The following is a 56441-nucleotide window of genomic DNA, read 5'->3' on the forward strand; positions in this document are numbered from 1 at the left end:
CATTTATGTTGACTGACATGACGCTTTCGCGGGCAAGCCTCGCTCCTACAGGATGGTTGTGTCGGGCACAAAAAATGCCGCTCATGTGAGCGACATTTTTGTTCAGCCGTAAATCTTACTTCGACGCGACGGCATTCTTCGCCAGGATCGCATTCGCCAGTTCCATATCCGTGGCCTGCAGGCCTGGGTTGTCGGCGCGGACTTTCTGCATTGCGGCTTCCAGATAGGGGCCGCGAATAGCGCCGTCACTGGCGACAAAGCTGCCGGCGTCGTCCTGGGCGGCGACGATCAGCTTTTGATCCCTGGAGGTCAGGTAGGACGAACCGGTGGTGGCACCGGAAGTAAGGACGTTACGCCAAAAGCTGTCATCAGCCATCGCCGAACCGACTGGAAGGGACAACACGGCGAGGGTAGCAACAGCAAGTTTGAAACGCATGATGGGTGACTCCACTGGGTTAACTACGCGGGGTTGGATTGCCAATGACCCTGCCGAGTTCCATCACGGTCGTGCTACTTCTGTTCACTCTGCGGTGTCACCCGCAGCACCTCCTCGATCGTCGTCAAACCCGCCGCCACCTTCTGTGCGCCCGACAGTCGCAAGCTGCGCATGCCTTCCTTGAACGCCTGGCGCCGTATCGCCAGCAAGTCGGTGTCGGGGTTGATCAGCGCTTTGAGGCCATCCGTCAGTTGCATGATTTCGTACACCCCGGCGCGGCCGCGATAGCCGGTGTCGCGGCATTCCAGGCAACCGATGGCGCGTTGCGCATTGCCGGGCAACGGCGCTTGCCAGGGTTTGGTCAGGGTTTGCCAGTCTTCTTCACTCAGGGTCAGCGGGGCCTTGCAGTGCGGGCACAACGTACGGACCAGCCGCTGCGCCATGACGCCGAGCACCGTGGCCTTGATCAGGTAATGCGGCACGCCGAGTTCCAGCAGGCGGCTGATGGCGCTGGGCGCGTCATTGGTGTGCAGCGTCGATAACACCAGGTGGCCGGTGAGCGCGGCCTGAATCGCCATTTCGGCCGTCTCCAGGTCCCGGATCTCGCCGATCATGATGATGTCCGGGTCTTGTCGCATCAGTGCGCGCACGCCGGCAGCGAAGGTCAGGTCGATGTTGTGCTGGACCTGCATCTGGTTGAAGGCCGGCTCGACCATCTCGATCGGGTCTTCGATGGTGCAAAGGTTGACCTCCGGCGTCGCCAGTTTTTTCAGCGTGGTGTAAAGCGTGGTGGTCTTGCCCGAGCCGGTCGGGCCGGTCACGAGGATGATGCCGTTGGGCTGGCTCGTCATGTCCTGCCAGCGGCGCAGGTCTTCGGCGGAAAACCCAAGCTGATCGAAATCCTTGAGCAGCACTTCCGGGTCGAAAATCCGCATGACCATTTTTTCGCCGAACGCCGTCGGCAATGTCGACAGCCGCAGTTCGACTTCGCCGCCATCCGGGGTCTTGGTTTTGACCCGGCCGTCCTGGGGTTTGCGTTTTTCCGCGACGTTCATCCGCCCCAGGCTCTTCAGGCGACTGACAATCGCCATGGTCACCTGCGGCGGGAATTGATAGACGTTGTGCAACACGCCGTCGATGCGAAAGCGCACTGTGCCTTGCTCGCGCCGGGGCTCGATGTGGATATCGCTGGCGCGTTGCTGGAAAGCGTACTGGAACAGCCAGTCGACGATATTGACGATGTGCGCGTCGTTGGCGTCCGGTTCCTGATCGCTGGCACCGAGGTTGAGCAGTTGTTCGAAATTGCCCAGGGTGCTGGTTTGATGATCGTTGTTGGTCGCGCCGCTGACCGATTTGGCCAGGCGAAAGAACTCCACGCTGAAGCGCTGGATATCCACCGGGTTGGCCACCACCCGTTTGATCGGCAGCTTCAACACATGGGTCAGGTCGGCTTCCCAACCCTTGACGTAAGGCTGGGCGCTGGCCACGGTCACGGCGTCGCGATCGATGGACACCGCGAGAATCTTGTGGCGCTGGGCGAAGGCATAGGACATCAGCGGCGTAACGGCCGCGACGTTGATTTTCAGCGGATCGATGCGCAGATAAGGCTGACCGGCCTGCTGCGACAGCCACAGGGTCAGGCTTTCCAGATCGAGGTGTTTGCCGGGACGGCTGAGGTCATCCAGCTGTTGGCTGGCGATGAACTCCAGCGGGTGCATCTGGCCATTGGCGGCGTGACGGCGGCGGGCATTCAGTGCGTGCTCGGCCGAATCCTGGCTGATAAAGCCCTGGGCGACCAACTCGCGCAGCAAATCATTGAGATCCAGCCAGCGGTCCTGAAAGGCAAGTTGAACGGACATGCGGGCTCCTCGTGAACAACAGTTCGCAAAGGATAGTCGTGGACCCACCGACCGTTGGGCCACTACCCGACGAATCCGTATCGGGTTTTTTCAGCCCGTCGCCTGAGCGGCTTCAGCCCACGCAGAATCAGACGCTTGCAGGTCCACCGAGCAGACGCTGATCAGGTTACGCAGTTTTTCCGCGATCACTTGAGCGCGGTGCCAGCTCAGTCCATCCATGACGATGTCGATCGCCAGCAGATCGTCCGTGCGCTGCACGTTGACCTGTTGCGGCGTCAGGAACTGCAACGCGAACAGGTTGAGCGCGCGACACAGCAAGTCCGGTTCGGCTTCGGCCAGCAGTTGGTAGTGCACACGACACTGGGCGTTGCTGGCGTTCCAGACATCGGCGCGGGTGGGCGAGGTGTTCACGGCTTCAAGATACGGCATGGTCGGTCTCCAAAATCACTGGAGGAATTTTTACATTCGATGCCGGGCATTTCTTATCTATGATGGGGCTAATTAACGATTTATCGAATCGTGTGATTCAACAAGACATCGATTACAGGTTTTTCTATGCAAAGCGAACTGGATGGCTACGACCGCAAGATTCTCGCGTTGCTGCAAGAGGACGCTTCGCTCTCCAGCGCGCAGATCGCCGAGCAGGTGGGGCTCTCGCAGTCGCCGTGCTGGCGGCGGATTCAGCGGATGAAGGAGGAGGGGATCATTCGTGGCCAGGTGACGCTGCTGGACCGCAAGAAAATCGGGCTCAACACGCAGATCTTTGCCGAGGTAAAACTCAACGCGCACGGGCGTTCGAACTTCACTGAGTTCACCGAGGCGATTCGCGGTTTTCCCGAAGTGCTGGAGTGTTATGTGCTGATGGGGTCGGTGGATTTCTTGTTGCGTATTGTCACGGCGGACATCGAGGCGTATGAGCGGTTTTTCTTTGAGAAGCTGTCGATGGTGCCGGGGATTCAGGAGGTGAACTCGATTGTGGCGTTGTCGGAGATCAAGTCGACGACGAGTTTGCCGGTCTGAGATTTAGCGGTGAATGCACGGGCCTCTTCGCGGGCAAGCCTCGCTCCTACAGGATCTGCACAGTACCTGTAGGAGCGAGGCTTGCCCGCGAAGGCGGTTTTACATACGCAGCAGCATTTTCCAGGCACGATTCTGATAAACGGCAATCGCCTGCTGCTTACGCGCATCCAGCAATTCATCGGTGATCGGCTCGTTAGCCAGCAACGCCAACTGTTTCAGCTCGCCGTACAGTCGATCCATTTCCGGGACCTCCAGCACGTTGCGCGCATGGTGCAACCAGGATTGGATGCGCTCGATGCGCGGCAGTTGCTCGGCCAGATCTTCCGGCTGCTGCTGGTAACGCTGCAATTGCAGGGACGTCGCTTCTTCACCGAGCAAGCGCGGCAACCAGCTACCCAGTTGCGCAGCGCCCTGGCGATTGCCGCGAACATTACGATCGGCCGCCCAGGTGCGGGCCAGCAGCCAGCGCGAGGTGTTCAGCGAGAACAGGCCCCAGCGCGGGTCTTCGAGTTCTTCGAGGAACTGCTCCGGCGCGGCTTTGCGCACGTCTTCGTCGTCCAGACCGGCTTGAACCAGCGGACGCCAGTCTTCAAGCAAGGCATCCAGCGCGAGACGCAGGTCGTGCGTCGATTGACGCGGCGCGGCCTGGCCAAGGCTGCTCAGCAGGGCGCGCAATTCAGCGAGGTTTTCGACCCAGTCCTGCAGCAGACGCCAGTGGCCATTGAAGCGATATTGCTCGGCCAGACGCTGGCTGCTGCTCAGCAAGTGCCAGCTCAACGCGGCGAACGCGTCGTCCAGCGGCATTTCGGCGCTGATCTGCGGGGCCGGCAGGCTCAACGAATAGCTGTTGGCGTCGTACAAGCGATAACCGCGTTCGGCCTTGCTGATGTCACACGGCATCAGGGCGAGGGTCGCGGCCAGTTCGGCGGCCAACTCCAGCAATGCAGCCGGTTCACCTTCGCGCAGTTCCAGTTCCAGCTCGCAGATTTCTTCTTTCTGCTTGCCGACCACCACGTGGCCCAGGTCCAGCGCGGCTTCGATGACCACTTTGGTCTTGCCACGGCCCCAGGCGATTTCAGCGCGTTCGCGGACGAAATCGGTGGTGAAGATCGGCTTCAGGGTTTTCTTGTCCAGCTCGGCCAGCTCTTCAGGCCAGCATTCGCCGTCGAGTTTTTTCACGTCGAGCTTGGCTTTGGGTAGGTTCCAGTCGTATTCGTTACGCTCGGACAAACCGGCGACGCTCTGGCCACGGGTCTTGAGGGTCTGAATGACTTCTTCGCCGTCCTTGCGCAGGCGCAGGGCAACCTTGGCGCGGGCCAGGTCGCGCTCAGGCGTGTCGAAGTACTGGTTCATCAGTTCACGGCGTTCCCAGCCACTTTTGTTGCGTTTTTTCAGGAGCGGGTGCTCGCGCAGTGCGGCGAGGGTTTCGCGGCTGACGCGGAGTTTGATTTCAGTTTCTTTCTGCATGGCCGGAAAATCCAGGATCGGGAGCGCAGCCGGGGGAATGTGTGGCTGCCAAAGTCGTGCAGTGTACAGCACTGCTCAGACCTACGCGCCGCGACGGTTTATTCCTGTCACCGGATGGTTCTATGATGGACTTCAATTCGGGAGTTGGAGTCAGCGATGCCGTTGCCGTCGATGAAAGATCAGTTCGCTGCGCTGATTGCCGCACCATCGGTCAGTTGCACTCAGGCCAGCCTCGATCAGACCAACCGTCCAGTGATCGATTTGCTGGCGACGTGGCTCGGTGATCTGGGTTTTGCCTGCGATATCCAGCAGGTCAGCCCTGGCAAATTCAACCTGCTGGCCAGTTTTGGTTCCGGCCCCGGCGGTCTGGTGCTCGCCGGGCACAGTGACACGGTGCCGTTCGATGGCGCGTTGTGGCAGACCGATCCGCTGAAGCTGACCGAAGTCGATGGCCGCTGGGTCGGGCTGGGCAGTTGCGACATGAAAGGCTTTTTTGCCCTCGCCATCGAAGCCGTCCTGCCGTTGCTCGACCAGCCGTTCAAACAGCCGTTGCTAATCCTCGCCACTTGCGACGAAGAAAGCTCGATGTCCGGCGCGCGCGCCTTGGCCGCAGCAGGACGCCCGTTGGGCCGAGCGGCGGTGATCGGCGAGCCGACCGGGCTCAAGCCGATCCGCATGCACAAAGGCATCATGATGGAGCGCATCGACATTCTCGGTCAGAGCGGCCATTCCTCCGATCCGCGCCTGGGCCATAGCGCCCTCGAAGCCATGCATGATGCGATTGGCGAATTGCGCGGCCTGCGCTTGCTGTGGCAACGTGAATTCCGCAATCCACAGTTTGGCGTGCCGACTCCGACCATGAACTTCGGCTGCATCCATGGCGGCGATAACCCCAACCGGATTTGCGGCCAGTGTTCGCTGGAATTCGACCTGCGTCCGTTGCCGGGCATGGACCCCAAGGTGCTGCGCGCGGAGATTCTGCAGAAACTCCAGCCGGTTGCCGAGCGCCATCAGGTGAAGATCGATTACGCGCCGCTGTTCCCTGAAGTGCCGCCCTTCGAGCAGGCCGAAGACGCTGAATTGGTCCGCATCGCGGAGCAGCTCACCGGTCATCGCGCCGAAGCAGTGGCGTTCGGGACGGAAGCGCCTTATCTTCAACGCCTTGGCTGCGAAACGCTGGTGCTGGGCCCGGGTGACATCGCGTGTGCGCACCAACCGGGGGAATACCTCGAAATGTCACGTTTGCAGCCTACCGTGCATCTATTACGACAGTTGATTGAACATTACTGCCTGAAGGCCACATAACCTGTAGGAGCCAGCTTGCTGGCGATGAACGATGACGCGGTTCACCTGATGGACCGCGCCGTATGGATCGCCAGCAAGCTGGCTCCTACAGGTAAATAACCGATGTTTAAACCCGTATTCATGAGGAGAGCGCGCGTGTCGCCAAGCCTGTTCCGACGATAACCATCAGCCCGCTGTGCGTTTTCTGTTTCGCCCATTTTTTGGCTGCTATTTATTACAGGCCCAGGTTCATGCCCGAATACGTTAATTGGCTTCGTCACGCTTCGCCTTACATCAATGCCCACCGCGATTGCACCTTCGTCGTCATGCTGCCCGGCGACGGCGTGGAGCATCCGAACTTCGGCAACATCGTCCACGACCTGGTGCTGCTGCACAGCCTTGGCGTGCGACTGGTGCTGGTTCACGGTTCCCGTCCACAAATTGAAACCCGTCTCGCGGCACGCGGCCTGACCCCGCATTACCACCACGGCATGCGCATCACCGATGCCGCGACGCTGGAGTGTGTGATTGATGCGGTCGGCCAATTGCGTATCGCCATCGAAGCGCGCCTGTCCATGGACATGGCTTCGTCGCCGATGCAGGGCTCGCGCCTGCGGGTGGCCAGCGGCAACCTGGTGACCGCCCGGCCAATCGGCGTGCTCGAAGGTGTCGATTATCACCACACCGGCGAAGTGCGCCGGGTTGACCGCAAAGGCATCAATCGCCTGCTGGACGAGCGCTCCATTGTGCTGCTGTCGCCGCTGGGCTACTCGCCGACCGGGGAGATTTTCAACCTCGCTTGCGAAGACGTCGCCACGCGCGCGGCCATTGACCTGGGGGCCGATAAACTGTTGCTGTTCGGCGCGGACCTGGGCTTGATCGATGAAAACGGTCGTCTGGTGCGCGAACTGCGCCCGCAACAAGTGCCGGCGCATTTGCAGCGTCTGGGCAGCAACTATCAGGCGGAACTGCTGGATGCGGCGGCTGAAGCCTGCCGTGGCGGCGTGGCGCGCAGCCATATTGTCAGTTACGCCGAAGACGGCGCGCTGCTGACCGAACTGTTCACCCGTGACGGTGGCGGTACGCTGGTGGCCCAGGAGCAATTCGAGGTTGTGCGCGAAGCGGCGATCGAAGACGTCGGTGGTTTGCTGGATTTGATCAGTCCGCTGGAAGAGCAGGGGATTCTGGTGCGGCGTTCCCGCGAAGTGCTGGAGCGTGAGATCGAGCAGTTCAGCGTGGTCGAGCGCGAAGGCATGATCATCGCTTGCGCGGCGCTGTATCAGATTGCCGATTCGGATGCGGGGGAGTTGGCGTGTCTGGCGGTGAACCCGGAGTACCGTCATGGCGGTCGCGGGGATGAGCTGCTGGAGCGGATCGAAACCCGCGCCCGTGCTCAGGGGTTGAAGACGCTGTTTGTCCTCACGACCCGTACGGCTCACTGGTTCCGCGAGCGCGGGTTTGTGCCAAGCAGCGTCGAGCGCCTGCCGTCGGCGCGGGCGTCGCTGTACAACTATCAGCGTAATTCGAAGATCTTCGAAAAAACCTTGTAACCCGGACCATGTGGGAGCGAGGCTTGCCCGCGAAGGCGGCCTCAAATTCAACATATGTGTCGGCAGGTATGGCCTCTTCGCGGGCAAGCCTCGCTCCTACGGGGAACGGTGTGTTACTCGGTGACGAATTTCGCACTGACATACGGCGAATAGTCCGGCAGCACCGTCTCAACCTTGCCTTGCTCCTTCAAGAATTTCGCCGTCTCACCAATCGCCTTCGCCGTGCCGCCCTCCAGCAGCGCGGTGGTTTGTTGCGCCTTGGCGTCCGGGAATGCAGAACCGGCCAGCAGTTCCGGCACATCGGCGGCATTGGCACCGGTCAGTTTGGCGATTTTCTGTACCGGCACCGAATCCGCAGTCCAGCTGTCTTTATGTGCCGCATAGTCGGCGAACGAGTCCAGCGTCACCTTGGCGAACTTGGCGACGACGTCTGGATGTTTCTCGGCGTAATCCTTGCGCGCTACCCACACTTCAAAAGTCGGCGCACCCCACTGACCCACCTGTGCGGCGTCAGTCAACGTCTTGCCAGTCTTGCGAATTTCCCCCAGGGCGGGCGACCAGACGAACGCACCGTCGATGTCCCCACGCTTCCAGGCGGCAGCGATTTCCGCTGGTTGCAGGTTCACCACTTTGACTTTCGAGGCGTCGAGGCCCCAGTGCTTCAAGGCGCCGAGCAAGCTGTAGTGAGAGGTTGAAACGAACGGTGTGGCGATGGTCTTGCCGATCAGATCTTCCGGTTTATCGATGCCGCTGCCGTTGCGTACCACCAACGCTTCGGCGGCGTTGATCTGGGCAGAAACGATAAACGCGACGATCGGCAAATTGCGCGAGGCGGCCGCGGCCAGTGGGCTTGAACCGAGGTTGCCAATCTGTACGTCGCCCGAGGCGATGGCGGTTACTACTTCCGGTCCACTGTTGAAACGACGCCAGTCAATTTTTTGGCCGATGGTTTTCTCGTAGAGTCCATCCGCCTGGGGAACTTTGCTGGGGTCTATTCCGGTTTGATAGCCGACGGTGAGGTTCGCGGCATGGGCGGAAAAAGAAAATAATACCGATACACAAACTGTAACAATTGGGTTGGATAGTGCGCGCTTGGTCGTCATGGCGTAGGCCTTATCGATAGGAATTGTTGCGGAATTGCTTCCAAACCTAATCGATCTAAAAAACGCCTAATAAATACCATTTAGGAATTAGCTTATGAGCTGGCCGCTCTAGTCCGCGGGGCAGCAAACGGTGAGCAAAATTCCTAAACGGTATTAGAAAAGAATCCATTCATTCTTTTCAGGTTTATGACGAAATCATGACCCTGCACGGACCAAAAAACGGGGATTAGACCATGGTCGTAGACACACATGGTTACGATTGACTTGTGGGTCACGCTCTGGCGCTAATCGCGCATCTTAGGACTTGGGACATTGATTCCGGGCCAGGAATACAAGAATTAGAGACGAGAGGAGTTTAACAATGAACAAGTCCACCTTGGCGCTGGCCGTGGCCCTAGGGGTTATGGCGCAGCAGGCAGGCGCCGCCGGTTTCATCGAAGACAGCAAGGCTTCCGTCAGTTCGCGTACCTATTATTTCGACGCCGATGTCCGTGAAGGCGCCAAGACCCCAGCTAACCGTCAGCGCGAAGCCGCTGAAGGCCTCAAATTCGATTACCAGTCGGGCTTCACCCAAGGTGTCGTAGGTTTCGGTATCGATGCCCAGGCACTGGTCGGTATCCATCTGGACGGCGGCAAGGGCCATCACCCGGACAATAACTCCTTCAGCCCTAGCGATACCGATGGTTCGGCAGAGAGTTCGTGGAGCCGCGTGGCGGGCAACGTCAAGGCACGCTTCTCGAAGACAGAGGCCCACTACGGTGGTGCCCTGCAGCCAAACATGCCGATCCTGATCGCGAACGACAGTCGCGTACTGCCGCAAACCTTTGAAGGTGGCACCATCACCTCGAAGGAAATCGACAACGTGACCTTCAACGTAGGTCAGCTGGAGCACGCGACGGGTCGCGCATCCAGCAACAGCACCGGCCTGTCTGTGGCTGGCGCTACTCAGGACAGCAATCAGTTCCGTTATGCCGGTGCGGACTGGAAAGTCACCAAAGACCTGATGCTGCAGTACTACCACGCGAACCTGGAAGACTTCTACAAGCAGGACTTCCTCGGCCTGGTGCACGTCTACCCGATCGCACCCAACCAGTCGTTCAAGACCGACCTTCGTTATTTCGACAGCAGCTCCGACGGCAAGAACGGTCAGGCTGGCTACCAATTCAACAACAACGGTGGTTTCGCCAAGAACAAGGGCGAGGTCGATAACAAGACCTGGAGCGCCACGTTCACCTACACCCTGGGTGGCAACGCGTTCCTGCTCGGGCATCAGCGTGTCAACGATGACGGCGGCTTCGTCTTCTTGAACCAGGGCAACGTTGTCGATGGCAACGGTCGCAACGAAGGTGGTGGCGGCGCCAGCTTCTACTCGTTCACCGATGCCACTGTGGGCAGCTTTATCCGTGCCGGTGAAAACACCACGTACGGTCAGTACACCTATGACTTCGCGTCTTTGGGCGTACCAGGCTTGAAAGCTTCGGCTGCTTACTTGTATGGCCGGGATATCAAGACCGTCAGCGGCGCGGGTGAAGACCTGAACGAGCGGGAAACCGACCTGCGCGTAGACTATGTGATTCAAACCGGTCCACTTAAAGGGTTTGGCACGACGGTGCGTCACGGTGCTTATCGTGGCAACACCAACGCTGACCAAGACCAGACCCGTCTGATCTTCAACTACACCTACAGCTTCCTGTAAGAGATTGCGCAAAAGAGCCTCGCCGTTTGGCGGGGCTTTTTTGTGTTTTTTTCACATATGCCAATTAGGTATTACTTAGGAATTTATTATTCTTTTTGGCTTTTAAAATAAAGCCCTAAAGTGCATCCCGCCGGGGCCGATATCGAGTGTCCCGTAGCGATTAAAATGCCGCTTTTTATTCCCGCACGGCATGAAAAAGAATGAAATAAATGTATTTACGTTTACCATGCCGGCCCATTCGCCGCGCTTAGACCCTTGACTTAGACACATCAGTTGAGTGGCGCGCGGATTGCGGTTGGCGGTATCCGCACATTTCAGGATCCAGGGCATTCGACTCAGGACCGAAAAAATTAGAAACGAGAGGAGCGAAACAATGAACAAGTCCACCTTGGCCCTGGCTGTGGCCGTAGGGGTTTTGGCGCAGCAGGCAGGCGCCGCCGGTTTCATCGAAGACAGCAAAGCTACTTTGGGGCTGCGTAACTTCTACATCAACACTGATAACCGTGACGGTACTGCCAGCCCAAGTCGAAACGAAGAGTGGGGCCAAGGCTTCGATCTGCGCTTCACTTCCGGTTATACCCAAGGCACTGTTGGCTTCGGTATCGACGCCATCGGCCTGCTGGGTGTACGTCTGGATTCGGGCGGCGGCACTAATGGCAACGTTAACGCCAATGGCACCCCTGGTAACGCTTATGGCGGCACTGTGTTCCCGAGCAAGTCCAACGGCGAAGCGGTTGATAACTTCTCCAGCCTGGGCCTGACTGCCAAAGCCAAGATCTCCCAGACCGAATTGAAGCTGGGTACCTTGCAGCCAAAACTGCCAGTGATCGTGACCAACGACGGTCGTCTGCTGCCACAAACCTTCCAGGGTGGCCAGATCACCTCGGGCGATATCAAGGACCTTACACTGGTCGGTGGTCAGATCGAGCACGCCAAAGGTCGTAACTCCAGCAACAACGAAGAGTTGTCGATCGCTGGTGCCAACGGTCGCACTGCGGCTGGCCGCGACAGCAACAAATTCTATTACGGTGGCGGTGACTACAAAATCACCAAAGACCTGACTGCCCAGTACTACTACGGCAACCTGGAAGATTTCTACAAGCAGCACTTCCTGGGTCTGGTTCACAACTGGGCAATCGGCCCGGGCGTTCTGAAATCCGACCTGCGCTACTTCAATAGCAGTGACGACGGTGCCAACGGTCACGACCTCAACTACTTCACGTCTGGCAACTACAATGCGCCAAACGGTAAAGGTAAAGTCGACAACAACCTGTACAGCGGCCTGTTCCTGTACACCGTTGCCGGTCACACCTTCGGTGGCGGTTATCAGGTCAGCAACGGCAGCAGCGACTTCCCTTGGCTGAACCAGGGTGACGGCTCGTCGGCTTACATCATCACTGACATGCAAATCCAGAAATTCGCCCGTGCCGGCGAAAAAACCTGGCAAGCACGCTACTCGTATGACTTCGCTAAAGTGGGTGTACCAGGCCTGACCGCTGGCGCTGTGTACCTCAAAGGTGACGATATCGACACCGTGGGCAGCAATGGCCGCGAGAACGCTTCGGGTCGTTCCGAGTGGGAACGCGACTTCACCCTGGCGTACGTTGTACAAGAAGGCCCGCTGAAAAACCTTGGTTTGATGTGGAAAAACGCTATGTGGCGTACCGACCTGCCGAACACTCGTTCGCAGGACGAAAACCGCCTGATCGTCAGCTACTCGATCCCGCTGTTGTAATAGCGCTCGCGTAACCGCTGAAAAAAAGCCCCGCCCGGCATCACGCCGGGCGGGGCTTTTGCGTTTTCGGGGCGGGGTCACCCCCGTAATCCCGTCCCGAAACGTTCCCTCTTTTGCAGCGACTCAAGGCCTTCTCGAACCTTGGAAGCGATAGTCGTCGCGATGACTTTGCAGGTCCAGTGAACAGATCTTTAATATTCTTTTAGGGTCTAAGAATGGCTTTATTTATTCTTTTTATAAACTCCCCAACACGAGCTACAGTTGAGTTCTACACCTACTCATCAGGAGCCCACCATGAGCATCAGACTCGGCGACATCGCACCCGACTTCGAACAGGATTCCAGCGCCGGCACCATCCGTTTCCATGAATGGCTGGGCGATAGCTGGGGGGTGCTGTTTTCCCACCCGGCGGATTTCACCCCGGTGTGCACCACCGAGCTGGGCTTCACCGCCAAGCTCAAGGATGAATTCACCCAGCGCGGGGTCAAGGCCATCGCGTTGTCGGTAGACCCGGTGGACTCGCACCACAAGTGGATCGAGGACATCAACGAAACCCAGAACACGATCGTCAACTTCCCGATCCTGGCCGACGCTGATCGCAAGGTATCGGACCTGTACGACCTGATTCACCCGAACGCCAACGACACCCTGACCGTGCGTTCGCTGTTCGTGATCGACCCGAACAAAAAGGTTCGCCTGACCATTACCTACCCGGCGAGCACCGGTCGCAACTTCCATGAAATCCTGCGGGTGATCGACTCGCTGCAACTCACCGACAACTACAAGGTGGCCACCCCGGCCAACTGGCAGGACGGTGAAGAAGTGGTGATCGTGCCGTCGCTTCAGGATCCAGAGGAAATCAAGAAGCGCTTTCCAAAGGGTTATCGCGCGGTGAAGCCGTACCTGCGCCTGACGCCGCAGCCCAATCGTTGAGCTGAAAACCAATCCCTGTAGGAGCGAGCGATGCGGCGACCCGACTTGCCCGCGAAGACGTCGTCAAAGCCAACATCAATGTTGGACGTCATGGCCTCTTCGCGGGCAAGCCTCGCTCCTACAGGGCTGTGCAAAATCCATATAGCAGGGGAATTTCGGGCCGTTTATACGGCCCATTTTTTTGCCCGGACAAAGCGGTTTCGTATAGAACTACAGCGAATAACGAAATGAATAAATATGATTTAAAGATATATAAATCACCTGTTAAGGTCTCTCCATCAAAGCGAGATCGCCCACTGCGAATCGCCTGCACCGTTCAAGGAATCGTCTGAATGCTGGTCGTCTCACTCGGTGGCAGTCCCAGCCAACGCTCCCGTTCCGGGGTGCTGCTGGAGCGCTCTCAACGCTGGTTGCAAGAGCAAGGTGTGGAAGTGGTGAGTTATCAGGTACGGGACTTCCCGGCCGAAGACTTGCTGCACGCACGGTTCGACAGCCCCAAGGTGATCGACCTGTTGCAACAGATTGAAAACGCCGATGGCCTGCTGATCGCCACCCCGGTGTACAAAGCGTCGTTTTCCGGCGCTCTGAAAACCGTGCTGGACCTGCTGCCCGAACGCGCCCTGGCGCACAAAGTGGTTTTGCCCATGGCCACCGGCGGCAGCATCGCTCACATGCTGGCGGTGGACTACGCACTCAAGCCCGTGCTGTCGGCATTGAAAGCCCAGGAAATGCTCCACGGGATTTTCGCTGTGGACAGCCAGATCGCTTACGGCGAAGGCAGCGCCCAGGCGCAGCTGGCGCCGGAGCTGGAACAACGACTGAATGAATCGCTGGAGTTGTTCTTCAGCGCCATGGCCCGACGGCCCAAGCCGATCGATCCGAACCTGCTGAATGATCGTTTGTTGAGTGCTCGCTGGAGCATTTAAAGCATTTTATTTTTTAGTTTGAAAAGTCGCCGAGCGAAGATCAGGCAAGGCAAAAGTTAGCGAGGAAGCGGAGTTGACGTTAGTCAATGAGCATTCCGAGCTGACTTTTAACGCAGCATGATCGAGCGCAGGCACTTTTCAGACAAAAAACTCACCTTACTCAGCCGTCAACGGTTAAGCAGGTGCAGCCAAAACCCAACTGCAAAAAGGAGAGCGCTATGCGCACTGTCATTTTGCGTCGTGGTCTGGTCGCTCTGTTTGCTGCGGCTGTAACCTTCGGCGCCATTACTCAAGCACAAGCTGAAACCCTGCGGATCGGCTATCAAAAGTACGGCACCCTGGTGCTGCTCAAAGCCAAAGGCACCCTGGAAAAACGCCTCGCCGCCCAAGGTGTCGACGTGCAATGGACTGAATTCCCCGGCGGCCCGCAGCTGCTTGAAGGCCTGAACGTCGGCTCCATCGACTTCGGTGTCACCGGCGAAACGCCTCCGGTATTTGCTCAAGCGGCGGGCGCCGATCTGCTCTACGTCGCCTACGAACCGCCTGCGCCGCACAGCGAAGCGATCCTGGTGCCGAAGGACTCGCCGATCAAATCGGTGAAGGACCTCAAGGGCAAGAAAGTCGTGCTCAACAAAGGCTCCAACGTTCACTACCTGCTGGTCCGCGCGCTTGAAGACGCCGGCCTCAAATACACCGACATCCAGACCGTCTTCCTGCCGCCGGCCGATGCCCGCGCCGCGTTCGAGCGTGGCAGTGTCGATGCCTGGGTCATCTGGGACCCGTACCAGGCCGCCGCCGAGAAGCAGCTGCAAGCGCACACCCTGCGCGATGGCAAGGGCATCGTCGACAACCATCAGTTCTACCTGGCGACCAAGCCTTACGCACAGAAAAATCCTGAGGTGATCAAGACCCTCGTGGAAGAAGTGCGCGCCGTCGGCGAATGGTCCAAGGCCAATCCTGAAGACGTGACCAAACAGGTCTCGCCACTGCTCGGCTTGCCGGAAGACATCACCCTGACCTCGGTGAAACGCCAGGGCTACGGTGCGTTGTTCCTGACCCCGGAAGTGGTCGCCGCGCAACAGAAAATCGCCGACAGCTTCTACCAGCTCAAGCTGATTCCGAAGCCGCTCAGTATCAAAGACGTGATCTGGACGCCACCGGCAGCCGTTGCCAAAGCTCAGTAACCCAAAGCCCGGTAATTCGATTCCCCAAGGAGACCACTCCATGAGCCTCAATATCTTCTGGTTCCTGCCTACCCACGGCGACGGCCATTACCTTGGCACCGCCGAAGGCGCTCGCGCCGTTGACCACGGTTACCTGCAACAAGTCGCGCAAGCGGCGGATCGCCTGGGCTTCGGCGGGGTGCTGATTCCCACTGGCCGCTCGTGCGAAGACTCGTGGCTGGTGGCCGCGTCGCTGATCCCGGTGACCCAGCGTTTGAAATTCCTTGTCGCTCTGCGCCCCGGGATCATTTCCCCGACGGTGGCTGCGCGTCAGGCCGCGACACTGGATCGTCTGTCCGGCGGTCGTGCGCTGTTCAACCTGGTGACCGGCGGTGATCCGGAAGAATTGGCCGGCGATGGTTTGTTCCTGACCCACGAAGAGCGCTATCAGGCTTCGGTGGAATTCACCCGCATCTGGCGTCGCGTGCTGGAAGGCGAAACCGTCGATTACGACGGTCAGCACATCAGCGTGAAAGGCGCCAAGTTGCTCTATCCGCCGATCCAGCAACCGCGTCCGCCGCTGTACTTCGGCGGCTCGTCGGAAGCCGCGCAAGACCTGGCCGCCGAGCAAGTGGAAATGGTCCTGACCTGGGGCGAACCGCCGGCCGCCGTGGCCGAGAAGATCGAACAGGTTCGCGCCAAAGCCGCGAAGCTTGGCCGCACGGTGCGCTTCGGTATTCGCTTGCACGTGATCGTCCGTGAAACCAATGCCGAAGCCTGGCAAGCGGCGGACCGACTGATCTCGCACCTGGACGACGACACCATTGCCCGTGCCCAGGCTTCCCTGGCGCGCTTCGATTCCGTGGGCCAGCAACGCATGGCGGCGCTGCATGGCGGCAGCCGCGACAACCTGGAAGTCAGCCCTAACCTGTGGGCTGGTGTCGGCCTGGTGCGTGGCGGTGCCGGTACTGCTTTGGTCGGCGACGGTCCGACCGTGGCCGCCCGCGTGAAGGAATACGCGGACCTGGGCATCGACACCTTCATCTTCTCCGGTTACCCACACCTGGAAGAGTCGTACCGCGTCGCCGAGTTGCTGTTCCCGCACCTGGACATCGAGCGTCCGGAGCTGCCGAAAAGCGCCGGTTACGTCAGCCCGTTCGGCGAGATGGTCGCCAACGACATTCTTCCCAAAGCTGCGTCCCAGAGCTGAGGCGCGCCATGAAGAGAATCATCCACAACCTGGCGCCCTGGGCGTTGCCGATTTTGCTGTTGGCGGTGTGGCAGTTGTCGGTGTCGGCGGGCTGGTTGTCGACACGGATTCTGCCGGCGCCGATTGCCGTGATCGAAGCCGGCGTGAGCCTGGTGCGCAGCGGTGAAATCTGGACGCACCTGGCAATCAGCGGCTGGCGTGCGGCGCTGGGCTTCACCATCGGTGGCGGCATCGGCCTGGCGCTGGGCTTCATTACCGGCCTGTCGAAATGGGGCGAACGCCTGCTCGACAGTTCGGTGCAGATGATCCGCAACGTGCCGCACCTGGCGCTGATTCCGCTGGTGATCCTGTGGTTCGGCATCGACGAGTCGGCGAAGATTTTCCTGGTGGCGTTGGGCACCTTGTTCCCGATCTACCTCAACACCTACCACGGCATTCGCAACGTCGACCCGGCGCTGGTGGAGATGGCGCGCAGCTACGGCTTGTCCGGTTTCAGTCTGTTCCGTCAGGTGATTCTGCCGGGTGCATTGCCTTCGATTCTGGTCGGCGTGCGTTTTGCGCTGGGCTTCATGTGGCTGACCTTGATCGTTGCTGAAACCATTTCCGCGAGCTCCGGCATTGGCTACCTGGCAATGAACGCCCGGGAGTTTTTGCAGACCGACGTGGTGGTGCTCGCGATCCTGATGTACGCGGTGCTCGGCAAACTGGCCGACCTCGCGGCTCGTGGACTTGAACGTGTGTGGCTGCGCTGGCATCCGGCGTATCAGGTTGCCAAAGGAGGTGCCGCATGACCGCTCAACAACCTCCACGCCTGCTGCGCGGGATTCCGCTGGTGGTGCGCAAGCTGCAAAAAACCTTCGGTTCGCGGCAGGTGCTGCGCGAGATCGATCTGCACATTCCGGCCGGCCAATTCGTCGCCGTGGTGGGGCGCAGTGGTTGCGGCAAAAGTACCTTGCTGCGGTTGCTCGCCGGCCTCGATAAGCCGACTGGCGGCGAGTTGCTCGCCGGTTCCGCACCGCTGAGTGACGCACGGGAAGATACCCGGTTGATGTTCCAGGAAGCCCGTCTGCTGCCGTGGAAAAAGGTCATCGACAACGTCGGCCTCGGGCTCTCGGGCAACTGGCGGCCACAAGCGCTGGAAGCGTTGGAGTCGGTGGGTCTGGCGGACCGCGCCAATGAATGGCCGGCGGCCTTGTCCGGCGGGCAGAAGCAGCGTGTGGCCCTGGCCCGCGCGCTGATTCATCAACCGCGCCTGCTGTTGCTGGACGAACCGCTGGGCGCGCTGGATGCCCTGACCCGGATCGAAATGCAGCAACTAATCGAACGGCTCTGGCAGAAGCACGGTTTCACCGTGTTGCTGGTGACCCACGACGTCAGTGAAGCGGTGGCGATTGCCGATCGGGTGATCCTGATCGAAGAGGGCGAAGTCGGCCTCGACCTGCACGTGGAACTGCCGCGCCCTCGGGTTCGGGGTTCGCATCGGCTGGCGGCGCTGGAAACCGAAGTCCTCAATCGCGTCCTCGCGCTGCCCGGCCAGCCGCCGGAACCGGAACCTGTTTCACCCTTGCCTACGCAATTGCGTTGGGCTCAATAACTCAAGCCTCATCCAACGACAGGAATCAACATCATGACTATCAAAGCCATCAACGTTCGTAACCAGTTCAAAGGCTCGATCAAGGAAATCGTACTGGGTGACGTGCTGTCGGAAATCGACGTGCAAACCGCTTCCGGCATCGTCACGTCGGTGATCACCACCCGCTCGGTGAAAGAGCTGGAACTGGTGGTCGGCAGTGAAGTGATCGCGTTCGTGAAATCCACCGAGGTGTCGATCGCCAAGTTGTAAGACTGTGCGCCAACAACAACCCCGAAGGGTTCGAACCCTTCGGGGTTTTTTATGGGCGTGAATCAGTCAATTCGGCGGTGCGGCCATCGCGAGCAGGCTCACTCCCACAGGGAAACGCGTTCCAATGTAGGAGCGAGCCTGCTCGCGATGAGGCCGGTGCAGCTGAAAAATAATCAGGCAGGAATAGCACGCTTGGGCAAATACGGCGGCAAATACAGCCCCAGATACGCATCAAACACCCGCATCCCTTCCTCGGCCATGCGCGGCGTGATCTGCCCATGCTGTTGCACTGAGCGGGCATAAACGCGATCACCCAGCTCCATGGCCAGCGCAAACACATCAACGTCAGTCGGCAATTTAGGCAGTTCGAAATGATGATCGAACAGCTTGTGCATCAGGTCGCCCAGCTCAATGTCGTGCTGACGGTCGGCCTGAGTCACTTCGGTCAGGCCATGCTGCGCGAGGATCAATTGGCGGGCGGCGGCGTCTTCGTCGTAGATGTCGAGCATGCGTTGTTCCACCAACCGCGACAGGTCGCGCCAGCCGTTGAGCGCATCGTGGTCGATGGGCGCTTGCAGGCAGGCGCGAAAAGCCGCGTGGACGTCGGCGGTCAGCGCTTCGAGCAGGGCCGGGACGCTGGCGAAAAAGTGGTAGACCGAGGAGGGCGGGATTTCCGCGCGTTCGGCAACGCTGTAGATCGACAGACTGGCCACGCCCTCGGCGGCCAGCAGCGTGCGGGCGGCATCGAGTATCGAATCGATCCGGGCCTGGCTGCGGGCGCGGGGTTTGCGTGGGGTGGCGAGTCGGGTCATTGAAGTCTCCTGCGGGGCAGCGGGCATTGTACGAGGCGGGTGGCACCTTGTCTGTATGGGCACCGCTGCCCGAATTGACTGTCAGGACTGATTAGCCTCCGACGTGCACACTCCGACCGTTCAAGGGTTGAACTGGGCGTGAATTCATCGGATAGAGCACCTGGAAAGCCTCCAGTTGCGCGCGGGAAATTTCCAATGGAGTGGTCAGCACATTCCAGCGCACGCCTTCGGTACAGGGAGGTGTTGTGAGGGAGCCCATGTAGGAATAGGCGTTATGGTTTGCAGGTAATAACTGCGCAACGTTAATCGCCTCCAGGTTCGCAGTGCCACCTGTATTTTTTGGCATGGCTGCCAGGACAGGCTCCAGGTTCGGGTTGTGAGCACCTTCTTCAAACACCACTGCCACCACGGCCAGTTCGCCTGCGGCATTGCGATGAACCAGGTGTGCGTCCATCGGGAAGATGCGCCCCTGGATCATTTCTTCACTTGGCGTATGGAAATGCAGTTGTACCAAGGAGTAATGACCGGAGGCCAGATTGATTCCTCCGGCGTTCTCTGGAGTTACTTGAATCGTATGACCGTTGTTCACTACCGTGGCTTTGCCCGAATGATAGGTAAAGTTCAGAGGCTCCAGATCGGTTTTGACCGCGTCACGAATATCAATGGGCGACTGTGTTTGGCCTGACGAGCAGAGGCTGTACTCGCTCTTCAGTTCACCCCAGTTTTGTGGGCCGGTGGGGGCGGAATAGCTCCATGGGGCCGTGTCGCCAGCGGTTGCCCAGGCGGTCGTGCACAAACTGGCGACGATCAGAGTCATGGCTGTACCCAATCGCTGTTTTTTCATTTTTGTTCTCACACGTAGTCAGGGAAACGGAAAGAGTTCCGGAGTCTAGAGTGTGAGGTGGTGGTCAGGGGGCAGATGTCGTTAGCGTCTGACGAATTCGTAGGAGTTTTCTTTGGTTTTTGGTCGCAAGCATTCCATAACAAATCGCGAGCAAAAAAAACGCCGCAAGCTGTGAAGCCTGCGGCGTTGTTTTCACTGCAACCGCTTAAACGGTATGCAGATACCAGTTGTACTCAAGGTCGGAGATGGAGTGTTCAAACTCCTCCAGCTCACTTTCCTTGCAGGCCACGAAGATATCGATGTATTTCGGATCGATGTACTTGGCCATGACTTCGCTGTCGTCCAGCTCGCGCAGTGCGTCGCGCAGGTTGTTCGGCAGGCTTTGCTCGTTCTGCTCGTAGGAGTTGCCTTCCACGGGTGCGCCCGGCTCGATCTTGTTGGTCAGGCCGTGGTGCACGCCCGCCAGGACCGAAGCCATCAGCAGGTACGGGTTGGCGTCGGCGCCGGCTACACGGTGTTCGATGCGCACGGCATCGGCGGCGCCGGTGGGTACGCGAATCGCTACGGTGCGGTTGTCCAGGCCCCAGCACGGCGAGTTCGGCACATAGAACTGCGCGCCGAAACGACGGTAGGAGTTGACGTTCGGGCAGAGGAAAGCCATCTGCGCCGGTAGGGTCTCGAGCACACCGCCGATCGCGTGACGCAGTGCGGCGTTCTGCTCGGGATCCTCGCTGGCAAAAATGTTTTTGCCGTCTTTATCAAGAATCGAAATGTGGACGTGCAGACCGTTACCCGCCTGGCCCGGGTAAGGCTTGGCCATGAAGGTGGTGTCCATCTCATGGTCGTAGGCGATGTTCTTGATCAGGCGCTTGAGCAGGACCGCGTAGTCGCAGGCCTTGATCGGGTCGGCCACGTGGTGCAGGTTCACTTCGAACTGCGCCGGGGCACTTTCCTTGACGATGGCGTCGGCCGGGATGCCTTGCTCTTTTGCACCTTCCAGAATGTCCTGGAGGCAGTCGACGTATTCGTCGAGGTCGTCGATCAGGTAGACCTGTGTCGAGTGCGGGCGTTTACCGGAAACCGGCGAGCGAGGTGGTTGCGGACGGCCGTTCACGTTCTCCTGGTCGATCAGGTAGAACTCCAGTTCGAACGCGGCGCAGATGGTCAGGCCCATTTCGTCGAACTTGCGCACCACGTTGGCCAGCACTTCGCGCGGGTCGGCGAAGAATGGTTCGCCTTCGAGTTCGTGCATGGTCATCAACAGTTGCGCGGTAGGGCGCTTCTGCCAGGGCTCATTGCACAGTGTGTCGGGGATTGGATAGCAGATTCGGTCAGCATCGCCGATGTCCAGGCCCAGGCCGGTGCTTTCCACCGTCGAGCCGTTGATATCCAGAGCAAATAGAGAGGCCGGCAGGTTGATGCCTTTCTCGTAAACCTTGTGGAGGCTGGTGCGTTCAATGCGCTTGCCGCGCACCACACCATTCATATCCGCAATCAGAAGGTCAACGTACAGAACCTCAGGATGTTCCTTAAGGAACGCGTTCGCTTCGTTAAGCTGAACGGCACGCGGGGGTACCGACATGATGCAACACCTTTGTTGTTAAAAATATCAATCATTGATCTCTTCGGATTCCAGTCAACCCGAACGGCATGCCGAAGTCAAGCGAGGCCTTTTTTGCCCTAAAAAAGCGCCCATGAGGCTTTTTTGAGGCACTTTGGGGCGTTTTTATGCCTTTGAATGCTTTGCCGTCCGCGGGCTTGAGCGGGCCGTGTTGTATTTTTTACGGGGGTGTTGTGTAAAAAAATGAACAAGGCTAAGCTCGATTCAAACCCATAACAGCAATAATACCGGGGTGCTTCATGTCTCGCCTGCCGTTAATCGGCGTCGCCGTCTGCTCTACGCAGATCGGTCTGCATGCTTATCACATCAGTGGCGATCGTTACGCTCACGCCAGGGCCCGTGTTGCCAAAGGCGTGCCGTCGACTCTTCCTTCCCCGGCAAACCGGCTGGTTCCGTCCGATATTCTGGACGGTCTGCGCGACATTCTCTTTACGGGTTGTCCTTCCAATATAGAACCGTTTTACCTGGCTGGCCCGACCAACGTGTCGGTCATCGCTCATGATTCTGCACGCCTTGGATTGTTCCCGTTCACCCATGCCGTCGTCGAGGCAGGTATTTGTGCGCGGCAATTGCAGTGGCAATCTGTACCAAGCGACGCCCGTGCGTCAAACAACGCCTGACTTATAAGAGTCAGGAAACTCAGCCTAAGAGGCATTTATGAGTAACAACCTCGACCAGCTCACCGATTGGTTGAAAGACCACAAGATCACAGAAGTCGAATGCATGATCGCCGACTTGACCGGGATCACCCGGGGCAAGATTTCGCCGACCAACAAGTTCATTGCTGAAAAAGGCATGCGCCTGCCCGAGAGCGTTCTGTTGCAGACCGTGACCGGCGACTATGTCGAAGACGACATCTATTACGAACTGCTCGACCCGGCCGACATCGACATGATCTGCCGTCCCGACTCGAATGCAGTGTTCCTGGTGCCATGGGCCATCGAGCCGACCGCCCAGGTGATCCACGACACTTATGACAAGCAAGGCAACCCGATCGAGCTGTCGCCGCGCAACGTGCTTAAAAAGGTTCTGAAGCTCTATTCCGACAAGGGCTGGCAGCCAATCGTGGCGCCGGAAATGGAGTTTTACCTGACCAAGCGTAGCGACGACCCCGACTACCCGCTGCAACCGCCAATCGGTCGCTCGGGGCGCCCGGAAATCGGTCGCCAGTCGTTCTCCATCGAAGCGGCGAACGAATTCGATCCGCTGTTCGAAGACGTCTACGACTGGTGCGAACTGCAGGAGCTGGACCTCGACACGCTGATCCACGAGGACGGCACGGCGCAGATGGAAATCAACTTCCGTCACGGCGATGCCCTGTCCCTGGCTGACCAGATCCTGGTGTTCAAACGCACCATGCGCGAAGCCGCGCTCAAGCACGACGTGGCCGCCACTTTCATGGCCAAGCCGATGACCGGCGAGCCGGGCAGCGCGATGCACCTGCACCAGAGCATCATCGACATCGAGACCGGCAAGAACGTCTTCTCCAATGAAGACGGGACCATGAGCCAGTTGTTCCTGCATCACATCGGTGGCTTGCAGAAACTGATCCCCGAGCTGTTGCCGCTGTTCGCCCCGAACGTCAACTCGTTCCGCCGCTTCCTGCCGGATACGTCGGCGCCGGTGAACGTGGAGTGGGGTGAAGAGAACCGCACCGTGGGCCTGCGGGTGCCGGATGCCGGGCCGCAAAACCGTCGGGTGGAAAACCGCCTGCCGGGGGCTGATGCCAACCCGTACCTGGCGATTGCCGCGAGCCTGCTCTGCGGTTACATCGGCATGGTCGAAGGCTTGAACCCAAGTGCGCCGGTGGTGGGGCGCGGCTATGAACGCCGCAACCTGCGCCTGCCACTGACCATCGAGGACGCGCTGGATCGCATGGAAAACAGCGCGACCATCGAGAAATACCTGGGCAAGAAATTCATCACTGGCTACGTCGCGGTCAAGCGGGCCGAGCATGAAAACTTCAAGCGCGTGATCAGCTCCTGGGAGCGGGAATTCCTGCTCTTCGCCGTCTGATGCGCCGGGCGCCGCTGCTTTTGGCGGCGCCTTTCACCGAAATCTTAGGAGAGTTCGCATGACCAGCAACAACCCGCAAACCCGTGAATGGCAAACCCTGAGCAACGATCACCACCTGGCCCCGTTCAGCGACTTCAAGCAGCTGAAAGAGAAAGGCCCGCGGATCATCACCAACGCCAAGGGCGTTTACCTCTGGGACAGCGAAGGCAACAAGATCCTCGACGGCATGGCCGGCCTGTGGTGCGTAGCGATCGGCTACGGTCGCGATGAACTGGCTGATGCCGCCAGCAAGCAAATGCGCGAGTTGCCTTACTACAACCTGTTCTTCCAGACCGCTCACCCGCCGGTGCTCGAGCTGGCCAAGGCCATTGCCGACATCGCGCCAGAAGGCATGAACCATGTGTTCTTCACCGGTTCCGGCTCCGAAGGCAACGACACCATGCTGCGTATGGTCCGCCACTATTGGGCGATCAAGGGCCAGCCGAAAAAGAAAGTCATCATCAGCCGCAAGAACGGTTATCACGGTTCCACCGTGGCCGGCGCGAGCCTGGGTGGCATGACGTACATGCACGAACAAGGCGACTTGCCGATCCCGGGCATCGTCCACATCGCCCAGCCTTACTGGTTCAGTGAAGGCGGTGACATGACACCGGAAGAGTTCGGTGTGTGGGCAGCCAATCAGCTGGAAGAGAAGATTCTGGAAATCGGCGTGGACAACGTCGGTGCCTTTATTGCCGAGCCGATCCAGGGTGCCGGTGGCGTGATCATTCCGCCAGACACCTACTGGCCGCGCATCAAGGAAATCCTCGCCAAGTACGACATCCTGTTCGTGGCGGACGAAGTGATCTGTGGTTTCGGCCGCACCGGTGAGTGGTTCGGTACCGATTTCTACGGCCTCAAACCCGACATGATGACCATCGCCAAAGGCCTGACGTCCGGCTACATCCCGATGGGTGGCCTGATCGTGCGTGACGAAGTGGTGGCGGTGCTCAACGAGGGCGGCGATTTCAACCACGGTTTCACCTACTCCGGGCACCCGGTGGCGGCGGCGGTGGCGCTGGAAAACATCCGCATCCTGCGCGAAGAAAAAATTATCGAGCGCGTTCATGCAGAAACGGCACCTTACTTGCAGAAACGTTTGCGGGAACTGAGCGATCACCCGTTAGTGGGGGAAGTGCGCGGGGTGGGGCTGTTGGGGGCCATCGAACTGGTTCAGGACAAGGCCACGCGCAAGCGTTACGAAGGCAAGGGCGTCGGCATGATCTGCCGCACATTCTGCTTCGACAACGGCCTGATCATGCGTGCCGTCGGCGACACCATGATCATCGCTCCGCCACTGGTGATCACCAAGGCTGAAATCGATGAGCTGGTGACCAAGGCACGCAAGTGTCTGGACCTGACCCTGAGTGCGTTGCAGGGCTAAGTGCTAGGCTCTGAGCGGGAGACATGAAACTTTCGCTCAGGGCAGTCGCAAACGGCGGCCTTTCCTTGAAAGACCGCCACCGATCTTGCCAGACTAGCCGCGGTTCCAGTTGCCCGGGTTTGGCCGCTGAACAAAGTGGTTCAAAAAAGAAAAAATTTGGAGCATTACGCATGAAGGCATTAGGAAAAAAGCTTGCTGGCAAGACACTTCTCGCCATGTCCCTGATGGGCATTATGGCGGGTGCGGTTCAGGCGGACGACAAGGTGTTGCACGTCTATAACTGGTCCGATTACATCGCTCCGGACACCATCAAGAAGTTCGAAACCGAGTCCGGCATCAAAGTCGTTTACGACGTATTCGACAGTAACGAAACCCTGGAAGCCAAGTTGCTGGCAGGCAAGTCCGGTTACGACATCGTCGTACCGTCGAACAACTTCCTGGCCAAGCAGATCAAGGCCGGCGTTTACCAGAAGCTGGACAAGTCCAAGCTGCCTAACTGGAAGAACCTGAACACTGACCTGCTCAAAGCGGTATCGGTGAGCGACCCGGGCAACGAACATGCCTTCCCGTACATGTGGGGTTCGATCGGTATCGGCTTCAACGCCGAGAAGGTCAAGGCAGCACTGGGCGCCGATGCACCGACCAATTCCTGGGACCTGTTGTTCAAACCTGAAAACATCGCGAAGTTGAAATCGTGTGGCGTCAGTTTCCTTGATTCGCCAACCGAGATGATTCCGGTGGCGTTGCACTACCTGGGCTATCCAACCGACAGCCAGGACAAAAAACAATTGGCCGAAGCCGAAGCGCTGTTCCTGAAGATTCGTCCTTCGGTTGGCTACTTCCACTCGTCCAAGTACATCTCCGACCTGGCCAACGGCAACATCTGCGTAGCCGTGGGTTACTCGGGTGACATCTACCAGGCCAAAGCGCGCGCCGCCGAAGCCGGTGACAAGGTGAAAGTCAGCTACAACATTCCGAAAGAAGGTGCCGGCAGCTTCTACGACATGGTCGCCATCCCTAAAGATGCCGAAAACGTCGAAGGCGCCTACAAGTTCATGACCTTCCTGCAAAAGCCGGAAATCATGGCTGAAATCACCAACGCGGTACGTTTCCCGAACGGTAACGCGGCGGCCACTCCTCTGGTCGAAAAAGAAATCACCGAAGATCCGGGTGTCTACCCGCCTGCCGATGTGCTGGCCAAGCTGTACGCGATTGCCGATTTGCCGGCCGCGACCCAGCGGATCCTGACTCGCAGCTGGACCAAGATCAAATCCGGTAAGTAAGCAGTAGTAACCCTTGTAGGAGCGAGCCTGCTCGCGATGAACCTGAGAGCACCGCTGGGTGTCAGGCACCCAGCGTCATCGTTGACGACCATCGCGAGCAATCGAGCGTCGACCGGCTGCTCCTACACGGATCTTCATAAAGTTTGCTGGAACGGTTTTTCGAGGGTAAGTTGCGCGCCGGTTTTGTTGCTGGGCAGCTACGACTGTCATGTAACGCGGGGCAACTTGGGCCCAACTAATTTTAGAGGACCTCCACTTGCCTATTTTTTCTTTGTTGCGCAATGCATTGCTGGCCGGTGCCGGACTGACGATGGCTGTCAGTGTCCAGGCTGCCGGCACGGTGCATATTTATAACTGGTCGGACTACATCGGCGAGACCACCCTGGCCGACTTCCAGAAAGAGACCGGTATCAAACCGGTGTATGACGTTTTTGATTCCAACGAAACCCTGGAGGGCAAGTTGCTCGCCGGGCGTACCGGTTATGACGTGGTCGTGCCGTCGAACCACTTCCTCGGCAAGCAGATCAAGGCCGGTGCTTTCCAGAAACTCGACAAGTCGAAGTTGCCGAACTACTCGAACCTCGACCCCGTATTGCTCAAGCGTCTGGAACAAAACGATCCGGGCAACTTGTACGCCGTCCCTTACCTGTGGGGCACCAACGGCATCGGTTACAACGTCGACAAGATCAAGGCTGTGCTGGGCGTCGACAAGATCGATTCCTGGAGCGCGGTGTTCGAGCCGGAGAACATCAAGAAGCTGCAGAGTTGCGGCGTGGCGTTCCTCGACTCCGCCGATGAAATGATGCCGACGGTCCTCAACTACATGGGCCTGAACGCCAACAGCACCAACCCCGAAGATTACAAAAAGGCTGAAGCCAAGTTGCTGGCGGTGCGGCCTTACGTGACCTACTTCCACTCCTCCAAGTACATCGCGGATCTGGCCAACGGCGATATCTGCATCGCGATCGGTTTTTCCGGCGACATGTTCCAGGCCCGCAACCGTGCGGCTGAAGCGAAGAAAGGCGTGAACATCGCCTACACCATTCCCAAAGAGGGCGGTGCGCTGTGGTTCGACATGCTCGCGATTCCGAAGGATTCGGGCAACGTCAAAGAGGCCCACGCCTTCATCAACTATTTGTTGAAACCCGAGGTGATCGCACAGGTCAGTGATTCTGTTGGCTATGCGAACCCCAACCCTGGCTCGGACAAATTGATGGAGCAGTCCATCCGCACCGACGAGTCGGTTTATCCACCGCAAGCAGTCCTCGACAAGACCTACGTGTCGGTCGAGTTACCACCAAACATTCAACGTTTGATGACCCGCAGCTGGACCAAGGTCAAGTCGGGCAAATAGCTTCAGGGCTCAAACTATCCAGGTTGGCTCACCTTGAGCGAACTGCACTCTTTTTTTTGGGAGTTTCGTAAATGGCAGTTGCCTCCGGCGCCTATAAGAAAGCCCTCGAGGGCGACCAGTCACCTAAACAGGTGCTGGTCAAAATCGACCGGGTCACGAAGAAGTTCGACGAGACGATTGCCGTGGACGATGTGTCCCTGGAAATCAAGAAAGGCGAGATTTTCGCCCTGCTCGGCGGTTCGGGATCGGGCAAGTCCACGTTGCTGCGCATGCTCGCAGGCTTCGAACGGCCCACGGAGGGGCGCATTTTCCTCGATGGCGTAGACATCACCGACATGCCGCCCTACGAGCGGCCGATCAACATGATGTTCCAGTCGTACGCCCTGTTCCCGCACATGACCGTGGCGCAGAACATCGCCTTCGGCCTCAAGCAGGACAAACTGCCTGCGGCTGAAATCGATGCCCGCGTGGCCGACATGCTCAAGCTGGTTCAGATGACCCAGTACGCCAAGCGCAAGCCGCATCAGTTGTCCGGTGGTCAGCGTCAGCGTGTGGCCCTGGCGCGTTCGCTGGCCAAGCGACCGAAGCTGTTGCTGCTCGACGAACCGATGGGTGCGCTGGACAAGAAGCTGCGTTCGCAAATGCAGCTTGAGCTGGTTGAAATCATCGAACGCGTTGGCGTGACCTGCGTGATGGTGACCCACGACCAGGAAGAGGCCATGACCATGGCCGAGCGCATCGCGATCATGCACCTGGGCTGGATCGCCCAGATCGGCAGCCCGATCGACATCTACGAAACCCCGACCAGCCGCCTGGTCTGCGAGTTCATCGGCAACGTCAACATCTTCGACGGTGAAGTGATCGACGACGCCGAAGGCCATGCGACCATCACCTGCAAAGACCTGGATCGCCAGATCTACGTGGGCCACGGCATCAGCACCTCGGTGCAGGACAAATCCGTGACCTACGCGATCCGTCCGGAAAAGCTGTTGGTGACGCCGGACATGCCGACCTGCGAATACAACTGGTCCAGCGGCAAGGTGCACGACATCGCCTACCTCGGTGGTCACTCGGTGTTCTACGTCGAGCTGCCGAGCGGCAAGATCGTCCAGTCGTTCGTCGCCAACGCCGAACGCCGTGGTCAGCGCCCAACCTGGGGTGACCAGGTTTACGTGTGGTGGGAAGACGACAGCGGCGTGGTACTCCGCTCATGAACATGCGCAAATTCAAACGCCGCCTCAATCGAATAATTCCCGGTGGCCGTCAGCTGGTCATCGGGGTTCCGTTCCTCTGGCTGTTCATGTTCTTCATGCTGCCGTTCTTCATCGTGTTGAAGATCAGCTTCGCTGAAGCCGACGTGGCCATTCCGCCGTACACCGAGATCTACAACTTCGTAGACCAGAAGCTGCAGGTGCTGCTCAACCTCGGCAACTACGCGATGCTCGGCGACGATGAGTTGTACATTGCCGCTTACCTCGGTTCGTTGAAGATGGCGCTGATCAGCACCATCCTCTGCCTGCTGATCGGTTATCCGATGGCCTACGCCATCGCCAGTGCCCGCAAAGAGCTGCAAACGGTGCTGGTGCTGCTGATCATGATGCCGACCTGGACCGCGATCCTGATCCGCGTTTACGCGTGGATGGGCATTCTCAGCAATAACGGTCTGCTCAACGGTTTCCTGATGAGCATGGGCTGGATCGACGAACCGCTGCAGATCCTCAACACCAACCTGGCGGTGTACATCGGCGTGGTTTATTCGTACCTGCCGTTCATGATCCTGCCGCTCTACGCCAACCTGGTGAAGCACGACAACAGTCTGTTGGAAGCCGCATCCGACCTCGGTTCGAGTACGTTCAACAGCTTCTGGAAGATCACCATTCCGCTGTCCAAGAACGGCATCGTCGCCGGTTGCATGCTGGTGTTCATTCCAGTGGTGGGCGAGTTCGTGATCCCGGAACTGCTGGGCGGTCCGGAAACCCTGATGATCGGTAAAGTGCTCTGGCAAGAGTTCTTCAACAACCGTGACTGGCCGGTGGCGTCTGCCCTGGCGGTGGTGATGCTGTTGATCCTGATTGTGCCGATCATCCTGTTCAACCGCAGTCAGGCCAAAGAAATGGAGGGTAAAGAATGAAGCGCTTCCGTTTCTCGAGTTTCATGCTGATCGCGGGTTTGCTGTTTATCTACGCGCCGATGCTGATCCTGGTGATCTACTCGTTCAACGCCTCGAAACTGGTGACGGTGTGGGGCGGCTGGTCGATCAAGTGGTACGTCGGCTTGATGGACAACACCCAACTGATGGGCTCGGTGGTGCGTTCGCTGGAAATCGCCTGCTACACGGCGATTGCCGCTGTGGCGCTGGGCACGTTGGCCGCATTCGTCCTGACCCGCATTACCCGCTTCAAGGGCCGCACGCTGTTCGGTGGCCTGGTTACCGCGCCGCTGGTGATGCCCGAAGTGATCACCGGTCTGTCGCTGTTGCTGCTGTTCGTGGCCATGGCGCAGATGATCGGCTGGCCGCAAGAGCGTGGCATCGTCACCATCTGGATCGCCCACACCACGTTCTGTGCGGCGTATGTGGCGGTGGTGGTGTCGGCGCGCTTGCGTGAGCTGGACCTGTCCATCGAAGAGGCCGCCATGGATCTCGGGGCGAAGCCGTGGAAGGTGTTCTTCCTGATCACCATCCCGATGATCGCGCCATCCCTGGGGGCGGGCGGCATGATGTCGTTCGCCCTGTCGCTGGATGACCTGGTGTTGGCCAGCTTCGTGTCGGGGCCGGGGTCGACGACCTTGCCGATGGAAGTGTTCTCGGCGGTGCGTCTGGGCGTGAAGCCTGAGATCAACGCCGTGGCCAGCCTGATTCTGCTGGCGGTGTCGTTGATGACCTTCCTGGTCTGGTTCTTCAGCCGCCGCGCCGAAGAAAGCCGCAAGCGTGCGATTCAGCAGGCCATCGAAGAAAGCGCTGCCGATTCGTGGAAGCAACCGGACGTGCGTCGCGCGCAGCAGGCGCCGGAAGCGGCCTGAGTGTTGGCCACAATCGCGTGGCCAACCCCGATCTACTGTAGGAGCCGGCTTGCTGGCGATAGCGGTTTAACATTCAACAATTACGCTGACTGTTACACCGCAATCGCCAGCAAGCCGGCTCCTACAGGTTTCAGGAAATCCAGGGGGACTTGCGGATGATCTCGACGAAGTTCATCGGCTTGAACCCTGGCTCGCTGTCCACCAGCACATCCGCGTTCACCGTACCGAACGTGGTGTCCGGCTTGTGCTTGAAGCCGTTGGCGAACGCACACAGGATGCACTCCTTGAACCCCTCGCCCCGTGGATGCGCGTGCACCACCGCCTCACGCTGCGCCGTGGGAAATGCCGCGTAGTCGATCCCCAGCACATCCATTTCCACACCTGCCGTCACCAGCGCCACATTGGGGCGCAGGTGATGCACTACGTTCGGCGTGGTGTGCAGGGCAATCGACAACCACACCTGTTCGATGTCGTCATCGCTCAGGCCATAAGGCTTGAGAAACGCTTTGGCGGCGTTGGCGCTATCGACTTCGAAGCGTTCATCGTCGCTGCGATGACCTTCCACCAGACCCAGGTCATGGAACATCGCGCCGACGTACAACAGCTCCGGGTTGTAGGCCAGTTGCTTGCGTTCACCGCTCAAAGCGCCGAACAGAAACACCCGGCGCGAGTGGTGATAAAGCAGGTCGGATTCGACGTCGCGAATGTATTCCGTGGTGGCCCGGGCCAAAGCGCTGTCGGGGATTTTGATGCCGGCGATGGTGCTGCTCATGGTGCTGTCCTCGTGGGGAACGCCGTGGCGGCGCTGATGGGACAAGTCTGTTCCCGGCCCCAAAACCGGACAATCGATCCATGGCTGCGATCCTTGCCAATGAGCATGCAAATCGCGCCAACCTCGCTTGTTGAGCGCGGATTGGCTACGGTTGAGGTCCTGCGCATGGATTTACGTCATGCGCACACCTTGTAGGAGCCGGCTTGCTGGCGATGGTATGTCAGCAACATTGATGTCGACTGACCCTCCATCGCCAGCAAGCCGGCTCCTACAAAGTCTGCGTGCATCGAGGGTGTTCCTTGTTATGAGTAAAACCGTTGCCATCGTGGTGTTCGCCGGCGTGCAGTCCCTGGATGTCACCGGCCCCATGGATGTGTTTTCCGAGGCCAATCGTTTCCTCGCGCCGCAGGATCACTATCAACTGGAGGTGATCGGCGTCGAGCGCGGTGTGATGCCGTGCTCCAACGGTTTATCCCTCAATGCCCATCGGCATTTCAGCGAGGCGCTGGGGGCGTACGACTTGTTGCTGGTGGCCGGTGGGCCGCAGTTGCCGTTCATGGATTTCGGCGCGGCCTTCGATGCCTGGCTGCGCGATGCCAGCGCGCTGGCGCAACGGTTCGGCTCGATCTGCAACGGTGCGTTCATGCTCGCCCGGGCAGGCTTGCTCGAAGGGCGAACAGTGACGACTCATTGGGGCGATGCCGCTGCGCTCGCGGCGTTGTGCCCTTCGACGCAGGTCGAGGCTGATCGCTTGTACGTGCAGGACGGCGAGCTCTATACCTCGGCCGGGGTCACGGCGGGGATCGATCTGTCGTTGTACTTGTTGGCCCGGGATCATGGGCCGGAAGTGGCGCTCAGCGTGGCCAAACGGTTGGTGGTGTTCACGCAGCGCTCGGGCGGGCAATCGCAGTTCAGTCCATTCCTCACGCCCCACGCCGAGCCGACGTCGGCGGTGGCGATGGTTCAGCATTATGTGCTGGCCAACCTGACCGGCGATCTGACCATTGCTGACCTGGCCAACGCCGCCAACATGAGCGCCCGCAACTTTTCCAGGGTGTTTGCCAAAGAGGCGAAGGTTACCCCGGCGGAATTCGTCGAACGGGCGAGGGTGGATGCGGCGCGGGTGATGCTCGAAAGCACCGTTGCGCCGTTGAAGACGGTGGCGTATCAGTGCGGGTTTCGCGATGCGCAGCATATGCGCAGCGTGTTCAATCGCCGGTTGGGGGTAACGCCGCAGCAGTTCAGGTTGAATTTTGCGGCGATGGTTTGAGCTGACATTTGTGTGGTCAGTCAGGGCCTCTTCGCGGGCAAGCCTCGCTCCTACAAGTGACCTATTCCTGTAGGAGCGAGGCTTGCCCGCGAAGGCGTCAGCCCGGCCAACACAAATCTATGGCACAGCCCGCGCCGGCAACAGCTTCAACGTACTCCGCGTATTCGCTGTCACCTCTTCATCATTGAGATGCGCCTGGAAATACACCCCTTCGACATACGCCTCAGCCTGATCATCAAAATGCCGGTCAAACGGCACGCCGCTCTGGCCCACCGGGTTGACGGTCAGGCTGTGCGCCGGGTCGGCGAAGTCGATCAGGCGTCGGGTCGATGGCCCATAAGTCACCGGCCACGGCGCCGGGCCGATCTTGGCCGATAGGTTGTTCGGCACCTCGTGAGTGCCCGGTGCCGCGAACGGCCCGACATTGAAAATCCGGTCCAGCGGCTTCTGTTGCCCCAGTGGATGACCATGGGTCAGCGTATGCGCCTTGCCCCACTGCCATTGCGTGAAATCCGCACCCAGCGTGCTCTTGAGGTGCGCGAGGCTCGCTTGCCACGCCACCTTGACCGTGTCGGCGCGGGTTTCCTTGCCGAGGGTGTTGCGGTTGTCCCACCACGGTGAGTCGGCGTTCGCCGCCAGGCGCGGCAGCGCAGCGTCGATCACCCGGGTCGAGAGCAGCGTCTCGAAGAAGTCGTTGCCCAGCTCATCGTGCATCGTCGCGTCAGCGAGGTTGAACAGGAACTGGTTGAACAGCGTGGCACTGGTGGAATCCAGCGGGTAGTCGCCTGTCCACTGGGCCAGTTGTTCCACCAGTTTCAGTTCGGCGGGATCGCTCACCACCTCATGCAGCACTGGTAACAACGGCGCGAGCAAACGCGGGCCGTAGGCGGTGGTGGTGCCCAGTTGCAGTTTCTGGCTGGCCTCCAGATCCCACTTCACGGCTTTATCACTGAGCTGACGATTGAGCTGCTGCCCACGATCGGCGAGGTTGTAGTAACCAGGGATCTCCATGCCGGTCGGCGACACGGGCTGGAAGTTGGCCGAGACAATGTAGCCCCGCGCCGGGTTCTCTTCCTGCGGGTTGGCGCTGAACGGGTAGAAGCCGTCCTTGTCCGCTTCGGCGCTGCTGCCGTCGAGGATGAACCACGGCCGCACACCCGCCGGACGCTTAGGCAGTTGCGCCGCCGCCCACCAGCCGATGTCGCCCTTGGCATTGGCCCAGACGATGTTCAGGCCCGGCGCCTGGACCTTGGCGGCGGCACTGCGCGCCTTGGCCAGGGTGTCGGCACGGTTGAGCTGGTAGAAACCTTCGAGGATCGGGTTCTGGCTTTCGAGAAAACCCCACCACATGGCGATGGGCGTTTTGCCGACGCTGTTGCCCAGCGCATCGTTGACGATCGGCCCGTGCGGCGATTGGCGCAGCAGCAACTTCACTGGCGGCTGCCCCTTGACCGCGATCTGCTGTTCGCTGGTGACCATGTCCACCCACTTGCCGCGATACCAGACCTGGTTGGCGTTGTCCGGGTTGACCTTCTCGGCGATCAGGTCGAGGTCGTCGTTCTGGAACATGGTGATGCTCCAGCCGAAGTCGCGGTTCATCCCCAGCGAGGCGAACGGCATCAACGCCTGATAGTGGCCGTAGAGCTCGAAGCCCGGCGCCGAGAGCTGCGCTTCGTACCACACCGACGGCGCAGAGAAGCGAATGTGCGGATCACCCGCCAGCAGCGGCTTGCCACTTTTGGTTCGATTGCCCGCGACGACCCAGGCGTTGCTGCCCTCGAACTGCGGTAAACCGTTGTCGGCCAGCGCCTGCTCGCTCAGGCGGGCGAGGGCGTTGAGGTCTTTCCAGTCGGCGCTGGCGAGAGGCGGCGGGGTGCTGCTGTGGTTGTTCGCCAGCACGCCTTTGGACTGCCAGTCGAGATCGAAAACGTTCAGGTACTCGGCACCCAGTTGATCGCGCACGTAGGTCAGCAAGGGTTCGGTGCGAAACGCTGCGGCAAAACTGTAGGCCATGTAACCGGCGATGCTGATGGTGTCCTGCGCAGTGAACGGGCGTTTTGGAATGCCCAGTACATCGAACTCCGCAGGTTTTGCATGGCTGTCCTGATACTGGTTGATGCCGTCCAGATAGGCTTGCATGGCGATGAAGGCCGGCGACTGCTTATCCATGTTCGCCAGGTAGGTTTCGGCGCGTTCGCGAATGCGCAGGCTGCGCATCAGCTTATCGGTGTCGAGCAGTTTGGGGCCCAGCACTTCGGCCAGTTCACCACGGGCCAGGCGACGCAGGACTTCCATCTGAAACAGCCGGTCCTGGGCGTGCACATAGCCGAGGGCGCGGTACAGGTCGGTTTCGTTTTCGGCGCGGATGTGCGGGATGCCGCGTTCGTCGTAACGGACGGTGACGGAGCCTTGCAAGTGTTGCAGCTCGACCATGCCCTGGCGCGTCGGTTGCTTGCTGTAGATGTACCCGCCGGCACCTGCGGCGAGCGCGACTATCAGCAGTGCGAGAACGGTCAGGCTACGTTTCATGGTGACTCCTTGTTGTTATTAGTGGCAGCAGTTCCCTGGCGCCACTGTTTAACACGGCTTGCCGAATCGGCCCATCGCCCTTAGGAGGGATTCGCGTCTGCGCGGTCTTACTGCTTTGTGTCGGCGGGCCACGGGCAGTAACACCCGACGGCCAGCGTGTGCGTGGCATTGACGGTGCGGCCCGCGTTTAACGCTTGTAGGATCGGCTCAATGAAGCTGTTGCTCGAATTACAGGTCAGGCCTTCGCTGTAAGGGCCGAAGTAGGCCAGTTTGCCGCTGCGGTCCCAGATCGCCACGGCCGGGCTGGCCGGGATCTGTTCGGAGCCAGGGAGGACGGTGATGGTTTTCAGGCTGCTCAGCGTGCTCGGCAACTGGCCGTGGCTGCCGGGTTTTTGTACCGCATAAAACTCGACGCCCTGTGGCACATACTGCTCGACCAGTTCGCTCAGGTGTTGTTGATTGCCGACGTTGCAGGGACAGGCCGGGTCCCAGAAGTGCACCAGGCGAATGGCGCCGGGGCCGGCGAGGTTGTCGGGCAGGTGCAACGGGTCACCGGAAAACACCGCCGTGTGTTCGCTGAACGCTCGCAGGTAGCGTCCTTGAAACCAGTCGTACGCCGCCCATAAAACACCGGCGCACACGAGGGCGAGCAGGCAGGCAAGCAGTGGGGTGCGGTAGGGCGAACGCATGGGTGTCGATCCTCGAAGGTCGCCCAGCTTGCCATGCTTGCCGCGACAGATGAATATCGCAGGCTTATAAAGTCCGCTTCGTGCTCTGGAATCGCCCATGTCCGCCACTTTCGCCCCCGATCATTTGCGTGCCAGCCTGCGGCCCCTGGCCGAGTGGCAGCCGCTGTCCGAGGAGGCGCAGGCGTACCAGCGGTTCTACGGGCTGGATTTTCCGGGGCGTCAGTTGCGCAGGGGCCTGGGTCGTTTTGAAGTGGACGCTTATGACGTGGTCGGCCAAGTGTGGTGGCCGGAGCGGGCGAAGGCGACGTTGTTTGTGTTCCACGGTTTCTACGATCACACCGGGCTCTACCGGCACGTGATCGAGTGGGCGCTGAATCAGGATTTCGCGGTGATTGCTTGCGACTTGCCGGGGCATGGCCTGTCCAGCGGCGAGCGTGCGAGCATCAACGATTTCGCCGAGTATCAGGACACGCTGCAAGGGCTGTTCGCCGAGGCGAAATCCCTCGATCTGCCGCAGCCGTGGCACCTGTGCGGTCAAAGCACCGGTGGCGCCATCGTGATCGACCATGTGCTTAACGAAGGGGCGGGCAGCCCGGCCCAGGGCCAGGTGATCCTGTTGTCGCCGCTGGTGAGGCCGCGCGCCTGGGGCTGGTCGCAGCTCAGTTATTACTTGCTCAAGCCGTTCGTCAAAGCCATCGCCCGACGTTTCAGCGAGAACTCCAACGACCCGGATTTCCTGCCGTTCCTGCAAGCCGACCCGCTGCAACCGCTGCGCTTGCCGACGGCCTGGGTTGGGGCGCTGGCGCGCTGGATCAAACGCATCGAAGCTGCGCCGGACAGCACTCGACGGCCGCTGATCGTGCAGGGGCAGGCGGACATGACGGTGGATTGGCAGCACAATCTTGAGGTGTTGAAGGCCAAGTTCGATCGGCCTCAGGTGTTGATGCTGCCTGAGGCGCGGCATCATTTGGCGAATGAGACGGTGGCGTTGCGCGGGGAGTATTTCGGGTTTTTGACGAAGCGGATAAAAGGCCGGAGTCTTTAGCGGTTGTTCCGGCCTCTTCGCGGGCAAGCCTCGCTCCTACGAGTCATGCGTGAACCCTGTAGGAGCGAGGCTTGCCCGCGAAGGCGTCCTGTCAGACACCGGAGATTACTGACTGAGGTTCGAAGGGGTTTGCCCCACCGCCAACCCCGCCCGAATCGCTGCCAACGCCGCCTGGTAATACGCCTTGCCTTCCGCCGACTCGGCAAACGTGGCGAACTCTTCCAGCTCGTCATCCGACAGATCGCGATAGACATACAACAGCGTGTTGTTGAGGTCGCTGCCGATCTGGTCCATCAAGCGTTGACGCTGACCGTTCAACAGCCCCTGCGCCTGACCGCCACCGAGCAGGCCGGGGATCATCGAACTCAGGCTGTCGGCCGCGACGCCGGCAATCGCCAGGCTGACTTCCGCACCGGCCTCCCGCGCGGGCAAGGCCTGGGCGAGGTGACCGATGATCAGCGTGCGACTGTCGCTGGCCTGAATCTTCGGCAGGCCTTTGGCGTTCTTCGCCAGTTGATCGCGACGGGTCGCCAGCAACTCGGCGGCGACGATCTTCTTGCCTAGCGGTGACTGGAAAAAAGCCAGTGCAGGTTTAGGATCGGCCAGGGTTTTGCGCAATTGCGCTTCGGCGCGCTGGTCCACGGCCTGCGGGGCAAAGCGCTGATTGCTGTTGTTCACCAGCGCCTGAAACACGGCGGGCGGCAGGCTGTTCTGGTAACGCTGCTGAGCGGCTGAAAGGGCATCACTGAAATGCGCGCGTTGTTCTGGCCAGCCGGCGACCTTGTACAACTGGTCGTGGCCGTCTGCCCAAGCGGGCAAAACGCAGAACATCATCAGTGAGAAAAGCAAACGGCGCATAGGGACTCCTGTCAGCAGGCGACTATTCTCCGTGTGGCATAGGGACTTGTCGAGAATTCGTATCAAGCCGCCGCGCGGCTCTGTCGGATTTTCCGGCACAGGAATACTATGCGCGCCATGCCAATACCCTCTGATCACCCGCTGCTGTTACGTATCGTCGACGACCTGGCCGAGCGCGGCTGGTCGCAGCAGAACATTTTCCTGCCTTTGGGTCTGACCCAAGAACTGGCGGCTGAGTGCCGTAAACGTGCCGCCGAGGGTGAATTGGCCCCGGCCGCCGTGGGCCGCGGGCCGACATCGGAGATTCGCGAGGGAATTCGCGGCGACCGAATCCAGTGGATCGAGCCGGGTCAGGCCCTGGCTTGCGACAGCTATCTGCAGTTGATGGACAGCCTGCGCGAGGCATTGAATCGCGGGTTGTATCTGGGCCTCGAAGACTTTGAAAGCCATTTCGCGATGTACCCGCCCGGCGCTTTCTACCTCAAGCATGTCGACCGCTTTCGCGACGATGATCGGCGCATGGTCTCGGCGGTGGTCTACCTCAACGACGCCTGGTTGCCGGAGCACGGCGGTCAGTTGCGCATGTATCTCAAGGAAGGCGTCGAATACGATGTGGTGCCTACCGGCGGATGCCTGGTGGTGTTCCTGTCGGGCGAAGTGCCCCACGAAGTCCTGCCCGCGACCCGCGATCGCCTGTCGTTGACCGGCTGGTTCCGGCGTCGTGGCAACGAGCCGTTCTGATCATGCAGAAAATTCTGGTAAGTCGCTGCCTGCTCGGCCACCGCGTGCGTTACGACGGCGGTGCCAGCGGGCCGTTCGATCAGCTTCAACAGTGGGTCGACGAAGGTCGCGTCGTGCCGTTGTGTCCGGAAGTTGCCGGTGGCTTGCCGACGCCACGGGCGGCGGCGGAGATTCCGGGCGGGCAGGGCAGTGAAGTGCTGGAGGGGCAGGCGGCGGTGATGACCACCGAGGGCGAGGATGTCAGCGCGCAGTTTCTGAGCGGTGCCTACCAGGCGCTGGAGCTGGTACAGAAACACAACATCCGCATCGCTGTGCTCAAGGCCAACAGCCCATCCTGCGGCAACCTGTTGACCTATGACGGCACGTTCAGCGGCGTGAAAGTCAGCGGCGAAGGCGTGACGGCGGCGTTGCTCAAGCGCCATGGCGTGCAGGTCTTCAGCGAACTGGAACTGGCTGAAGCCGCCGCTGCACTGCAATTCTGATTCCGTACACGCATCCTGTAGGAGCCGGCTTGCTGGCGATAGCGGTGTATCAGTCAGCACATTTGTCGAATGTTAAACCGCTATCGCCAGCAAGCCGGCTCCTACAAGGGATTGCGGTGATTGTCCGTGGCCTTAGGGTTTCGGTATCTCGGCGGCATCCGCCCCAAACCATTTCTTCTCCAGTGCCTCCAGTCGCCCATCTGCCTTTATCCGCTGCAACGCGTTCTCCAGGCTGGCATGAAACGCCGGGTTCCCTTTCTGAAACGGAATGGCCAGGTTCTCGGCCGGGGCGGCTTTCGGCTTTTCTTGCGTCAGCGACTGCACCAACAGGATTGAACGCGGCTCTTCTTTCTGCGCGATCAAATGCGCATCGGTGTGAATGTAAGGTTCGCTGAAGTCGAAACGATCCTTGAGCGCCGGAGTCTCTGTTATGTGATTGATGGCGATGTCGTACTTGCCGCTTTCAACGCCGGTCAACAGATCGCTGGAATCGGTGACGACGAAGTCGGCCCTTACATCCAGTTCATTGGCCAGCAGTTGGCCCAGTTCGACTTCGAAGCCCGAGAGTTGGCCATCGTCCTTGAAATTGAAAGGTGGTGTATTAGCCTCAAGGGCAATTCGCAATTCACCGCGGTCGTTTACATCGTCAATCAGTTCGGCATGAGCCAAAGGGCTCAAAAGGGGTAGCAGGCAGATCAGGCCAGGCAAAAAGCGCATGGTCACTCCTTTGAATACATTTATCGCGATGCGCTGGTTCAGGCTCGCTTTGCTATGGTTGTCGAGTGCCTTCGACAACGAATGGCCATGAAGTTGTCATGGTCACATGGATTTTACGAAAAAACTGGAGAAGAGAATGAAAACCTTTATGTCACGTGCTGCGCTGGCTGGCCTGCTGATGGGTGTTTCGGTGCTGGCCAGTGCGGCTACGCCGGCACCCAAGGGTGCTGAAGTGTCCATCGTTTCTCCTGAAGACGGTGCGACGGTCCCGCAGACTGTCGTCGTCAAATTCGCTGTCGAGAACATTGCGCTGGCCCCGGCGGGTGATCCCACCAAGAACACCGGTCATCACCACTTGTTGATCGATGTCGATGAGTTGCCAGCCGCCGGTGCGCCGATCCCCAAAGATGCCAACCACCAGCATTTCGGCAACGCGCAGACTCAGGCTGAAGTAACGCTGACGCCCGGCAAGCACACCTTGCAACTCGAGCTTGGCGATAGCAACCACATGCCGTTCGATCCGCCGATCCTCTCCGAGAAAATCACCGTCAACGTTAAGTAACGTTAGTCGCGCCCAAGAAAAAGGAGACCCGAAGGTCTCCTTTTTTGTCGCTCAAGTCGCTATCAGAACAACACGCGGCTACGGATGGTGCCGTTGACGTGTTGCAGCTTCTGTTGCGCCAGGTCCGAGTACTCGGCGTCTACGTCGATCACCACGTAGCCGACTTTCTCGTTGGTCTGCAGGAACTGACCGGAGATGTTGATGCCGTTTTCGGCGAAGACCTTGTTGATCTCGCTCATCACACCCGGAATGTTCTCGTGGATGTGCAGCAGACGGTGCTTGCCAGGGTGAGCCGGCAGGGCCACTTCCGGGAAGTTCACGGACGATACCGACGTACCGTTGTCGCTGTACTTGACCAGTTTCTCGGCCACTTCCAGGCCGATGTTGGCTTGCGCTTCAGCGGTGGAACCACCGATGTGCGGGGTCAGGATCACGTTGTCCAGGCCACGCAGCGGGCTTTCGAACTCTTCGTCGTTGGAGCGTGGCTCCACCGGGAATACGTCGATGGCCGCGCCGATCAGGTGCTTGTCCTTGATCGCGTCTGCCAGGGCTTGCAGTTCGACCACGGTGCCGCGAGCGGCGTTGATCAGGATGCCGCCCTTCTTGATGGCGCGGATTTCCTGCTCGCCGATCATCCACTGGGTCGCAGCGGTTTCCGGAACGTGCAGGGTGACGATGTCGGACATGCCCAGCAGCTCGTGCAGGTTGCCGACCTGGGTCGCGTTACCCAGAGGCAGCTTGGTCACGGTGTCGTAGAAGTACACCTGCATGCCCAGGCCTTCAGCCAGGACCGACAGTTGCGTACCGATCGAGCCATAACCGACGATGCCGAGCTTCTTGCCACGGATTTCGAAGGAGTTGGCAGCGCTTTTGATCCAGCCGCCACGGTGGCAGGAAGCGTTCTTCTCAGGGATGCCGCGCAGCAACAGGATCGCTTCGGCCAGCACCAGCTCGGCAACGGAGCGAGTGTTGGAGTACGGAGCGTTGAACACTGCGATGCCGCGTTCGCGGGCAGCGTTCAGGTCAACCTGGTTGGTGCCGATGCAGAAACAACCTACAGCGACGAGCTTCTTCGCGTGATCGAAGATCTCTTCGGTCAGTTGAGTGCGGGAGCGAATGCCGATGAAGTGAGCATCAGCGATCTTTTCCTTCAGCTGGGCTTCCGGCAGAGAACCCGTGAGGTACTCGATGCTGGTGTAGCCCGCCGACTTGAGAACGTCGACAGCCGATTGGTGGACGCCTTCGAGAAGAAGGAACTTGATCTTGCTCTTATCGAGAGAAGTCTTGCTCATCTGCGTAAACCTGTATCCCGGAGAAAAATGGCAGGAATGGTCAGAGTGCCCTGCCTTATACGTACTGTTCCTTTTTGACGGCGTCTGTTGCCGTCATGCTGCGTTGCCGCTCCTCCCCATAGCGAGCTATGACTCGTCGCGGCGCCTTGCTTGACGGCAACAGCCACTCGTCAAAAGAGGAACGTACGTATAAGGCAGGGCACAGAACGCTGACCCCGACGGCACGACAGCCGTCGCCGCAGAACAGCCGTTGGGCACTATCCTGCGGGGTCGGTATGCTAGCATAAGCGCCCCGCAAACACTCATTCCTGCGACGTGAAGCGTTCTCAGGATGACCATGAATTGTTCGAGAGTTCTGTCGATGACCAATCCTGCCCTGATTGATGAACTGAAGACCCTGGTCGAGCCTGGCAAGGTACTGACCGATGCCGACTCCCTGAACGCTTACGGCAAGGATTGGACCAAGCATTTCGCCCCGGCCCCGACCGCCATCGTGTTCCCGAAGACCACCGAGCAGGTCCAGGCCATCGTTTTGTGGGCCAATAAACACAAGGTGGCGCTGGTGCCGTCCGGCGGGCGCACCGGGCTTTCTGCCGCTGCGGTGGCCGCCAATGGCGAAGTGGTCGTGTCCTTCGACTATATGAACCAGATCCTCGACGTGAACCTCACCGACCGCACCGCCGTGTGCCAGCCGGGCGTCGTGACCGAGCATTTGCAGAACGTCGCCGAAGAAAAAGGCCTGTACTACCCGGTGGACTTCGCTTCCGCAGGATCGAGTCAGATTGGCGGCAATATCGGCACCAATGCCGGCGGGATCAAGGTGATTCGCTACGGCATGACCCGCAACTGGGTCGCCGGCATGAAAGTGGTCACCGGCAAGGGTGACGTGCTGGAACTGAACCGCGACCTGATCAAGAACGCTACCGGCTACGACATGCGTCAGCTGTTCATCGGCGCTGAAGGCACCCTCGGGTTTGTGGTCGAAGCGACCATGCGTCTGGACCGGGCGCCGAAAAACCTCACCGCGATGGTGCTTGGCACTGCCGACTTCGACTCGATCATGCCGGTATTGCACGCGTTCCAGAGCAAACTTGACCTGACCGCGTTCGAATTCTTCTCCGACAAAGCCCTGGCCAAGGTCATGGGGCGCGGTGACGTGCCGGCGCCGTTTGAAACCGACTGCCCGTTCTACGCGCTGCTGGAATTCGAAGCGACCACTGAAGAAGTGGCCAACCACGCGCTGGAAACCTTCGAGCATTGCGTGGAGCAGGGCTGGGTGCTGGATGGCGTGATGAGCCAGAGCGAAACCCAGCTGCAAAACCTCTGGAAACTGCGCGAATACATTTCCGAAACCATCTCCCACTGGACGCCGTACAAAAACGACATTTCGGTCACTGTGTCGAAAGTCCCGGCGTTCCTGAAGGAAATCGATGCGATCGTCGGCGAACACTACCCGGACTTCGAAATCGTCTGGTTCGGCCACATCGGCGACGGCAACCTGCACTTGAACATTCTCAAGCCGGATGACTTGAGCAAGGACGAGTTCTTCGCCAAGTGCGCGACCGTGAACAAGTGGGTGTTCGAAACCGTCGAGAAGTACAACGGCTCGATTTCCGCCGAACACGGCGTGGGCATGACCAAGCGTGACTACTTGACCTACAGCCGCTCCCCGGTTGAGATCGAGTACATGAAAGCGGTCAAAGCGGTGTTCGATCCGAACGGCATCATGAACCCGGGCAAGATTTTCGCTGTTTGATTTTCGAACTTAAGCGCTACGAACCAGGAGTCGGTCAATGAGCTATCAGCACCAGTATGTCGACGGTACACGCATCCACTTCCCATTGGGCAAAGTGGTTTGCATCGGCCGCAACTACGCCGAACACGCCAAGGAACTGGACAACCCGGTGCCAACGGAGCCCCTGCTGTTTATCAAGCCAGGCAGCTGTGTCGTGCCGCTGGAAGGCGGTTTCAGCATTCCGACCGAGCGCGGTTCAGTGCACTACGAGGCCGAAATCGCGGTGTTGATCGGCAAGCCATTGTCGACCAAGCCAAGCCGTGAAGAAGTCCTTGATGCTATTTCCGGTTTCGCTCCAGCGCTGGACCTGACTCTGCGTGACAAGCAGGCAGAGCTGAAGTCCAAAGGCCTGCCGTGGGAAATCGCCAAGTCCTTCGACGGTGCGGCAGTGATTGCCCCGTTCGTATCAGGCAGCACCTTTGCCGACCTGACCGACATCGGCATCCGCCTGACCATCAACGGCGAAGTGCGCCAGGATGGCAACAGCAGCGCGATGCTCAACCCGATCGTGCCAATGATCCAGCACATGGCCGGCTGCTTTTCGCTGCAGGCTGGCGACGTGATCCTGACTGGCACGCCGGTCGGTGTCGGCCCGCTGAATGTGGGTGACGAAATCGTTCTGGAACTGCCAGGCGCGAGCAGCTTCACCAGCAGCGTCCGCTGACACAAACCCCCTGTAGGAGCCGGCTTGCCGGCGATGAGGCCGTCACATTCAACATTTATGCTGAATGTTCCACCGCCATCGCCGGCAAGCCGGCTCCTACAGGGGGGATTTAGTTGCCCGTAAAGGGCAATCCCGCCATTTCCCGTTTTTTTCACATCTTGTCTGGATAATTCCCGGGCTTCTGGCGTCTGAGCCGGTCCCAATTGTGCTATTACCCTTAGCCTGAATTTCTGGAACGCATCCCCTGATGGCCATCCAATCGCTGCCCACGCTTAAAACTGCCCGTCGCCCGCGCTTTTTCATGCGTTGGTATGCCTGGCTTTTGCTGGTCGCGGCCGCCGCGTATGGCCTTGCCTTTGCCATGCATTGGGATGACCGCGGGGTGCTCTGGGTGCTGGAGCGTTTCGAAAGCCCGGCCGAACGCCAGGAAAGTATCTGGCTCCCGGATTATCGGGCGGTGATCGATGCCAAGTTGCTGCCAGGGATGGAAAAAGACGAAGCGTCCGACCTGGCCTACAACCCGCAAACCAAAACCCTGTTCTCGGTGATGGGCAAAAACCCGTTCCTGGTCGAGCTGGGCCTGCAGGGTGAAGTGCTGCGCAAAATGCCCTTGGTGGGCTGGAGCAACCCGGAAGGCGTGACGGTCATGGGCAACGGTCTGCTGGCCATTGTCGATGAGCGTGAGCATCTGCTGACCATCGTCAAGGTCGACGCCGATACCCGCGAGCTGAACATCGCCAACTTCCCCAAGTACGACCTCGGTCCGTCGAAAGACCAGAACAAAGCGTTCGAAGCGGTCGTCTGGGATGCGCGCAATCAACACATGCTGCTGGGTGAGGAGCGTCCACCGGCGCTGTTCACCTGGAAAAGCGCCGACGGCCTGACACTCACCGGCGACAAGCAGAAGCTGGCCAGTGACGCGCTGGACATCCGCAACCTGTCGGCCTTGGCCATCGACCCGCGCACCGGCCATACGCTGGTGTTGTCCGCTGATTCCCACTTGCTGCTGGAGCTGGACGAGAAGGGCGAGCAGGTCAGTTTCATGACCTTGCTGGGTGGTTTCAATGGCCTGAAGAAGACCATTCCCCGCGCCGAAGGCGTGACCATGGACGAGGCGGGCACGCTGTACATGGTGAGCGAGCCGAACCTGTTCTACCGATTCGAAAAGCAGCACTGATTCGCGAGCTTGATTCACGACCTTGATCTGCGATCTTGATCCGCGAATGTGTAGGAAACGCGACGCTCAGTTGTAGGGCCAACCCAACGGCCTTTAAGCTTCAATTCAGACTGCCGTGGTATTTCATCCGCCCGTCCTGATTCCGAGCTTGCCTGAATGCGCCGACTTGCCCGCCCCAAACCCCTGATCCTGATTCTCTCGGTGATCGCGCTGACCGTGCTGGTTGCGTTCGGCCAACACCTGCGTCTGTTTGAGCGGGCCTGGTTCAATCTGCATACGCTTTGGCAGGCAGAAAGCGCCCAGTCGATCGGACTGGATCACTATCAGGTTGTCATTGAGGGTCGGGTCATCGAAGGCCTGGACGACGATGTGTCAGCGCTGACCTTCGATCCGGTCCGCAAAAGCCTGTTCACCGTCACCAATAAAAACTCCGAGCTGATCGAGCTGTCGCTGGAAGGTCAGATCCTTCAGCGCATCGCGCTGGTCGGCTTCGGTGATCCGGAAGCGGTGGAATTCATCAGCGCCGACACTTACGTCATCACCGACGAGCGTCAGCAGCGGCTGATCAAGATTCATCTGGAGAAGGACACGACGTTCCTCGATGCGGCGGATGCCGAACAGATAACCCTCGGCGTGCACATGAGCAGCAACAAGGGTTTTGAAGGCCTGGCCTACGATTCGGTGGGCAAGCGGCTGTTTGTCGCCAAGGAGCGCGACCCGATGCTGATCTATGAAGTGCAGGGCTTTCCGCATTACAACCCGGAAAAATCCTATGCGGTGCACGTGGTCAACAACCCCAAGCGCGATGCCGGGATGTTTGTGCGAGACCTGTCGAGCCTGCAATACGACGAGCGCAGCGGTCACCTGTTGGCGCTGTCCGACGAGTCGCGACTGATTCTGGAGCTGGATGTGGACGGGCGTCCGCTGAGCACCATGTCACTGAACAAGGGGCGTCAGGGGTTGCAGAAGACGGTGCCGCAAGCGGAAGGGATCGCCATGGATGACGACGGCACGATGTACCTGGTGAGCGAGCCGAACCTGTTCTACGTCTTCAAGAAACCAGTGCAACCCTAACTAACACCCCGGAACCAATGTGGGAGCGAGCCTGCTCGCGATGAGGTCGTGTCAGTCGATAGAGATGTTGACTGAAAGACCGCTATCGCGAGCAGGCTCGCTCCCACAGGTTTATCGGCGTGTCTGATTATTGAGCGCGCAGGGTCTTCACGCCTTCGCTGGTGCCCAGCAACAGCAGATCCGCAGGACGCGCCGCGAACAAACCGTTGGTCACCACGCCGACGATCGCATTGATCTGCGTCTCCAGCTCGACCGGGTTGGTGATCTGCATGTTGAACACATCCAGAATGATGTTGCCGTTGTCAGTCAGCACGCCTTCACGGTAAACCGGGTCGCCGCCGAGCTTCACCAGCTCGCGGGCCACGTGGCTGCGGGCCATCGGGATCACTTCGACCGGCAGCGGGAACGCGCCGAGCACCGGCACCAGTTTGCTGCCATCGGCGATGCAGATGAAGGTCTTGGCCACGGCCGCAACGATCTTCTCGCGGGTCAGGGCTGCGCCGCCGCCCTTGATCAGGTTCAGGTGTTCGTCGCTTTCGTCGGCGCCGTCGACGTAGAACTCCAGGTCACTGACGGTATTCAGCTCATACACCGGAATACCGTGGCCCTTGAGGCGTGCGGCGGTGGCTTCGGAACTGGCGACTGCGCCATCGAAGGCGCCTTTGTGTTGCGCCAGTGCGTCGATGAAGCAGTTGGCGGTGGAGCCGGTGCCGACCCCGACGATGCTCTTGTCGTCGAGTTTCGGGAGGATGAAGTCGACGGCGGCCTGGGCTACTGCCTGTTTGAGTTGATCCTGGGTCATGCGGGCTCCGAAGTGCCGAAGAGGGGGAACGAAAGCCCGGCATTATAGGCCCCGGGACGGGGAAGGTCATTGCCCGATTGGCAGACCGCCACCGTGACCTGTAGGAGCGAGGCTTGCCCGCGAAAGCGTTCTTACTGCCAACATTTATTCTGGATGTGCCGGCCTCTTCGCGGGCAAGCCTCGCTCCTACAGGTCCTTGATCCCTTCCGGGGAGGGTAAAACCACCTGTTTAGTGTGGTCGCACGCCCGAAAGCCGGGTTAGACTCCTTGGCCCTGCCCAACCCGCTCAGTGATGCTTTCCGATGCTCGAACAGTACGTCAAAAAGATCCTCACCTCGCGCGTTTATGACGTTGCCGTAGAAACCCCATTGCAGACTGCCCGCCAGCTCTCCGAGCGGCTGGGCAACAGTATTTTGCTCAAGCGTGAAGACTTGCAGCCGGTGTTCTCGTTCAAGATTCGCGGGGCCTACAACAAGCTCACGCAGTTGAGCGATGAAGAACGCGCGCGCGGCGTCGTGACGGCTTCGGCCGGTAATCACGCGCAGGGCCTGGCCCTGGCGGCGAAAGTGCTCGGCGTGAAAGCCACCATCGTCATGCCCAAGACCACCCCGGAAATCAAAGTCGAAGGCGTGCGTTCCCGTGGTGGCAAAGTGGTGCTGCACGGGGATTCGTTCCCGGAAGCCCTGGCTTACTCGCTGAAACTGGTCGACGAAAAAGGCTACGTCTACATTCACCCGTACGACGATCCCCACACCATTGCCGGGCAGGGCACGGTGGCCATGGAGATTCTGCGCCAGCACCCTGGGCGTCTGGATGCGATCTTCGTTCCGGTCGGCGGCGGCGGTCTGATCGCCGGTATCGCGGCGTACGTGAAATACCTGCGCCCGGAAATCAAGATCATCGGCGTCGAGCCGGACGACTCCAATTGCCTGCAAGCTGCCATGGCCGCCGGCGAGCGCGTGGTGCTGCCGACCGTGGGCCTCTTCGCCGACGGCGTCGCGGTCGCTCAGATTGGTCAGTACACGTTCGACATCTGCAAAGACTATGTCGATGAAGTGATCACGGTCAGCACCGACGAGATCTGCGCGGCGATCAAGGATATCTACGACGATACCCGCTCGATCACTGAACCTGCCGGCGCCCTGGGCGTGGCCGGGATCAAGAAATACGTCGAGCAGCACGCTGTCACCGGGCACACCTTTGTGGCCATCGATTCCGGCGCCAACGTCAACTTCGACCGCTTGCGCCATGTGGCTGAACGCGCCGAGCTGGGCGAGGGCCGCGAAGCTATCATCGCCGTGACCATCCCCGAGAAGCCGGGCAGCTTCAAGGCGTTCTGCGAAGCCATCGGCAAGCGCCAGATCACCGAATTCAACTACCGCTACAACACCGGCAGCGAAGCGCACATCTTCGTTGGCGTGCAGACGCACCCGGAAAACGATCCGCGCAGTGCGCTGCTTGCCAGTCTGACCGAGCAGGGTTTTCCGGTGCTGGACCTGACCGACAACGAACTGGCCAAGTTGCATATCCGGCACATGGTCGGTGGCCGCGCGGCCCAGGTGGTGGATGAAGTGGTGCTGCGCTTCGAATTTCCGGAGCGACCGGGCGCGCTGTTCAACTTCCTCAGCAAGCTCGGCGGGCGCTGGAACATCTCGATGTTCCACTACCGCAACCACGGCGCGGCGGACGGTCGTGTGGTCGCAGGGCTGCAAGTGCCTCACGAAGAGCGTCATCTGGTGCCGGCGGCGCTGGAAGAAATCGGCTACCCGTACTGGGACGAAAGCGACAATCCGGCCTATCAGCTGTTTCTTGGCTGAGCGGCTACGCTGATGGGCAGGTCATAAGGAAGTCGAACAATGGAAACGTTAACCGCCCTGAAAGTGGCGCACATGGTGGCGACGGTTTTGCTGCTGGTCTGTGCGCTGGGCCTGGGGATCTGGGTCTGGCGAACTCGGCGTAATGGCGACGCGACGGCGGGCAGCCGCACGTTGCAACGGCCTCGGGTGTTCATCTGGCTGTTGATGGGGCTGGCACTGCTGAGCATGCCGTTTACCGGCTGGTGGATGGTGCATCTGGTGGGCTGGCCGTTGGGGCAGACGTGGTTGCTGGCGTCGAGTGTGCTTTACACCGTTGCGGCGTTGGCGTGGTTCTGGTTGTTGGTGCGGCTTAACAAGTTGCGCAAGGCGCCGGCGGGGAACGGCAAGTTTACCTTCGCCCTGGCGTTGTTCAGCTTCGTCTGCTTTATCGCCATTGCCGGGTTGATGGGTGCCAAGCCTGTTTAACGCTTGAAACCGAGTTGACCCCTTCGCAGGCGAGCCTCGCTCCTACGGGATTTGCGTCATTTTCATAATTGACGCATGACCTGTAGGAGCGAGGCTTGCCCGCGAAGGCGATTTCAGTCACGCAACGAAATCACCGGCCAGCCACGTTTCTCGGCCTCGGCACGCAAATTCGGGTCCGGATCAACCGCCACCGGATTCGCCACCTGTTCCAGCAACGGAAAATCATTCATCGAGTCGCTGTAGAAGTAACTGTCTTCCAGCGAATGCCCGCTTTCTTCCAGCCAACGATTAAGCCGCGTCACCTTGCCTTCGCGGAAGCACGGCACGTCGGTGCTGCGCCCGGTGTAGCGGCCATCGACCATCTCGCACTCGGTGGCGATCAGGGTTTCAACGCCCAAACGCTCGGCAATCGGACCTGTGACGAAGCGGTTGGTCGCCGTGATGATCACCAGTTTGTCGCCGGCATCGCGGTGCTTCTTCAGCAGCTCAAGTCCCTTGGGCAGCACGATCGGCTCGATGCAGTCGCGCATGTAATCGCTGTGCCACTGATCCAGCGTGGCCATTTCGGTGCGGCCGAGCACTTCCAGGCAAAAGTTCAGGTAGGCGGCGTTATCCAGCTTGCCGGCCAGGTAATCCTGATAGAACTCGTCGTTGCGTGTCTTGTAGGCGACGGCGTCGAGGAAGCCGCGTTCGCACAGGTAATCACCCCAGGCGTGGTCACTGTCGCCGCCCAAAAGGGTGTTGTCCAAGTCGAATAAAGCCAGGCGCATTGCAGTTACTCGCTGAAAAGTCTGTAGAAAGGCGCCCAGAATACGGACTTTTCACAAGAGTGCACATAAGGTTGGCCGGCTCGTTGCTGCCTTCACAACCTTTGTGGAACAATGCGGCGACATGCGTTTGCGAGGTTGTTGCCGTGATCGACCCCGATGGTTTCCGCCCCAATGTCGGGATCATTCTCACGAATGATGCCGGACAGGTGCTATGGGCTCGCCGTATCAATCAAGATGCCTGGCAGTTTCCACAGGGTGGTATCAACCCCCAGGAGACGCCGGAAGACGCCTTGTACCGCGAGTTGAACGAAGAAGTGGGTCTGGAGCGTGAAGATGTTGAAATTCTCGCCTGCACCCGGGGCTGGTTGCGCTATCGTTTGCCGCAACGTCTGGTCCGTACCCACAGCCAACCGCTGTGCATCGGCCAGAAACAGAAATGGTTTCTCCTGCGCCTGATCTCCAACGAGCAGCGGGTGCGGATGGATTTGACCGGTAAACCGGAATTCGATGGCTGGCGCTGGGTCAGTTATTGGTATCCGTTGGGCCAGGTGGTGACATTCAAGCGCGAGGTGTATCGACGCGCTCTCAAAGAGCTTGCCCCGCGCCTTTTAGCGCGCGACTGACGACGGAGTTCGACCCCGAGCCATGCTCAATACGCTGCGCAAGATCGTCCAGGAAGTTAACTCCGCCAAGGATCTCAAGGCGGCGTTGGGGATTATTGTGTTGCGCGTCAAAGAGGCCATGGGCAGCCAGGTCTGCTCGGTCTACCTGCTTGACCCCGAGACCAACCGCTTCGTGCTGATGGCGACCGAGGGCTTGAACAAGCGCTCGATCGGCAAAGTCAGCATGGCACCCAACGAAGGTCTGGTCGGCCTGGTCGGCACGCGTGAAGAACCCCTGAACCTCGAAAACGCCGCGGATCACCCGCGCTACCGCTACTTCGCCGAGACCGGTGAAGAGCGCTACGCCTCATTCCTCGGGGCACCGATCATCCACCACCGCCGCGTTGTCGGCGTGTTGGTCATTCAGCAAAAAGAACGCCGCCAGTTCGATGAAGGTGAAGAAGCCTTCCTCGTGACCATGAGCGCGCAACTTGCCGGGGTTATCGCCCACGCCGAGGCCACCGGTTCGATCCGAGGCCTGGGCCGTCAGGGCAAAGGCATCCAGGAAGCCAAGTTCATCGGCGTGCCGGGTTCGCCGGGCGCGGCGGTCGGTACGGCGGTGGTCATGCTGCCACCGGCCGATCTGGACGTGGTGCCGGACAAGACCATCAGCGACATCGACGCCGAACTGGCGTTGTTCAAGACCGCCATCGAAGGCGTGCGCGCCGACATGCGTGCGTTGTCGGCCAAACTGGCCTCGCAGTTGCGCCCCGAAGAGCGCGCCTTGTTCGACGTCTACCTGATGATGCTCGCCGATGAGGCGCTCGGCAGCGAAGTGACCACGGTGATCAAGACCGGTCAGTGGGCCCAGGGCGCGCTGCGCCAGGTGGTCACTGAGCACGTCAACCGTTTCGAATTGATGGACGACGCCTACCTGCGTGAGCGCGCATCGGACGTCAAGGACCTTGGCCGCCGTCTGCTCGCCTACTTGCAGGAAGAGCGTCAGCAGAACCTGGTCTACCCGGAAAAAACCATTCTGGTCAGCGAAGAACTGACGCCGGCGATGCTCGGCGAGGTGCCGGAAGGCACGCTGGTCGGTCTGGTTTCGGTCCTCGGTTCAGGTAACTCCCACGTCGCGATCCTCGCCCGGGCGATGGGCATCCCGACGGTGATGGGCCTGGTCGACCTGCCTTATGCCAAGGTCGACGGCATCGAATTGATCGTCGATGGCAATCGCGGCGAGGTCTACACCAACCCCAGCGATGTGCTGCGCAAGCAGTTCGCCGAGGTGGTGGAAGAAGAGAAACAACTGGCGCTCGGTCTCGATTCCCTGCGCGACCTGCCGTGCGTGACCCTCGACGGTCACCGCATGCCACTGTGGGTCAACACCGGTCTGCTGGCGGACGTGGCGCGGGCGCAAAAGCGCGGTGCCGAAGGTGTCGGTCTGTACCGCACCGAAGTGCCGTTCATGATCAACCAGCGATTCCCGAGCGAAAAAGAGCAGCTGGCGATCTATCGCGAGCAGCTCGCCGCGTTCCACCCGCAACCGGTGACCATGCGCAGCCTGGACATCGGCGGCGACAAGTCGCTGTCGTACTTCCCGATCAAGGAAGACAACCCGTTCCTCGGCTGGCGCGGCATTCGCGTCACCCTCGACCACCCGGAAATCTTCCTGGTGCAGACCCGCGCCATGCTCAAGGCCAGCGAAGGCTTGAACAACCTGCGGATTCTGCTGCCGATGATCTCCGGCACCCATGAACTCGAAGAAGCCCTGCACCTGATTCACCGGGCGTGGGGCGAAGTCCGCGACGAAGGCACCGACGTGCCGATGCCGCCGATTGGCGTGATGATCGAGATTCCGGCGGCTGTTTATCAGACCAAGGAACTGGCGCGGCAAGTGGACTTCCTGTCGGTCGGTTCCAACGACCTGACCCAGTACCTGCTGGCCGTGGACCGCAACAACCCGCGAGTGGCCGACCTCTACGACTACTTGCACCCGGCGGTGCTACAGGCGTTGCAGACCGTGGTGCGTGACGCCCATGCCGAAGGCAAGCCTGTGAGCATCTGCGGCGAGATGGCGGGTGACCCGGCGGCGGCGGTGCTGCTGATGGCGATGGGCTTCGACAGTTTGTCGATGAACGCCACCAACCTGCCGAAGGTGAAGTGGATGCTGCGTCAGATCAACCTGAGCAAGGCCAAGGAATTGCTCGCGGAGCTGATGACCATCGACAACCCGCAAGTTATCCACAGCTCGCTGCAACTGGCGCTGAAGAACCTCGGGTTGGCGAAGATGGTCAGCCCGGCTGCGGTCAAAGCCCTCTAAAACGCTGATGGCCTCATCGCCAGCAGGCTGGCTCCCACATTGGATTTGTGTTTGACGCAAATCCCCTGTGGGAGCCAGCCTGCTGGCGATGAGGCCGGATCAGACAATGCTAAATTCTGATCTCCACTTCCCCAAGATGCCCGCCATACGGCCCGAAACTCCGTTCGACCATCAGCCGCGTCCCATCCGCCTGAACAATCAACGCCGTACTCGCCCGCGTCCCATAGCTCTGGCTGGCAATAAACACACTCGATAACAACGACTCGGTCGCCAGACCCACCCCGGTATCCGGCAGCTCTGCAAAAGGCGCTGTCTGCGAATCACTGAGCAACGCCAATAACGCCTCGGGCTGCGGATCCTCCAGAACAGCCTCCAGCGCCGCTCGCGCCTTGAGCAACTTCGGCCACGGCGTATCCAGGCCAGCATTCGATAACCCATACACCCCGGCCGGCAGCAGCACCGCTTCAAGCTCCCGGGCATTGAAGTGCCACAGTTCATTGGCATTGCCGATCAGCAGGTTAAAACCGGCATATTCCAGTGAACGTCCAACAACGTCGTCCAAATAATCATCTATCGGCATGTCGCCGCTGAGAAATCGCGCAACCAGTTCACCTCGGGATTTTCGAGCGGCCGGTTGATGGGGATCGCGAATATTGGTGAGCGCCGCAAAGCGCCCGTTGGCGCCGACACCGAGCCAGGTGCCGCCGGCTTCCAGGTCGCGACCGGCGTAGACGTGCGGTGCTTCGGGCCATTGCGCCAGGGGCAGGCTGGGTCGGGCATAGAATTCGTCGCGGTTGGCGGCGACGATCAGCGGCTGGGCGTGACCCGGGCGCCAGGCAAAGACAATCAGGCACATAAGGTGGTCCTTGTGTGTTTTTGCCCACTCTACGCAGTCATTGTGCGGGTATCCATCGCCATCCAGTGGAGCCGAAGGCCATGCATCCGTTACCATGCCGCTCTTCTTTGGGGGTCGTACATGGAATTTCTGCTCTATCTGGCGCTCGGCGCCTGTGCAGGCGTGCTGGCCGGCCTGTTTGGCGTCGGCGGCGGAATTATCATCGTGCCGGTGCTGGTGTTCAGTTTCACCTTGCAGGGTTTCGACGCCTCGATCCTGACGCATCTGGCGGTCGGCACATCCCTGGCTACGATCATCTTTACCTCGGTCAATGCTGTGCGCGAGCATCATCGCCGCGGCGCCGTGCGTTGGCCGATTTTTGCCTGGATGACCGTCGGCATCCTGCTCGGCGCCGGGTTCGGCGCGCTGACAGCCGAAGCGATCTCCGGGCCAAACCTGCAGAAAATCATCGGCGTATTTGCCCTGGTCATCGCCGTGCAGTTGATGCTGGACGTCAAGCCCAAGGCCAGCCGAACGGTGCCGGGTAAAGTCGGTCTGACCGTGGCCGGCAGTGTGATTGGCTGGGCGTCGGCGATTTTCGGGATTGGCGGTGGTTCGCTGACCGTGCCGTTCCTGACCTGGCGCAGCGTGCCGATGCAGCAAGCCGTGGCCACGTCCTCGGCGTGCGGTCTGCCCATCGCGCTGGCCAGTGCATTAAGTTTCATGATTCTGGGCTGGCACGATCCGTTGCTGCCGGCTCATAGTCTCGGTTTTATTTATTTGCCGGCGCTGCTGGGGATCGCCCTGACCAGCATGTTTTTCGCCCGTATCGGTGCGCGACTGGCCCACAGGCTGTCGCCGAAGTTGCTGAAAAGACTGTTCGCCGCTTTGCTGTTCTGCGTGGGTTTGAATTTTCTGATCTGACGCACCGCACAATCCTGGCTTAATCCTGAGGTGGCAGCGTCGCCCGGGAATTTTGAAGCTTTCAACTCTAACGAGGAGTCGCAATGCTGCCTTACCCGCAGATCGACCCGGTGGCCCTGGCCATCGGTCCGCTGAAAATCCACTGGTACGGCTTGATGTACCTGATCGGCATCGGCGGTGCGTGGCTGCTGGCGTCGCGCCGGCTCAACCGTTTCGACCCGACCTGGACCAAGGAGAAGCTCTCCGACATGGTCTTCTGGATGTCGATGGGCGTTATCGTCGGCGGTCGCCTGGGCTATGTGCTGTTCTACGATCTGCACGCTTACCTGGCCAACCCGACGCTGATTTTCGAAGTGTGGAAGGGTGGCATGTCGTTCCACGGCGGCTTCATCGGCGTGATGCTGGCGGCGTTGTGGTTCGGTAAAAAGAACAACAAGTCGTTCTTCCAGCTGATGGACTTCGTCGCGCCGATGGTGCCGATCGGCCTGGGCGCCGGGCGTATCGGCAACTTCATCAACGCCGAATTGTGGGGCAAGGCGACCGACGTGCCGTGGGCGATGATCTTCCCGCCGTTCAGCGATCCGGCGCAGTTGCCGCGTCACCCGTCGCAGCTGTATCAGTTCGCGCTGGAAGGCGTCGCGCTGTTCCTGATCCTGTGGCTGTTCTCGCGCAAGCCACGGCCGACCATGGCGGTGTCCGGGATGTTCGCGCTGTTCTATGGCATCTTCCGTTTCATCGTCGAATTCGTCCGCGTACCGGACGCGCAACTGGGCTATCTGGCCTGGAACTGGCTGACCATGGGCCAGGTGCTCTGCGTGCCGATGATCGTCGGCGGGCTGTTCCTGATCTGGCTGGCGTATCACCGCGCCCCGGCGACTCCAGCGGCAGCCGTATAAATTCGAATCCCGGGGGCGATGGCCTCCGGGTTCAAGGACACAGGTAACTCATGAAGCAATATCTCGAACTGGTCGCCCACGTCATCAAGAACGGCACCAAACAGGCCAACCGCACCGGCGTGAACACCATCAGCTTTCCGGGCGCGATGCTGCGTTACGACCTGCAAGAAGGTTTCCCGGCGATCACCACGCGCAAGATGGCCTTCAAATCGGCCATCGGCGAGATGTGCGGTTTTCTGCGTGGGGTGAACAACGCCGCCGAATTCCGTGCGCTGGGCTGCAAGGTCTGGGACCAGAACGCCAACGAAAACGCGCAATGGCTGGCCAACCCGTTCCGCCAGGGTGAAGACGACCTCGGCGAGATCTACGGCGTGCAATGGCGCAAATGGCCGGCGTACAAGCAGATCCCGGTCAGCAACCAGGCCGCCATCGAGCAGACCCTGAAGCAAGGTTACCGCCAGATCGCTGAAGGCGAAGAAGACGGTCAGGCTTACGTGGTGCTGTACAAGGCGATCGATCAGATCCGCCAGTGCGTCGACACCATCATCAAGGACCCGGGCAGCCGCCGCATCCTGTTCCACGGCTGGAACGTTGCGCAGCTTGATGAAATGGCCCTGCCGCCGTGCCACTTGCTGTACCAGTTCCACCCGAATGTCGAGACCAAGGAAATTTCCCTGACGCTCTACATCCGCTCCAACGACCTGGGCCTGGGCACGCCGTTCAACCTCACCGAAGGCGCCG

At 59.7% G+C, this 56441-nt stretch carries 53 protein-coding genes (1 of these 53 running past the window's edge); 36 read left to right on the plus strand and 17 right to left on the minus strand.

Annotated elements, in window-relative coordinates; all coding sequences use genetic code 11:
- Positions 1 to 115: 115 nt before the first annotated feature.
- The 3 genes from KGA97_RS09380 to KGA97_RS09390 all read right to left on the minus strand — a co-directional run bounded on the left by KGA97_RS09380 (position 116) and on the right by KGA97_RS09390 (position 2724).
- Positions 116 to 436, minus strand: a complete 321-nt coding sequence (locus tag KGA97_RS09380; RefSeq protein WP_008024239.1) for a DUF2388 domain-containing protein — start codon at positions 434 to 436, stop codon at positions 116 to 118.
- Positions 437 to 510: 74 nt separating this feature from the next.
- On the minus strand, positions 511 to 2295 hold the full coding sequence (locus KGA97_RS09385) for a GspE/PulE family protein (protein WP_008040718.1): 1785 nt from the start codon (positions 2293 to 2295) through the stop codon (positions 511 to 513).
- A gap of 90 nt (positions 2296 to 2385) precedes the next feature.
- Positions 2386 to 2724 (minus strand): hypothetical protein, encoded by a 339-nt coding sequence (locus KGA97_RS09390; protein ID WP_223480657.1) that lies wholly within the window; start codon positions 2722 to 2724, stop codon positions 2386 to 2388.
- A 126-nt stretch (positions 2725 to 2850) separates the two neighbouring features.
- Between KGA97_RS09390 and KGA97_RS09395 the strand changes: the two genes are divergently transcribed.
- Complete coding sequence (locus KGA97_RS09395) at positions 2851 to 3315, plus strand: Lrp/AsnC family transcriptional regulator (RefSeq protein ID WP_008024235.1); 465 nt, start codon at positions 2851 to 2853, stop codon at positions 3313 to 3315.
- A gap of 99 nt (positions 3316 to 3414) precedes the next feature.
- Here KGA97_RS09395 and KGA97_RS09400 read toward each other — a convergent pair whose 3' ends face one another.
- On the minus strand, positions 3415 to 4782 hold the full coding sequence (locus KGA97_RS09400) for an inorganic triphosphatase (RefSeq protein ID WP_008026000.1): 1368 nt from the start codon (positions 4780 to 4782) through the stop codon (positions 3415 to 3417).
- Between the two features lie 156 nt (positions 4783 to 4938).
- Here KGA97_RS09400 and argE point away from each other — a divergent pair, with 156 nt between their 5' ends.
- Positions 4939 to 6087 carry an acetylornithine deacetylase gene (argE, locus tag KGA97_RS09405; RefSeq protein ID WP_223480658.1) on the plus strand — a complete coding sequence of 383 codons (1149 nt, stop codon included), beginning with the start codon at positions 4939 to 4941 and terminating at the stop codon, positions 6085 to 6087.
- Positions 6088 to 6317: 230 nt separating this feature from the next.
- Positions 6318 to 7616 (plus strand): amino-acid N-acetyltransferase, encoded by a 1299-nt coding sequence (argA, locus tag KGA97_RS09410; RefSeq protein ID WP_008026003.1) that lies wholly within the window; start codon positions 6318 to 6320, stop codon positions 7614 to 7616.
- 113 nt (positions 7617 to 7729) lie between these two features.
- Here the strand turns inward: argA and tauA are convergent, their stop codons facing one another.
- Positions 7730 to 8719 carry a taurine ABC transporter substrate-binding protein gene (gene tauA / locus KGA97_RS09415; protein ID WP_008026005.1) on the minus strand — a complete coding sequence of 330 codons (990 nt, stop codon included), beginning with the start codon at positions 8717 to 8719 and terminating at the stop codon, positions 7730 to 7732.
- A gap of 361 nt (positions 8720 to 9080) precedes the next feature.
- Between tauA and KGA97_RS09420 the strand changes: the two genes are divergently transcribed.
- From KGA97_RS09420 to KGA97_RS09460, 9 genes are all read left to right on the plus strand, one after another.
- A complete protein-coding gene (locus KGA97_RS09420; RefSeq protein ID WP_008040737.1) occupies positions 9081 to 10415 on the plus strand; it encodes an OprD family outer membrane porin in 1335 nt (444 codons plus the stop codon).
- A gap of 373 nt (positions 10416 to 10788) precedes the next feature.
- Positions 10789 to 12150 carry an OprD family porin gene (locus KGA97_RS09425; RefSeq protein ID WP_223480659.1) on the plus strand — a complete coding sequence of 454 codons (1362 nt, stop codon included), beginning with the start codon at positions 10789 to 10791 and terminating at the stop codon, positions 12148 to 12150.
- Between the two features lie 294 nt (positions 12151 to 12444).
- Positions 12445 to 13083, plus strand: a complete 639-nt coding sequence (locus KGA97_RS09430) for a peroxiredoxin (RefSeq protein WP_223480660.1) — start codon at positions 12445 to 12447, stop codon at positions 13081 to 13083.
- 332 nt (positions 13084 to 13415) lie between these two features.
- Entirely contained in the window at positions 13416 to 14009 is a 594-nt protein-coding gene (ssuE, locus tag KGA97_RS09435; protein WP_008026012.1) for an NADPH-dependent FMN reductase, read from the plus strand.
- 218 nt (positions 14010 to 14227) lie between these two features.
- A complete protein-coding gene (locus KGA97_RS09440) occupies positions 14228 to 15193 on the plus strand; it encodes a sulfonate ABC transporter substrate-binding protein (protein ID WP_008026015.1) in 966 nt (321 codons plus the stop codon).
- A 40-nt stretch (positions 15194 to 15233) separates the two neighbouring features.
- Positions 15234 to 16382 (plus strand): FMNH2-dependent alkanesulfonate monooxygenase, encoded by a 1149-nt coding sequence (gene ssuD / locus KGA97_RS09445; RefSeq protein WP_008026018.1) that lies wholly within the window; start codon positions 15234 to 15236, stop codon positions 16380 to 16382.
- Positions 16383 to 16390: 8 nt separating this feature from the next.
- The gene (ssuC, locus tag KGA97_RS09450) at positions 16391 to 17173 is read left to right on the plus strand and encodes an aliphatic sulfonate ABC transporter permease SsuC (RefSeq protein WP_192227512.1); all 783 of its coding nucleotides are present in this window, start codon (positions 16391 to 16393) and stop codon (positions 17171 to 17173) included.
- Positions 17170 to 17976: an aliphatic sulfonates ABC transporter ATP-binding protein gene (gene ssuB, locus KGA97_RS09455; protein ID WP_008040746.1), complete on the plus strand. Its 807-nt coding sequence runs from the start codon at positions 17170 to 17172 to the stop codon at positions 17974 to 17976. Before ssuC ends, ssuB begins: the two co-directional genes overlap by 4 nt.
- A gap of 33 nt (positions 17977 to 18009) precedes the next feature.
- Positions 18010 to 18225 carry a molybdopterin-binding protein gene (locus KGA97_RS09460; protein WP_003229256.1) on the plus strand — a complete coding sequence of 72 codons (216 nt, stop codon included), beginning with the start codon at positions 18010 to 18012 and terminating at the stop codon, positions 18223 to 18225.
- 173 nt (positions 18226 to 18398) lie between these two features.
- Here the strand turns inward: KGA97_RS09460 and KGA97_RS09465 are convergent, their stop codons facing one another.
- The 3 genes from KGA97_RS09465 to KGA97_RS09475 all read right to left on the minus strand — a co-directional run bounded on the left by KGA97_RS09465 (position 18399) and on the right by KGA97_RS09475 (position 21463).
- Positions 18399 to 19037 carry a TetR/AcrR family transcriptional regulator gene (locus KGA97_RS09465; RefSeq protein ID WP_008040751.1) on the minus strand — a complete coding sequence of 213 codons (639 nt, stop codon included), beginning with the start codon at positions 19035 to 19037 and terminating at the stop codon, positions 18399 to 18401.
- Between the two features lie 91 nt (positions 19038 to 19128).
- Positions 19129 to 19854, minus strand: a complete 726-nt coding sequence (locus KGA97_RS09470) for a carbonic anhydrase (RefSeq protein WP_223480661.1) — start codon at positions 19852 to 19854, stop codon at positions 19129 to 19131.
- Between the two features lie 232 nt (positions 19855 to 20086).
- On the minus strand, positions 20087 to 21463 hold the full coding sequence (locus KGA97_RS09475; RefSeq protein WP_008026026.1) for a glutamine synthetase family protein: 1377 nt from the start codon (positions 21461 to 21463) through the stop codon (positions 20087 to 20089).
- 278 nt (positions 21464 to 21741) lie between these two features.
- On the opposite strand from KGA97_RS09475, the gene KGA97_RS09480 reads away from it, so the two are divergent.
- From KGA97_RS09480 to KGA97_RS09515, 8 genes are all read left to right on the plus strand, one after another.
- Positions 21742 to 22122: a gamma-glutamyl-gamma-aminobutyrate hydrolase family protein gene (locus KGA97_RS09480; protein WP_223480662.1), complete on the plus strand. Its 381-nt coding sequence runs from the start codon at positions 21742 to 21744 to the stop codon at positions 22120 to 22122.
- Positions 22123 to 22159: 37 nt separating this feature from the next.
- Positions 22160 to 23518 carry a glutamine synthetase family protein gene (locus KGA97_RS09485; protein WP_008026030.1) on the plus strand — a complete coding sequence of 453 codons (1359 nt, stop codon included), beginning with the start codon at positions 22160 to 22162 and terminating at the stop codon, positions 23516 to 23518.
- A 58-nt stretch (positions 23519 to 23576) separates the two neighbouring features.
- The gene (locus KGA97_RS09490) at positions 23577 to 24941 is read left to right on the plus strand and encodes an aspartate aminotransferase family protein (protein WP_008026032.1); all 1365 of its coding nucleotides are present in this window, start codon (positions 23577 to 23579) and stop codon (positions 24939 to 24941) included.
- Between the two features lie 170 nt (positions 24942 to 25111).
- Positions 25112 to 26224 carry a polyamine ABC transporter substrate-binding protein gene (locus KGA97_RS09495; protein WP_008026034.1) on the plus strand — a complete coding sequence of 371 codons (1113 nt, stop codon included), beginning with the start codon at positions 25112 to 25114 and terminating at the stop codon, positions 26222 to 26224.
- A gap of 256 nt (positions 26225 to 26480) precedes the next feature.
- Positions 26481 to 27578, plus strand: a complete 1098-nt coding sequence (locus KGA97_RS09500; RefSeq protein ID WP_008026036.1) for a polyamine ABC transporter substrate-binding protein — start codon at positions 26481 to 26483, stop codon at positions 27576 to 27578.
- A gap of 71 nt (positions 27579 to 27649) precedes the next feature.
- Positions 27650 to 28792 (plus strand): ABC transporter ATP-binding protein, encoded by a 1143-nt coding sequence (locus tag KGA97_RS09505; protein ID WP_008026038.1) that lies wholly within the window; start codon positions 27650 to 27652, stop codon positions 28790 to 28792.
- A gap of 35 nt (positions 28793 to 28827) precedes the next feature.
- Positions 28828 to 29709: an ABC transporter permease subunit gene (locus KGA97_RS09510; RefSeq protein WP_177318183.1), complete on the plus strand. Its 882-nt coding sequence runs from the start codon at positions 28828 to 28830 to the stop codon at positions 29707 to 29709.
- Complete coding sequence (locus KGA97_RS09515) at positions 29706 to 30599, plus strand: ABC transporter permease subunit (RefSeq protein ID WP_008026042.1); 894 nt, start codon at positions 29706 to 29708, stop codon at positions 30597 to 30599. Before KGA97_RS09510 ends, KGA97_RS09515 begins: the two co-directional genes overlap by 4 nt.
- A gap of 130 nt (positions 30600 to 30729) precedes the next feature.
- Here the strand turns inward: KGA97_RS09515 and KGA97_RS09520 are convergent, their stop codons facing one another.
- Positions 30730 to 31371, minus strand: a complete 642-nt coding sequence (locus tag KGA97_RS09520) for an HD domain-containing protein (protein ID WP_207284902.1) — start codon at positions 31369 to 31371, stop codon at positions 30730 to 30732.
- 304 nt (positions 31372 to 31675) lie between these two features.
- Between KGA97_RS09520 and KGA97_RS09525 the strand changes: the two genes are divergently transcribed.
- Positions 31676 to 32641 carry a GlxA family transcriptional regulator gene (locus KGA97_RS09525; protein ID WP_008040757.1) on the plus strand — a complete coding sequence of 322 codons (966 nt, stop codon included), beginning with the start codon at positions 31676 to 31678 and terminating at the stop codon, positions 32639 to 32641.
- A gap of 117 nt (positions 32642 to 32758) precedes the next feature.
- Here the strand turns inward: KGA97_RS09525 and KGA97_RS09530 are convergent, their stop codons facing one another.
- Positions 32759 to 35170 (minus strand): penicillin acylase family protein, encoded by a 2412-nt coding sequence (locus tag KGA97_RS09530; RefSeq protein WP_223480663.1) that lies wholly within the window; start codon positions 35168 to 35170, stop codon positions 32759 to 32761.
- Between the two features lie 107 nt (positions 35171 to 35277).
- Entirely contained in the window at positions 35278 to 35859 is a 582-nt protein-coding gene (locus KGA97_RS09535; RefSeq protein ID WP_192227516.1) for a DUF6436 domain-containing protein, read from the minus strand.
- A 97-nt stretch (positions 35860 to 35956) separates the two neighbouring features.
- Here KGA97_RS09535 and KGA97_RS09540 point away from each other — a divergent pair, with 97 nt between their 5' ends.
- Positions 35957 to 36904, plus strand: a complete 948-nt coding sequence (locus KGA97_RS09540; protein WP_207284900.1) for an alpha/beta hydrolase — start codon at positions 35957 to 35959, stop codon at positions 36902 to 36904.
- Positions 36905 to 37009: 105 nt separating this feature from the next.
- Here KGA97_RS09540 and KGA97_RS09545 read toward each other — a convergent pair whose 3' ends face one another.
- Positions 37010 to 37762 (minus strand): DUF2059 domain-containing protein, encoded by a 753-nt coding sequence (locus tag KGA97_RS09545; protein ID WP_192227517.1) that lies wholly within the window; start codon positions 37760 to 37762, stop codon positions 37010 to 37012.
- Between the two features lie 108 nt (positions 37763 to 37870).
- On the opposite strand from KGA97_RS09545, the gene KGA97_RS09550 reads away from it, so the two are divergent.
- Both KGA97_RS09550 and KGA97_RS09555 read left to right on the plus strand, forming a co-directional pair.
- Positions 37871 to 38503, plus strand: a complete 633-nt coding sequence (locus KGA97_RS09550) for a 2OG-Fe(II) oxygenase (RefSeq protein WP_223480664.1) — start codon at positions 37871 to 37873, stop codon at positions 38501 to 38503.
- A gap of 2 nt (positions 38504 to 38505) precedes the next feature.
- Positions 38506 to 38985 (plus strand): DUF523 domain-containing protein, encoded by a 480-nt coding sequence (locus KGA97_RS09555; protein WP_223480665.1) that lies wholly within the window; start codon positions 38506 to 38508, stop codon positions 38983 to 38985.
- 132 nt (positions 38986 to 39117) lie between these two features.
- Here the strand turns inward: KGA97_RS09555 and KGA97_RS09560 are convergent, their stop codons facing one another.
- Positions 39118 to 39702, minus strand: coding sequence for a transporter substrate-binding domain-containing protein (locus KGA97_RS09560; RefSeq protein ID WP_008040763.1), 585 nt, complete (start codon positions 39700 to 39702; stop codon positions 39118 to 39120).
- A gap of 136 nt (positions 39703 to 39838) precedes the next feature.
- Between KGA97_RS09560 and KGA97_RS09565 the strand changes: the two genes are divergently transcribed.
- Positions 39839 to 40264 (plus strand): DUF4399 domain-containing protein, encoded by a 426-nt coding sequence (locus tag KGA97_RS09565; protein ID WP_008026064.1) that lies wholly within the window; start codon positions 39839 to 39841, stop codon positions 40262 to 40264.
- Between the two features lie 62 nt (positions 40265 to 40326).
- Here the strand turns inward: KGA97_RS09565 and serA are convergent, their stop codons facing one another.
- Positions 40327 to 41556, minus strand: coding sequence for a phosphoglycerate dehydrogenase (gene serA, locus KGA97_RS09570; protein ID WP_008040764.1), 1230 nt, complete (start codon positions 41554 to 41556; stop codon positions 40327 to 40329).
- Between the two features lie 361 nt (positions 41557 to 41917).
- Here serA and KGA97_RS09575 point away from each other — a divergent pair, with 361 nt between their 5' ends.
- The 4 genes from KGA97_RS09575 to KGA97_RS09590 all read left to right on the plus strand — a co-directional run bounded on the left by KGA97_RS09575 (position 41918) and on the right by KGA97_RS09590 (position 46266).
- Positions 41918 to 43312, plus strand: coding sequence for an FAD-binding oxidoreductase (locus KGA97_RS09575; protein ID WP_032828611.1), 1395 nt, complete (start codon positions 41918 to 41920; stop codon positions 43310 to 43312).
- 37 nt (positions 43313 to 43349) lie between these two features.
- Positions 43350 to 44015, plus strand: a complete 666-nt coding sequence (locus tag KGA97_RS09580; protein WP_008026071.1) for a fumarylacetoacetate hydrolase family protein — start codon at positions 43350 to 43352, stop codon at positions 44013 to 44015.
- Between the two features lie 247 nt (positions 44016 to 44262).
- Complete coding sequence (locus KGA97_RS09585) at positions 44263 to 45192, plus strand: SdiA-regulated domain-containing protein (RefSeq protein WP_223480666.1); 930 nt, start codon at positions 44263 to 44265, stop codon at positions 45190 to 45192.
- Positions 45193 to 45348: 156 nt separating this feature from the next.
- Positions 45349 to 46266 (plus strand): SdiA-regulated domain-containing protein, encoded by a 918-nt coding sequence (locus tag KGA97_RS09590; RefSeq protein ID WP_192227522.1) that lies wholly within the window; start codon positions 45349 to 45351, stop codon positions 46264 to 46266.
- Between the two features lie 127 nt (positions 46267 to 46393).
- Here KGA97_RS09590 and rpiA read toward each other — a convergent pair whose 3' ends face one another.
- A complete protein-coding gene (gene rpiA, locus KGA97_RS09595) occupies positions 46394 to 47068 on the minus strand; it encodes a ribose-5-phosphate isomerase RpiA (protein ID WP_008026076.1) in 675 nt (224 codons plus the stop codon).
- A 302-nt stretch (positions 47069 to 47370) separates the two neighbouring features.
- On the opposite strand from rpiA, the gene ilvA reads away from it, so the two are divergent.
- Entirely contained in the window at positions 47371 to 48885 is a 1515-nt protein-coding gene (gene ilvA / locus KGA97_RS09600; RefSeq protein ID WP_008026079.1) for a threonine ammonia-lyase, biosynthetic, read from the plus strand.
- Positions 48886 to 48924: 39 nt separating this feature from the next.
- The gene (locus KGA97_RS09605) at positions 48925 to 49350 is read left to right on the plus strand and encodes a DUF2269 domain-containing protein (RefSeq protein WP_223450004.1); all 426 of its coding nucleotides are present in this window, start codon (positions 48925 to 48927) and stop codon (positions 49348 to 49350) included.
- Between the two features lie 113 nt (positions 49351 to 49463).
- On the opposite strand, the gene KGA97_RS09610 is transcribed toward KGA97_RS09605, so the two are convergent.
- A complete protein-coding gene (locus tag KGA97_RS09610; RefSeq protein ID WP_008026084.1) occupies positions 49464 to 50120 on the minus strand; it encodes an HAD family hydrolase in 657 nt (218 codons plus the stop codon).
- Between the two features lie 143 nt (positions 50121 to 50263).
- On the opposite strand from KGA97_RS09610, the gene KGA97_RS09615 reads away from it, so the two are divergent.
- Positions 50264 to 50743 (plus strand): RNA pyrophosphohydrolase, encoded by a 480-nt coding sequence (locus tag KGA97_RS09615; RefSeq protein ID WP_007897732.1) that lies wholly within the window; start codon positions 50264 to 50266, stop codon positions 50741 to 50743.
- Between the two features lie 22 nt (positions 50744 to 50765).
- Positions 50766 to 53045 (plus strand): phosphoenolpyruvate--protein phosphotransferase, encoded by a 2280-nt coding sequence (gene ptsP, locus KGA97_RS09620; RefSeq protein ID WP_008026086.1) that lies wholly within the window; start codon positions 50766 to 50768, stop codon positions 53043 to 53045.
- 109 nt (positions 53046 to 53154) lie between these two features.
- Here ptsP and KGA97_RS09625 read toward each other — a convergent pair whose 3' ends face one another.
- Positions 53155 to 53901, minus strand: coding sequence for an NRDE family protein (locus KGA97_RS09625; protein WP_223480667.1), 747 nt, complete (start codon positions 53899 to 53901; stop codon positions 53155 to 53157).
- A gap of 120 nt (positions 53902 to 54021) precedes the next feature.
- On the opposite strand from KGA97_RS09625, the gene KGA97_RS09630 reads away from it, so the two are divergent.
- From KGA97_RS09630 to KGA97_RS09640, 3 genes are all read left to right on the plus strand, one after another.
- The gene (locus KGA97_RS09630) at positions 54022 to 54804 is read left to right on the plus strand and encodes a sulfite exporter TauE/SafE family protein (RefSeq protein WP_223480668.1); all 783 of its coding nucleotides are present in this window, start codon (positions 54022 to 54024) and stop codon (positions 54802 to 54804) included.
- A gap of 83 nt (positions 54805 to 54887) precedes the next feature.
- On the plus strand, positions 54888 to 55700 hold the full coding sequence (gene lgt / locus KGA97_RS09635; RefSeq protein ID WP_008026090.1) for a prolipoprotein diacylglyceryl transferase: 813 nt from the start codon (positions 54888 to 54890) through the stop codon (positions 55698 to 55700).
- A gap of 50 nt (positions 55701 to 55750) precedes the next feature.
- On the plus strand, positions 55751 to 56441 hold the 5' portion of the coding sequence (locus KGA97_RS09640) for a thymidylate synthase (protein ID WP_008026091.1). The gene runs 281 nt beyond the window's last position; the window shows 691 of its 972 coding nt (coding positions 1-691); the start codon lies at positions 55751 to 55753; its stop codon lies beyond the right edge, outside the window.

The sequence above is a fragment of the Pseudomonas sp. BF-B-15 genome, assembly GCF_019946675.1.
GTDB lineage: Bacteria > Pseudomonadota > Gammaproteobacteria > Pseudomonadales > Pseudomonadaceae > Aquipseudomonas > Aquipseudomonas migulae.

Bases quoted from the DNA above. Each gene is read 5' to 3' on its own strand.
- KGA97_RS09380 (WP_008024239.1), bottom strand. From the start codon at position 436: ATGCGTTTCAAACTTGCTGTTGCTACCCTCGCCGTGTTGTCCCTTCCA.
- KGA97_RS09385 (WP_008040718.1), bottom strand. From the start codon at position 2,295: ATGTCCGTTCAACTTGCCTTTCAGGACCGCTGGCTGGATCTCAATGAT.
- KGA97_RS09390 (WP_223480657.1), bottom strand. From the start codon at position 2,724: ATGCCGTATCTTGAAGCCGTGAACACCTCGCCCACCCGCGCCGATGTC.
- KGA97_RS09395 (WP_008024235.1), top strand. From the start codon at position 2,851: ATGCAAAGCGAACTGGATGGCTACGACCGCAAGATTCTCGCGTTGCTG.
- KGA97_RS09400 (WP_008026000.1), bottom strand. From the start codon at position 4,782: ATGCAGAAAGAAACTGAAATCAAACTCCGCGTCAGCCGCGAAACCCTC.
- argE (WP_223480658.1), top strand. From the start codon at position 4,939: ATGCCGTTGCCGTCGATGAAAGATCAGTTCGCTGCGCTGATTGCCGCA.
- argA (WP_008026003.1), top strand. From the start codon at position 6,318: ATGCCCGAATACGTTAATTGGCTTCGTCACGCTTCGCCTTACATCAAT.
- tauA (WP_008026005.1), bottom strand. From the start codon at position 8,719: ATGACGACCAAGCGCGCACTATCCAACCCAATTGTTACAGTTTGTGTA.
- KGA97_RS09420 (WP_008040737.1), top strand. From the start codon at position 9,081: ATGAACAAGTCCACCTTGGCGCTGGCCGTGGCCCTAGGGGTTATGGCG.
- KGA97_RS09425 (WP_223480659.1), top strand. From the start codon at position 10,789: ATGAACAAGTCCACCTTGGCCCTGGCTGTGGCCGTAGGGGTTTTGGCG.
- KGA97_RS09430 (WP_223480660.1), top strand. From the start codon at position 12,445: ATGAGCATCAGACTCGGCGACATCGCACCCGACTTCGAACAGGATTCC.
- ssuE (WP_008026012.1), top strand. From the start codon at position 13,416: ATGCTGGTCGTCTCACTCGGTGGCAGTCCCAGCCAACGCTCCCGTTCC.
- KGA97_RS09440 (WP_008026015.1), top strand. From the start codon at position 14,228: ATGCGCACTGTCATTTTGCGTCGTGGTCTGGTCGCTCTGTTTGCTGCG.
- ssuD (WP_008026018.1), top strand. From the start codon at position 15,234: ATGAGCCTCAATATCTTCTGGTTCCTGCCTACCCACGGCGACGGCCAT.
- ssuC (WP_192227512.1), top strand. From the start codon at position 16,391: ATGAAGAGAATCATCCACAACCTGGCGCCCTGGGCGTTGCCGATTTTG.
- ssuB (WP_008040746.1), top strand. From the start codon at position 17,170: ATGACCGCTCAACAACCTCCACGCCTGCTGCGCGGGATTCCGCTGGTG.
- KGA97_RS09460 (WP_003229256.1), top strand. From the start codon at position 18,010: ATGACTATCAAAGCCATCAACGTTCGTAACCAGTTCAAAGGCTCGATC.
- KGA97_RS09465 (WP_008040751.1), bottom strand. From the start codon at position 19,037: ATGACCCGACTCGCCACCCCACGCAAACCCCGCGCCCGCAGCCAGGCC.
- KGA97_RS09470 (WP_223480661.1), bottom strand. From the start codon at position 19,854: ATGACTCTGATCGTCGCCAGTTTGTGCACGACCGCCTGGGCAACCGCT.
- KGA97_RS09475 (WP_008026026.1), bottom strand. From the start codon at position 21,463: ATGTCGGTACCCCCGCGTGCCGTTCAGCTTAACGAAGCGAACGCGTTC.
- KGA97_RS09480 (WP_223480662.1), top strand. From the start codon at position 21,742: ATGTCTCGCCTGCCGTTAATCGGCGTCGCCGTCTGCTCTACGCAGATC.
- KGA97_RS09485 (WP_008026030.1), top strand. From the start codon at position 22,160: ATGAGTAACAACCTCGACCAGCTCACCGATTGGTTGAAAGACCACAAG.
- KGA97_RS09490 (WP_008026032.1), top strand. From the start codon at position 23,577: ATGACCAGCAACAACCCGCAAACCCGTGAATGGCAAACCCTGAGCAAC.
- KGA97_RS09495 (WP_008026034.1), top strand. From the start codon at position 25,112: ATGAAGGCATTAGGAAAAAAGCTTGCTGGCAAGACACTTCTCGCCATG.
- KGA97_RS09505 (WP_008026038.1), top strand. From the start codon at position 27,650: ATGGCAGTTGCCTCCGGCGCCTATAAGAAAGCCCTCGAGGGCGACCAG.
- KGA97_RS09515 (WP_008026042.1), top strand. From the start codon at position 29,706: ATGAAGCGCTTCCGTTTCTCGAGTTTCATGCTGATCGCGGGTTTGCTG.
- KGA97_RS09520 (WP_207284902.1), bottom strand. From the start codon at position 31,371: ATGAGCAGCACCATCGCCGGCATCAAAATCCCCGACAGCGCTTTGGCC.
- KGA97_RS09525 (WP_008040757.1), top strand. From the start codon at position 31,676: ATGAGTAAAACCGTTGCCATCGTGGTGTTCGCCGGCGTGCAGTCCCTG.
- KGA97_RS09530 (WP_223480663.1), bottom strand. From the start codon at position 35,170: ATGAAACGTAGCCTGACCGTTCTCGCACTGCTGATAGTCGCGCTCGCC.
- KGA97_RS09535 (WP_192227516.1), bottom strand. From the start codon at position 35,859: ATGCGTTCGCCCTACCGCACCCCACTGCTTGCCTGCCTGCTCGCCCTC.
- KGA97_RS09540 (WP_207284900.1), top strand. From the start codon at position 35,957: ATGTCCGCCACTTTCGCCCCCGATCATTTGCGTGCCAGCCTGCGGCCC.
- KGA97_RS09545 (WP_192227517.1), bottom strand. From the start codon at position 37,762: ATGCGCCGTTTGCTTTTCTCACTGATGATGTTCTGCGTTTTGCCCGCT.
- KGA97_RS09550 (WP_223480664.1), top strand. From the start codon at position 37,871: ATGCGCGCCATGCCAATACCCTCTGATCACCCGCTGCTGTTACGTATC.
- KGA97_RS09555 (WP_223480665.1), top strand. From the start codon at position 38,506: ATGCAGAAAATTCTGGTAAGTCGCTGCCTGCTCGGCCACCGCGTGCGT.
- KGA97_RS09560 (WP_008040763.1), bottom strand. From the start codon at position 39,702: ATGCGCTTTTTGCCTGGCCTGATCTGCCTGCTACCCCTTTTGAGCCCT.
- KGA97_RS09565 (WP_008026064.1), top strand. From the start codon at position 39,839: ATGAAAACCTTTATGTCACGTGCTGCGCTGGCTGGCCTGCTGATGGGT.
- serA (WP_008040764.1), bottom strand. From the start codon at position 41,556: ATGAGCAAGACTTCTCTCGATAAGAGCAAGATCAAGTTCCTTCTTCTC.
- KGA97_RS09575 (WP_032828611.1), top strand. From the start codon at position 41,918: ATGACCAATCCTGCCCTGATTGATGAACTGAAGACCCTGGTCGAGCCT.
- KGA97_RS09580 (WP_008026071.1), top strand. From the start codon at position 43,350: ATGAGCTATCAGCACCAGTATGTCGACGGTACACGCATCCACTTCCCA.
- KGA97_RS09585 (WP_223480666.1), top strand. From the start codon at position 44,263: ATGGCCATCCAATCGCTGCCCACGCTTAAAACTGCCCGTCGCCCGCGC.
- KGA97_RS09590 (WP_192227522.1), top strand. From the start codon at position 45,349: ATGCGCCGACTTGCCCGCCCCAAACCCCTGATCCTGATTCTCTCGGTG.
- rpiA (WP_008026076.1), bottom strand. From the start codon at position 47,068: ATGACCCAGGATCAACTCAAACAGGCAGTAGCCCAGGCCGCCGTCGAC.
- ilvA (WP_008026079.1), top strand. From the start codon at position 47,371: ATGCTCGAACAGTACGTCAAAAAGATCCTCACCTCGCGCGTTTATGAC.
- KGA97_RS09605 (WP_223450004.1), top strand. From the start codon at position 48,925: ATGGAAACGTTAACCGCCCTGAAAGTGGCGCACATGGTGGCGACGGTT.
- KGA97_RS09610 (WP_008026084.1), bottom strand. From the start codon at position 50,120: ATGCGCCTGGCTTTATTCGACTTGGACAACACCCTTTTGGGCGGCGAC.
- ptsP (WP_008026086.1), top strand. From the start codon at position 50,766: ATGCTCAATACGCTGCGCAAGATCGTCCAGGAAGTTAACTCCGCCAAG.
- KGA97_RS09625 (WP_223480667.1), bottom strand. From the start codon at position 53,901: ATGTGCCTGATTGTCTTTGCCTGGCGCCCGGGTCACGCCCAGCCGCTG.
- KGA97_RS09630 (WP_223480668.1), top strand. From the start codon at position 54,022: ATGGAATTTCTGCTCTATCTGGCGCTCGGCGCCTGTGCAGGCGTGCTG.
- lgt (WP_008026090.1), top strand. From the start codon at position 54,888: ATGCTGCCTTACCCGCAGATCGACCCGGTGGCCCTGGCCATCGGTCCG.